The sequence below is a fragment of the Streptomyces sp. Z423-1 genome (assembly GCF_013009255.1).
GTDB classification, from domain to species: domain Bacteria; phylum Actinomycetota; class Actinomycetes; order Streptomycetales; family Streptomycetaceae; genus Streptomyces; species Streptomyces gossypiisoli.
This window is the reverse complement of sequence record NZ_CP053109.1, coordinates 6,410,789-6,468,086: the sequence shown is the minus strand read 5'-3', so window position 1 is coordinate 6,468,086 and position 57,298 is coordinate 6,410,789. Positions and strand designations below refer to the sequence as shown.

Here is a 57,298-nt window from a genome sequence, read left to right as displayed (position 1 = left end):
GTGGTGGCTGGTCGCGCAGTTCCCCGCGCCCCTATACGGCGTCAGCTCACCGGCACCACAAGGATCCGTCGTTCCGCCGCTCCCTCGCCCTCTTCCAGGCATTCCGCCAGGAACAGCACGCCCCGGACGCCTGCTACACACTCCTCGCCCGCGACTCCGTCGACCAAGTCGAGGCCTACGACGGTCCCGTCGCCGGGCGCGTCGTCGTCGACGTCGGTGGAGGCAGTGGGCACTTCACCGAGGAGTTTCGGCGGCGCGGTGCGCACGCCTACCTGTTCGAGCCCGACGTGCGCGAGCTCGGTGAGAAGCCGCTCGACGGCGCGGTGATCGCCGACGGCTATCTGCTGCCGCTGTCCGACGGGGTCGCCGACGTCACCTTCTCGTCCAACGTGCTGGAGCACGTGGCCGACCCGCAGACGTTTCTCAGTGAGCTGGCGCGCGTGACCCGGCCCGGCGGGCTGATCTACGTGTCGTTCACCAACTGGCTGTCGCCGTGGGGCGGGCACGAGTGGGCCCCGTGGCACTACTTCGGCGCCGAACGGGCCCGCGCCCGCTACCGGCGCCGTACCGGAAAGCCCGCCAAGCACACCCTCGGCGAGAACCTCTTCGCCGTGCACATCGGCCCCACCCTGCGGCAGGTCCGCGCCCGTGACGACGTCACGCTCGTCACGGCGCGCTCCCGCTACTGGCCGTTCCTCCCGGAGGCCGTCGTCAAGGCGCCCGGCATCCGCGAGGTGGCCACCTGGAATCTCCTCCTCATCCTCCGGCGGTGTCCCCCATGACGACCACGGTCCAGGCCCCTCCCCCGGCAGCCGTCCCCACCACCGCGACCACCGCGGGCCCCCCGGAGGGCCCGCGGTCGCGGCGCTGGCTGCTGGGGTTCTGGGCCGTGGTCCTCGTGCTGTTCCTGGTGGTGCGGCCGGGCCGGCAGACCTTCGACACCAAGCTGGGCGTCACGGTCGACCCCGGCCAATTCCTCGCAGACCTCGGCCAGTTGTGGCACGACCGGGGCGGCTTCGGCGGCATCCAGGACCAGTACGTCGGCTATCTGTGGCCGATGCTGCCCTTCCACTGGCTGTGCCGGTCGGTCGACCTGCCGGTGTGGCTGGCGGAGCGTCTGTGGATGTCTCTCGTCGTCTCCGTCGCCTTCTGGGGCGCGCTGCGGCTGGCGGAGCGGCTGCGGATCGGCAGTGGCGCCTCCCGGCTGCTCGCGGCGGTGGCGTACGCGCTGTGGCCGGTGTTCACGATCGTCGTCGGCTCGACGTCGGCCGCCGCGCTGCCCGGCGCGTTCCTGCCGTGGGTGCTGCTGCCGCTGACCGACGAGCGGTGCAGCGCCCGTGTGGCCGCGCTGCGGTCGGCGCTGATCATCCCGTTCATGGGCGGGGTGAACGCGGCCTCGACGCTGGCGTCCCTGCTCCCGGTGGGCCTGTATCTGCTGTCCCGCCCGCCCGGTCCCCGGCAGCGGAAGCTGATCGCGTGGTGGGTGCCGGGCGTGATCGTGGCGACCGCCTGGTGGTGGATTCCGCTGCTGTTGCTGGGCGTGTACGGGGAGAACTTCCTGCCGTACATCGAGAGTTCCCACACGACCACGGCCACCATGTCGGCCACCGAGGCGCTGCGCGGCGCCGGGAACTGGGTGGCGTATCTGCACTTCGGTGAGGCGTGGCTGCCGGCCGGGTGGACGGTGGTGTCCTCGGTGGTCGTGATCCTGTGCTCGGCGGTCGCCGCCGGGCTGGGGCTGGCCGGGCTGGCGCGGCGGGACATGCCGGAGCGGCGGTGGCTGGTGCTCACTGTGCTCGTGACCGGGCTGGTCCTGCTCGCCGGGTACGGCGGCGCGTTCGGGGCGCCCTTCCACGAGACCGCGCAGGACTGGCTGAACGGCTGGCTGGCACCGTTCCGGAACATCTACAAGTTCCAGACGGGCCTGGCGCTCGCCCTGGTCCTGGGCCTCGCCCACCTGGTCGCCGTGGCCGCGGAACCGCGCGGCGCCCGGAGGGTACGCGGCCGCCGGTACGCCCCGCTGGTCGCGGCGGTGCTGGTGCTGCCGGGGCTGGTGTGGCCGTACGTCAACGGGTCGATCCTCAACCCGGGTTCCTTCCAGGAACTGCCCAAGTACTGGCAGGCCACCGCCGACTGGCTGGAGAAGTACTCCCCCGACTCGCGCGCCCTCGTCGTCCCGGCCACCGCGCACGGCATCTACACCTGGGGCTCCCCCATCGACCAGCCCCTCGACGTCCTCGCCGAGTCCCGCTGGGCCCAGCGCGACTACGTCCCGTTCGGCACGCCCGGCAACCGGCGCGCGATGGACGCGGTGGAGCAGGCCCTGCTGACCGGCGCCGAAGTCCCGGGCCTGGCCGACTACTTGAGCCGAGCGGGCATCCACTACGTCGTCGTACGCAACGACCTCGACCCCGACCAGATCGGCGCCGTCCCGACCACGACCGTCAAGCGCACGCTGGAGCAGTCCGGCTACCAGCGGGTGACCGGGCTCGGCCCGATCATGACGGGCGGCCGGATCGCGGACGACACCCCGCTCCAGGTCGAGGGCCTCTACCCGCGGCAGCGGGCGGTGGAGATCTACCGGCCGGGCGGTGCGGACGTGCCACGGCCGGGGCAGGCGAGGTTGTACCCGATCGCCGACACGGCCGTCGTCTCCGGTGGCCCCGAGTCCCTGCTGCCGCTCGCCACCGAGCTGCGCGGCCGGGCGACCGTGCTGGCCGGTGACCACCACCCGGGGCTCGGCTCCCCGCAGCTCCAGGTGACCGGCGACGGGCTGCGCCGCGCGGACACGCGGTTCGGGCTCGTCAACGCCAACACCTCGTACACGTACACCCGGGACGAGCGGAACGCGCCCGACGCCCACCAGGACGCCGGTGAGCCACCGCACCAGATCCTGCCGGTGACCGGTCTCGACCATCAGACGGTGGCCGAGTTGCGCGGGGCGCGGTCGGTGACGGCGTCCTCGTACGGCAGCTGGTTCTTCCATCTGCCGCAGTTCGACCCGGTCAACGCCTTCGACGGCAACCCGGACACCGTGTGGACGGAAGGGTCGGACGGGTCGCCGAACGGGCAGTGGCTGCGGATCGAGTTCGCGGGCGAGGGGACCGGTGACGGTGGCGGTGAGTACGACATGCCGTCCTCGTTCGAGGTGACGCCGTTGCCACAGGAGAGTGTGCGGGCGGCGCCGACACGGGTGCGGGTGGAGACGGAGCGGGGGGCGGTGACCAGCTTCCTTCAGCCGAACGGTATGACGCAGAGCGTCAAGGCCCCGGCGGGCGCGACGGGTTGGATGAAGCTGACGATCGTCGACTCGGTGGCCCGCAAGTCCGGGCTGACCGGGGCGGGCTTCGCCGAGATCCAGCTGCCGGACGTGCAGGTGACGCGCATGCTGCGGCTGCCGACGGACGTCTCGTCGGCGGCTTCGGAGATCGTCTCCCTGCACCGCCCGGCCGACCCCACCGGCATCTCCCCCACCGGCACCGAGGCGGGCCTGCACCGCCGCTTCACGACGACCGGGACGGGCACGTACGAGGTGAAGGCGAGCGCGGTGCCGGTGCCGGGCGAGGAACTGGACCGGCTGCTCTACGAGATCGCGCCCGACCAGCGCAGCCGCATCACCGCCACCGCCGACTCCACCGCCCGGCTCGGCGCGGGCCTGTCCGCGCGCAACCTCACCGACGGCGACCTGACCACGGCGTGGATCGCGGGCGACCGGCCCACGATCCATCTGCGCTGGGAGGGCAGGCAGCCGGTGAGCGAGCTGGTGCTGGCGGCGGCGGGCGGCCTGTCCACCCGCCCCACCGAGGTGCACATCAGCTCCCCCGACGGCGCGGCGAGCGCGGGCGTGGACGAGAACGGCTGGGCGCGCTTCCCGGCGATCACGACGGACCGCCTGGACATCACGATCACCGAGACGGCCCCGCTCACCCTGTACAACCCGGCCGTCGACGAGGACCTGCAACTGCCGGTGGGCCTCACCGAGGCCTACCTCCCGGCTCTCGACAGCTACCGCACCCCGCAGCCCCGTCCCGACCGGGCGTTCTCGCTGCCGTGCGGTGAGGGACCAGTGCTCGCGGTGGACGGGGAGCTGTACCGGACGAGTGTGAAGGGCACGGTGCGGGACCTGACGGAACGCCGGCCGGTGGCGGTGTCGCTGTGCCCGTCGGACGGTGTGGAACTGTCCGAGGGGGCGCACCGGGTCGAGGCGGGCGACGCCGGGCCGCTGGTCGTGACGGACGTGACGCTGACGCGCGGCACGGTGACGGAGCCGGTGTCCACCGGTCGTGACCTTCGGATACGGGACTGGCTGGGCGACCGCCGAGAGGTGACGGCCGGTTCGGGCGCGGCCTCGTACCTGACGACGTACGAGAACTTCAACGACGGCTGGAAAGCCACGCTGAACGGCGAGGAACTCACGCCGGTCCGGCTGGACGGCTGGCAGCAGGGCTGGCGGATCCCGGCGGGGGCGGGCGGCACGATCAAGCTGTCGTACGAGCCGTCGACGACGTACGAGGCCGGGCTGATCGGCAGCGGGGTGGGACTGGCCGGGCTGGTGGGCCTGGTGCTGTGGCGGCGGCGCGCACCCAACCCCGACGCGCCGCAGCCGGTGCCTCCGACGCCGGGCCTGTGGCTGGGCACGGTGGCGCTGACGCTGGTCGGCGTGGTGATCGCCGGGTGGTTCGCGCTGCTGGTGCCGGTGCTGGCGGTGCTGGCGTACCGGCGGCACGCGCTGCTGGTGCCGGTCGCGTTCGTGGCGCTGGCGGGAGCGGGCGTGGTGGCGGCGACGGGGGCGGGTGAGCCGGCCGGGGACGGCGGCGGCGCGTTCTCGCACACGGCCCAACTGCTGGCGCTGATCGGCCTGTTCGCGGCGCTGGTGAGCGTACGGGAGCGGCGCGCTGAGGGGACCACGGCGGTACTGCCGCCGGTGGCGCCGGATGCGGCCCCGACGCCGACCCTGCCCCGCCGGAGGAGGGCGGTGCAGGACCCGTTCCCGCGTGCGGAGGCGGGGCCGCCCGTCTCGGCACGCGGTCCGGGCAGCCCGGAACCCAAGGGAGGCGACGACATCCGATGACCACACTGGACGACGCGACGCACCGCCCGGCGGTACGGATCCCGTTCCCGGTCGTGGACGAGGTGGCCCGCCACTGCCTCCAGGACGAGGAACCGGAAACGGTCCACATCGAGGTCCACCTCCCGGGCCCTCTGGACCCACCGCGCCTCCGCAAGGCCTTCACGGAGGCGCTGCGGCGCCACCCCCGCATCCTGATGCGCGAGGCCCCGGGCCCGTGGTACCGCCGCCGCTACGAGTGGGAACTGACGGAGGAACCGGACGTGGAGGTGGTGACGTTCCCGGCGCCGGGGAGGGACGCCCTGAGAGACGCGAGGACGAGGGCCCTGACGGAGGCGCCCCCGCTGGCACTGTCTCCGCCGATCCGGTTGGAAGTGGTCAGGACTGCCAACGGCGCAGTCCTCTTCCTCACCATCAACCACACCGCCCTCGACGGCCCGGCCTGCCTCCGTGTTCTCGCCACCGCCGCGGAGATCTACGGCGGCAAGGACAACTCCCCAGCAGCCCCGCCCCTGCGTACGGCCGAGGCCGAAGCCCCCACCGAGGCCGCCCCCTCCAACTGGACCCCACCGGCCCGAGTAGCCCCCGGCACCCCCGACCCCTCTGCCGGCAACGGCATGCTCGTCGCCGACCTCCCCCTCCCCCACCGCCCCAAAGGCGCCCCCTACACGGTCAACGACCAGCTGATGGTCACCACCGCCCTCACCCTCGCCCACTGGAACCGCGAACACGGCGCCCGTCCCCGCCCCCTCCGCATCACCATGCCCGTCGACGACCGCCCCCGCGACACGACGATGCCGATCGGCAACGGCACCCGCCTGGTGGAAGTCCCCTTCGCGCCGGACGAGTTGACCACGCACGACATGCCGGCCCTGCTGCGCCGTACGGCACGCCGTACCCGCGCCCTGAAGTCCCTGCCCCGCCCCCAACTCGGCCACGGCGCCGCCCTCCTGACCGCCCCGGTCCTCCCTGTCCCCTGGCGCGCCGCCCTCACCCGCGCCCTCCGCCGGGCCGCCGCCCCCTGGACGTCCACCACGCTGCTCAGCAACATCGGCCGCATCCCGTACCCCCTGGACTTCGGCGAGGAGGCGGGCCGCGCGCACGCGGTCTGGTTCTCGGCCCCCGCCCGCATGCCCCGCGGCCTGACGGTCACCACCGCCTCCACCGCGGGCCGCCTCCACCTGGCCCTGCGCTGGTCCCGCACCCTGCTCGGCCCCGGCGACGGCGCCCACCTACGGGACCTGTTCGAGCACTATCTGCACACGACGGAGGTGACGCGATGACCCTCACCGCACCCCCTGGGGGCCTCCGCGACTTCTACGAGAACCCCGCCGTCCCGGTCGCCTCCGGCACCCCCCGCAGCCTCCGCCAGGCCCGCATGCTCGCCACCGCCCTCGGCGCAAGCACCGGCACCCCGAGCATCGTCCTCGACATCGGCTGCGGCGACGGCACCGCCGCCGCCACCGCCGCCCCGCTCCTCCCCGGGCACCGCATCATCGGCGTCGACTGGTCCCAGGACGCCCTCACCCGCGCCCGCCCCCGCCTCGCGCACGCGATCCGCGGCGAACTCACCGGCGGGGGCCTGCCGTTCCGCACCGCCGCCGCCGACGCCGTCCTGTTCAGCGAGGTCATCGAGCACCTGGTCGACCCCGACGCGGCCCTCGACGAGATCCGCCGCGTCCTGCGCCCGGGCGGTCACCTGATGCTCTCCACCCCCAACCTCGCCGCCTGGTACAACCGCGCCCTCCTCCTCGCCGGAGTCCAGCCCGTCTTCTCCGAGGTGAGCCTGCGCGCGATCCACGGCCGCCCCGGCCGGGAGGTCGTGGGGCATCTGCGGCTGTACACGGCCCGCGCGCTGCGGGAGTTCGTCGCGGCGGCCGGTTTCGAGGTCGTACGGCTGGAAGGGGCCCCCTTCCACGGCGTACCGCGCCCGCTGCGGGCCCTGGACCGCCTCGCCTGCGCCCGGCCGGCCCTGGCCTCGATCCTGCTGCTGCACGCGCGAAGGACGTAGGCCGTGTGGTGGGGAGTGGCCGCGGCCCTGCTCGCGAACGTCCTGTACAGCGGCGGGTTCGTGCTGGAGAAGCGGGCGCTGGCCGCACTGCCCGAGGTCACCGTCCGCCGCCCGGGCCGGCTGCTGCGCCTGGTGCTCGGCAGCCCGCTGTGGATCGGCGGTTCACTCGCCCTCGCGGCCGGTTTCGCCGCCCAGCTCATCGTGTACCGCACCCTGCCGATCGCCGCCGCGCAGGGCATCTTCGTCTCCGGGCTGGTCCTGCTCGTCCTGCTGTCCGCGCGGCTGCTGGGCGAGGAGACCACCGGGCGTGAGCGGTACGCCCTCGCCGCGATCCTCGGCGCGCTGCTGATGGTCGTGCTCTCCCTGGACGAGGGCACGGACACCGTCAGCCACGGCGCCCCCTACCCGCTGGTGCTGCTGCTGTGCGTGCCGTCGCTCGCGTGCGGCGTGTGGCTGTACCGCGCCGCCGAGCGCCGCGCCCTGCGCCGGCACCGGATGCCGACGACGGGCGTCGAGTACGGGGTGGCGGTGGGCCTGCTCTACGGGGTGAGTTCGCTCGCCATCAAGGGCGTCTCCGGCTACTGGACGACCAGTGACATCGGGGGCGCGCTGCTCGGCGTGCTGCGCTCCCCGTATCCGTACCTGCTGCTGTTCACCGGCGCGTTCGGCCTGGTGATGTCGCAGGCGGCGCTGCAACGCTGCCGGGCGTCCCTGATCGTGCCCGTGTGCACGACGGTGACCTGCCTGTACACGGCGGTGCTCGGCACGCTGTCGTTCGGCGAGGCGCTGCCGGACGATCCGCTGCGGCTCGCCCTGCGGCTGGCGGGCACGGCGCTGGCGGTCACCGTGCTGCTGACCATGCCGAAGCACGACCCCGCTCCCCAACCCCGCACTCCCGCCAAGGAGTTGACCCCACCATGAGCCCCTCCCCGAGTGCCGACGACCAGCTGCTGAGGATTCTCGCCTGCCCCCTCGACAAGGGCCCGCTGCACCTGGTGCCGCCGGACGAGTCCGTGACGTCGGCCGATGCGCTGTACAACCCGCGCCTGCGCCGCCGCTACCCGATCGTCGACGGCATCCCGCAACTCCTGCCGTCCTCCGGCGAACAGGTCTCCGAGGACGAGCACGAGGAACTCCTCAAACGCATGGCCACATGACCAGTGGCCCCCGGACGGCCGGCCTCGGAACCCCCGGACCCCGTGACGGTCGGTCTCGGACCCTCGGACCCCCTGACGGCCGACCCCGGACCCTCGGACCCTCGGACCCTCGGACCACCGAACCTCCGAATCCCCGGACCCCGAACCCCGAACCCCGGAACCCCGGACCACCGGACCCCCGGAACCCCGGACCCCCGAACCCCCGGACCACCGAACCCCGGACCACCGAACCCCCGAACCCCGGCCCCTCGAACCCCGGACCCCCGGCCCGAAGCCTCGTGCACCGGAAACGGATGGCCCCATGACCACACTCGCCGCCCGCCTCGCCCCCTTCCTCCCGGCCCGCCTCGTCGCGGCGACCGCCCGTGCGGTCTACCCCCGCTTCGAACCGGAGCTGGCGAGGATCGCCGAGCTGTGCCCGCCCGGCTGCGGCACGGCGGTGGACATCGGCGGCTGGTACGGCCCCTGGACCCGCCGCCTGTCCGGCCACGCCCGCCGGGTGGTGACCATCGAACCGGTCCCGCACCTGGCCCGGCTGCTCGCCGCCACCGCGCCGTCCAACGTCCGGGTGATCCAGGCCGCCGCCGCGGACAGCCCCGGCCGGGCCCGCCTCTGGCTGCCGCCCGACGGCACCGGCAACCGGGGCGTGTCGTCCCTCGTCCGGAGGGACATCCACGCCCACGCGGTGGACGTGCGCTGCGTCGCGCTGGACGATCTGAACCTGCGGGACGTCGGCTTCATCAAGATCGACGTGGACGGCAGCGAGCTGGCGGTCCTGCGCGGCGGGACGGCTCTGCTGACCCGCGACCGCCCTGCTCTGTTCGTCGAACTGGAGTCCCGTATCCAACCCATCTCGCCCGTCCTGGCGTATTTGGCGATGCTCGGATATGACGGCTGGGTACTCCCGGGCGACCACTGGATCCCCCTCGCCGACTTCCCCCTGGAGGCCCACCAGGCAGCCACTTCGCACGTCGCGTCACACGGACTGCTACGGCGGGTGCTCCCTCTACACGACCGGACCCGATACGTCAACTCGGTGTTGTTCCTTCCGGACGGACGGCGCCCGGGAAGGGGCCGAATGGGCGACGATGGTTCGCATGCCGTCCTCCGCAGAGAACCCCACTAGCCCCTTCAGCCCCGTCGAGTTCCAGGTGGTCCTGCTGCGCCGCATGGCCGACCACAATCCCGACCTGGTCGAGGACGCCCGCCGCGAACTGGGCGTCTCCGTCACGCGGATGCAGGAGGCGAACCGGCGCTGGCAGATGCTGCTCCGCTCACCGCGCGTCCGCGCCGCCCAGAGCAGGCACCGGGCGATCCTCGGCGCACCCGAGTGGACGACCTCCCGCCGCATCGGCGACCTGGACTGCGAGGCCTGGCAGTGGCCGGTCATCCTCTGGCCCGACCTGCGCTTCGAGGTGCTGCTCGCCCCGGGCGGCGCGGTCTGGAACGAGTGGCTGGTCCGCGCACCCGACGCCAAGCCCGCCGAGCTGCTCACGGTCGAGGACCTCTACCCCTGGTCCTGCACGGTCGACGACGCGGCCCGCGCCTTCGCCCCCGCCCGCCCCCTGGAGGGCACGGCCCCCAGCCGCTGGGGCCTCGCCTTCACCGCCCCCGACGTCGACGGCCAACGCCACGAGGTGGTCGCGGAGTTCACGTGGGGCCTGCTACAACGCACGATGATCGGCGGCCGCCGGATCCTGTGACCTCGGCGGGGCGGGGCGGGCGTACCGGTCGCTCTTCGGCACGCCCGCCCCGCCCCCACCGACCGGCACGCCCACCCCGGGCTCACCCGATCACCCCCGAGCAGCCCCCAGCACCGCCTCCACAACCCCCGCCACAGAAGCGCGGTGCAACGACAGAAACAGATTCGGCTCGACCAGCTCCAGTTCCATCACCCGCGGCTCCCCGTCCTCCCCGTCGACCAGATCGACGCGCGCGTACAGCAGCTCGGGAGCACCGGGCACGGCGGCCAACGCCCGTTCGGCGACGGCCAGTTCCGCGGACGTCGGCTGCCAGACCTCCAACCCGGGATGGGCGACCTTGCGCTCGTCGTACGCCGTCCCCCGCGCCAGCACGGCCCCCTTCCGGCTGGCGTGCAGCAACCGGCCGCCGAAGAACTGCAACGCCCGCTCCCCGGCCACGTCGATGCCCGTGACGTACGGCTGCACGATCGCGGTGAAACCCTCGGCGTGCATCCGCGAAAGGTGCCGTACGGCGATGTCGTGCTGGTCGGGCGTGTACCGGGCGGCGAACCGCGCGCCCGCGCCCGAGGTCGGCTTGACGACGTACTCCCGGTCTCCGGGCAGCTCGACCGCCTCGCCCGGCGCCACATACCGGGTCGGCACCACCGGCACCCCGGCCGCCGCCAGCTCCCCCAGATACCGCTTGTCGACGTTCCACCGCACCACGTCCGCCGGATTGGCCAGCCGCGTGGCCTTCCCGCAGGCCTCGGCCCACCCGACGAACTCGGCCGCCCGCCAGCTGTAGTCCCAGGTCGACCGGATCACGGCAAGATCGAACCCACCCCAGTCGACCCCGGCCCGATCCCACTCCACGGCCACCGCGTCGGCCCCGGCCCCCCTCAACGCCTCCACCAGCACCGGCAGATCCCGGTCGACACTGACCTCGGGCCCGGGACGACAGGTGACGAGGGCTATACGGGTCACGGCGCTCTCCATCCTCGTAGGACGTCCCCACACGACGTCTTCGCACTCACATTGACCTTCACCTTCGGTCAAGCCCCAGTATCGGTGCACGGAACCGGAGGAGTGTTGCGTTGGATCACCTGCTGACGATCGGCGCCTTCGCCAAGGCGTCCCGGCTCACCCCGAAGGCCCTGCGCCTGTACGACGAGCTGGACCTGCTGCGCCCGGCCCGGGTCGACCCCGACACCGGCTACCGCTACTACGCGGCAGGCCAGTTGGAACGCGCCCGCCTGGTGGCCTGGCTGCGCCGCCTGGGCATGCCCCTCGCCCGTATCCGCGAGGTGTGCGCCCTGCCGCCGCCGGACGCCGCCCGCGAGATCCGCGCGTACTGGGCGCGGGTGGAGGCGGAGACGGCCGAGCGCCGGGACCTCGCCGGTTTCCTCATCGCCCATCTGACGGCACCACCGCGAAGGGACCCCACCATGACCACACTGCGACTGCGCTACGCCGCCCACTCCGACCGGGGCCTGGTCCGGCCCGCCAACCAGGACACGGCGTACGCGGGCGACCGCCTGCTCGCCGTGGCCGACGGCTACGGTCCGGCGGGCGGCCCGGCGAGCACGGCCGTCGTGGAGACCCTGAAGACCCTGGAGCGGAGGGCGGACATCCCGGCGGGCGACGTCCTGAACCTGCTGGAGGCCGCGGTGCAGGACGCCGCTCTGGCGGTACGCGACGTCTCGGCGGACGAGGAGGCGGCCGGCAGCACCCTCACGGCCATGCTGTGGACGGGGTCGAGCCTCGCGCTGGTCCACATCGGCGACTCCCGGGCGTATCTGCTGCGGGACGGCGGCCTGTTCCGCATCACCCACGACCACACCGTCGTCCAGTCCCTGATCGACGAGGGCCGCCTGACTCCCGAGGAGGCCACCAGCCATCCCCAGCGGGCCCTCCTCGTCAACTCCGTCACCGGCACCGCCCCCGCGACCCCGGACCTGCGCCTGCACGACGCCCGCCCCGGCGACCGCTACCTCCTCTGCTCCGACGGCCTCTCCGCCGTGGTCCCCGACGCCCGGATACGCGCCCTGCTGAGCGCGGAGCCGTCCCCCGAGGAGGCCGTCCGCGCCCTGGTCGCCGCCGCGATCGACGCCGGCGGTCCGGACAACGTCAGTGGTGTGGTGGCGGACGTGGTGGAGGTGCCGGGCGTCGGCTGAAATCGTGGTGGCAACAGGTGACGACGACCAAGGAGTACGACGCGTGTCCTCTCTCTTCCCGGCCCTGACCGGCGGCGTCGGCGACGTCGGCGACCGGCCCGCGCTGCGCTTCGGCGACCGGGCCATGACCTACACGGAACTCGCCGCCGCTGCGGCGTCCGTGGCCGACCGGATCCGTACGGCCACCAGGATCGCCGTCTGGGCGACCCCGACCCTGGAGACCGCCGTCGCCACCGTCGGCGCCCTGGCCGCCGGAGTGGCCGCCGTCCCGCTCAACCCGAAGTCCGGCGAGAAGGAACTCGGGCACATCCTCACCGACAGCGCCCCGGACGCCGTACTCACCGCCCCCGGCACCGAACTCCCCGCCCCGCTCGCCGGTTTGCCGCGCATCGACGTCGACGTCCACGCGACCTGCCCGGTCCCGGCAGACGAAGCGGACCACTCCGACGACGCCACCCCCGCCCTGATCGTCTACACCTCCGGCACCACCGGCCCGCCCAAGGGCGCCGTCATCCCGCGCCGCGCGATCGCCGCGACCCTCGACGCGCTCGCCGACGCCTGGCAGTGGACCGGCGACGACGTGCTGGTGCACGGGCTGCCGCTGTTCCATGTGCACGGGCTGGTCCTGGGCATCCTGGGCCCGCTGAGGCGCGGCGGATCCGTCCGTCACCTCGGCCGGTTCAGCCCCGAGGGTGTCGCCCGGGAGCTGAGCGCGGGCGCGACCGTGCTCTTCGGCGTCCCGACGATGTACCACCGCATCGCCGAGGCCCTCCCCACCGACCCCGAGCTGGTCAAGGCGCTGGCCGGGGCGCGGCTGCTGGTCTCCGGCTCGGCCGCGCTCCCCGTGCACGACCACGAACGGATCGCGTCCGCCACCGGCCGCCGGGTCATCGAGCGGTACGGCATGACCGAGACGCTGATGAACACCAGCGTCCGCGCCGACGGCGAGGCCCGCCCCGGCACCGTCGGCGTTCCGCTGCCCGGCGTGGAGCTGCGGCTGGTGGAGGACGACGGGACGCCCATCGAGGCGTACGACGGCGAGAGCGTCGGCGAGATCCAGGTGCGCGGGCCCCATCTGTTCACCGAGTACCTCAACCGGCCCGACGCCACCGCCGCCGCCTTCACCGCCGACGGCTGGTTCCGCACCGGCGACATGGCGGTGCGCGACCCCGACGGCTCTGTCCGGATCGTCGGCCGCAAGGCCACCGACCTGATCAAGAGCGGCGGCTACAAGATCGGCGCCGGTGAGATCGAGAACGCGCTCCTGGAACACCCCGGGGTGCGCGAGGCCGCCGTCACCGGTGAGCCGGACCTCGACCTCGGGGAGCGGATCGTCGCCTGGATCGTGCCGACGGATCCGCACTCCCCGCCGGGCGTCGACGAGTTGGCCGAGCACGTGGCCCGCCGTCTGGCCCCGCACAAGCGGCCGCGGGTCGTCCACCACCTCGACGCCCTGCCCCGCAACGACATGGGGAAGATCATGAAGCGGGCGCTGCATGCCTGAGCGACCCTCCGCCCGCGCGGCCATCGCCCTCGTCACCGACGACTTCACCGAACTCCCCCCACCACCCCGGCAGTCCGAGCCCGACGGCCCCCTCGCCTGGGACGGTTACGACGCCTTGCGCGCCCGCGCCGCCGACCGCACCGGCGAGGACGAGTCCGTCGTCTGCGGCACCGCCCGCATCGAGGGCACCCCGGCCGTGCTCATCGCCTTCGAGTTCGGCTTCCTCGGCGGCTCGCTCGGCGAACGCACCGGCGACCGTCTGGAGGCGGCGCACACCCACGCCCGCGACCACCGGCTGCCGGTCGTCGCGCTGATCGCCACCGGCGGCAGCCGGATGCAGGAGGGCATGGTCGCGCTGACCCAGCTCCAGCGGGTGGCCCGCCAGTCGGCGCTCACCCGCGAGGCCGGGCTGCCCCAGCTCGCCGTGCTGCGGGACCCCACCACGGGCGGCGGCTGGGCCACCCTCGGCGCGGGCGCCGACGTGATCCTCGCGCTGCCCGGCGCCCAGGTCGGCTTCGCGGGCTCCCGGGTCCGCCCGGCGGACGCGGACCCGGCGGCGTACACGGCGGAGGCCCAGGTCGCGGCGGGCGCCGCCGACGCGGTCGTACGCCCGGAGGAACTGCGGCCGACGCTGGGGCGATGGCTCCGGCTGCTCAGCGCCCCGTCCACCGAACCGGCACCGCCCCCGCACCCGCTCGGGGCGACCGGCCTGCCCGCCTCCGGCTGGGCCGCCGTCCAGCGCGCCCGCTCGCCGCGACGCCCGCGCGCGCGGAGCTACCTGGACGCCTACTTCGCCCACCGGGTGGCGATCAGCGGCGACCGGTGCGGCGGCACCGACGACGGGATGCTGTGCGGCTTCGGCGACCATGAGGGCCGTACGGTCGCGTACGCCGCCCAGACCGGGACGGCGACCCGTCCGGCCGGTTACCGCACCGCCGCCCGGCTGATCCGCCTCGCGGACCGGCTCGGCATCCCGGTGCTGACCCTGGTGGACACCCCGGGCGCCGCGAACGACGCGGAGGCGGAGCGGCAGGGGGTGGGCGCGGCGATCGCCGACCTGTTCGACGCGGTGGCCGCGGCCCGCACCCCGATCACGACGCTGGTGATCGGCGAGGGCGGCTCCGGCGGCGCGCTCGCCCTGGCCGCCCCGGGCACCACGTGGGCCACCCCGGACAGCTACTTCTCCGTGATAGCCCCGGAGCTCGCCGCCGCGATCCTCAAACGACCGCCGGAGGAGGTGGAGTCGACGGCCGACCAACTACGCGTCCGTCCGCAGGACTTGACGGACCTGGGGATAGCCCGGCCCTGACGGTCGGCGAAACACGACGGCGCCGCCTCCCCGTCCCAGGGAGGCGGCGCCGTCCGCGTGCCACACACTGTGCGTCAGCAGGTTCCAGGTCGACGGCCGGCGGGGATCGCCCGGAGTCGGCTCTGAGCAGTCACGTCAAGCCTGCCGGGCCCGGCGCACCGCAGGACCACCCATACGGCCGAGCCCCGCCCGGCCCCCTCCAGAAGGCGCCCCCCACCCGGGCCCCCGCACGATGCCAATGAGGCCCGCCGCCCGGCGGCACCTCGGTCCATGTGCTCGGGAGGATCCGCCATGACCGCCAGTCTGGAGCAGCTGCGGCGCTGCCATTTCGCCGTCGACCTGGGGGCGGCGCGGACACGGGTGTACGTCAAGGGCACGGGGCTCGTCGTGGACCAGCCGTCGGTGGCCGCCATGAACACCCGTACCGGGGCGCTGATCGCGGTCGGTGAGCTCGCCGAGAAGATGACGGGACGCACACCGCACTACATCCGGGTCGTCCGGCCGGTGTCCGGCGGCACGGTGGTCGACATCGAGATGGCCCAGCGGATGCTGCGCCATCTGCTCGGCGACAAGATCCGCCGTACGCTGCGCCGCAAGCCCCGGCTGCGCGCCGCCGCCTGTACGCCGCACGACGCCGATCCCCTCGCCCAGCGCGCGACCATCGAGACCCTCGTCGGGCTCGGGGCGCGGCGGGTCGAGCTGGTCGACACGCTCATCGCCGCCGCCGTCGGCTGCGGGCTGCCGGTGGAGCAGCCGGAGGCGACCATGGTCCTGGTGTGCGGGGCGGCCGCCACGCAGGTCGCGGTGCTCTCCCTCGGCTCGATCGTGACCGCCGAGCGGATTCCGGTCGGCGGTGAGGCCGTGGACCACGCGATCGTGCAGCATCTGCGGCACGAGCACGAGCTGATGCTGCCGAGTCAGTCGGTACGACCGCTGCAGCTCGCCCTGTCCGGCAACGGGCTCACCCCGCACGGACCGTCCTCCACGGAGATCCACGGGCGCGATGTCGCCACCGGCCTCCCCCGCAGCGTGCGGGTCGCCACCGCCGCCGTGCGCGATGCCATCCAGACGCCGCTGACCGCCGTGCTGGACGGTATCGGCAAGGTGCTGCGGGACTGCCCGCCGGACCTGGTGGCCGACCTCGCCGACCGGGGGATCATGATGGTCGGCGGCAGCGCTCTGCTCCCCGGGTTCGACCAGATGCTGCGGGAGGCCACCGGCATGCCGGTGCACATCGCCGAACGGCCCGACGTGTGCGCCGTGCAGGGCCTCGGCACCATGCTGGAGGGCCGGGTCGCACCACTGGATCTGGACCCGCTGACGCCCTGAGCACACCGACCGGCCCCGGGACCTGCTCAGCGGGCGAACCAGCAGCGGATCGTCGTCCCCTCCTCGCCGGTGTGCACGCGTACGAGGTCGGCGACCAGGTTCACCAGCAGCAGCCCCCGGCCCCCGCGCTGGTCCCGGGCGGCGGGGCGGCGGCCCGCCAGCGGGTCCGCCAGACGGCCCGTGTCACGGACCTCGCACACCACGTACCCGCCCTCGGCCCACACCCGCAGCACGCCCGAACCGCCGCCGTGCACCACGCTGTTGGTGCTCAGCTCGGCGGCGACCAGCGCCAGGTCCTCCAGTCGCGTACCGGCCAGCCCGAAGCGCGCCGCCTCCCGGGTGGCGGTGTGCCGGGCCGTCGGCAGCGAGTCGGCGGCGAAGGTGACGGACAGCGCGTCCGGTACGGCGGGCAGCGGCTCGTTGTAGCGGCTGACGACGCCTTCCCAGTCGTACGCCGAACTGCCCTGCTCCCGGCCGGAGGAGATGACCGTGGGATGGGTGGCGCGGGCGTCGGTGAGGACCTCCTCGTCCAGGGCCCGGACGTCGTACGGGCACAGGATGGTCACCCGGCGGTCCGCGAACGCCGCGTTGATCAGGGCCTCGTGCTGGGCGCAGGCCGGGTACTCGGTGGGGGTGCGGCCGGCCCAGACCGGCTCGCCGATGATCCGCACCCGGCGGCCGGCCGGCTGGGCGTCGGCGAACGCGCGTAGCACACCGGGAATGATCCGGCCGGGGTTGCGTCCGGCCTCGCGCATGTCCAGCAGCCGCACCGCGTCGGCGATGTCGCCGAGCCCGTCCCGGATCAGCGCCAGATTCTTGCCGGGCACGGCCACCGCCACCGGCTCCCCGGCGGCGAGGCCCTCGCGGATGAAGGGAACGGTGCCGTCGAGGTACTCGTGCTCGTCGGCGTAGAACAGCGCGGGGTGCACGAAGGACGCACTCATGACATCGCCACCTCGATCGCCGACAGATCGGGCCAGAACAACTCAAGTGTCCGGCACAGGGCGGGCGGCGGCCGGTGCACCACGATCCGCCGGCCGGCGGGCAGCCGCCGCGCGGCGTCCACCAGTACCCCGGCGCCCGCGACGTCCACGAACGTCACGGCGGCCAGCTCCAGATGGCACACGGCCCTGCCGTCCCGCACGACCTCCTCCAGTGCGCGTTCCCAGATCCCGCGGGTGGCCAGCCCCACCTCTCCGGCCGCGCGTACGCCGAACCGCTCGGCCAGCGGTGCGACGGTCAGCTCCGCCGTGCCGCCGGCCCCGGACGGAACCCGGTACTGGATGGCCACAGCTGTCTCCATACTCCTGGACACGTCGCGCCTACCCCGGCACGAACCGGTCATTCCCCGAAGCCGGGCGGCCTGGAGGGTGTAGGGCGCCGCGTCCCGGGAAGGCGCACGTTCAGCATCGGGGCGGCGGGGGGCTCCACTCCAGGACTGACTGTCCAGGATGTTCGTCGGACCACGAAGGCGGTGACATGACCTCAGTGGCACCACCCTCTCTCGCGGAGCGGTTGCACCCACTCACCATCGACTGCCGCACCGACGGCACCGGCCGGGCCGTACTGTGCGCGCGGGGCGAGGTCGTCCACGGGTGCGACGGCATCCTGGCCGAGGCGCTGGCCGAACTGCCCGCCGGTACCGGCCGGGTGGAGCTGGACATGGTCGGCGTGATCTTCATGGACACGGCTGGACTGCAGTTCCTCGACACCCTGCGCGACTACGGGCGCCGGCACCTGATCCCGGTCTCCGCCACCAACTGGCACGGCCAGCCGCGCCGCATCCTGGAGCTGATCGGCTTGGACACCACCGACCCCCTGCGCCCCGCGGACCCGAACCCCCCGGCCCTCCCGTCCCCCGCGCCCCTGCCCTCCGCCGTGTCCCTGGAACGCGCGGAACAGCTCCACGATCTGCGCGAGGAGATCGAGCACCTGCGCCGGGCCATCGCCTCCCGCCCCGTGATCGACCAGGCCCGCGGCATCCTCATGGCCACCCACGGCTGCACCTCCAACGAGGCCTGGCACATCCTGCGGGAGGCCTCCCAGCTCTCCAACACCAAGCTCCACACGGTCGCCGCGGCCATCACCTCCGGCACGGAGAACGACGGCCCGCCCCCGCCGGACGAGGTGCGCGAGGCGCTGCGCCGGGCGCTTGAGCGGCGGGGACGGTGAGAGGGCTCACATCCCGTATCCCGGCGTGCTGCCGAAGGTCCGCTCGAAGGAGTGGAAGGCGACCTCCTGCCGCCACTGGACCGTGGCCTTGGGACTGGCGGCCAGCAGACGGCGGCAGCCCGGACCGGGGTCGGAGACACCGGGCCGTTCGCCCCGGCAGGCGCCCACGAGGCGGTACCCGTCCCGCGTCGGATTGCCGCGCCACAGGCTGCCGCCCGGCAGGAAGGCGTACTCCAGGGAGGCGCGGGCCAGGTCCTTCAGGTCCGGGTACGACAGGCTGTAGGTCTCGGCGGCGTGCTGGTACTCGCGGCTGATGTCGGTGCGGCTGACGCCGGGGTCGTCGGTGGACAGCACGACCGGGACGCCGTAGCGGCGGTAGGTGGTGAAGGGGTGGTCGTCGCCGCGTACGCCGAGGATCTGGGCGTTGCTGGTGAAGGGCACCTCGACGGCGATCTCGCGGTCGGCCATGGTGCGGGCGGTGCGCTGCCAGTCGTCCTCGTGGACCAGGTCGACGCCGTGGCCGATGCGCTCGGCACCGGCGACGTCCACGGCCTGCTGGATGTGGAACGTCAGGTCCTCGGGCTTGACCAGACCGGGCCACAGCTCGCCCGCGTGCAGGGTGATGTGCGCGCGGGGGTGGACGCCACGCAGGTGGTTCAGCATGCGCATGTGCAGGCGGTAGTCGCGCAGGGCGATCTCGCCGTCCTCGGGCTGGACGAGGTTGACCGCGACGAAGCGGGAGTCCTGCTCGGCCAGGCGCATGCCGAGGGCGATCTGGGTGAAGACCCGTTCCGGCGAACTGCCGCGCGCGACCTGGGAGATGAAGCGGACGGGCAGATCGCAGGCGGGCCGCGGACGACCGGTGTCACAGCGGGCGGCGGTGCGGAACTCGGCGTCGGCGTCGTCCGCTTCCCTCCGGGCCTCGGCCACCAGCCTGTCCAGCCTGCCCCCGGCCGTCAGCTTGCCGTGCAGCTTGGCCAGGTCGCTGTCCCAGCCGACCTCGGCGGCGAGCTTCTTCGCACCGGCGGAGGCCGGGGTGACCATGGTCTCCAGATAGAACTGGTTCTGCGCGGCCACGTCGTCGGCGACCTCGGCGAGCAGCTTGCCGCGGTGCCGTTCGGTCACCGCCCCGAACTTGCCGAAGGTGGCGAAGAAGTGGTCATGGCCGTTCTGGTCCGGCGGGAAGTCGTGCATGGACCAGGCGCGGAGGATCGCCTCGTGGAAGGCGCGGTCGGTGCGGGCGTCGGCGGCGGGCCGGGTCCCCGTACCGCAGGGCGGAGCGACGGCGGTCATCGTCGCGGTCTCGACGCACAGTCCGTCTTCGGCGGCCAGCTCGATCAGATATTCGGTGGTGGCGGCGCCGGAGAGGTGGTTGTGCAGATCCGCCCCCTTGGGCAGCTGCCGGAAGAAGCCACTCAGCAGGCGGGGTCGGTGTCGGATGGCGTCCAGGTAGGCGGCCGTACCCCTCTCCAGCACGGTCAACGGCCGTGGCGGGGACGCCGCTCGGGCAGGTCCGGGCGTGAGCAGGGCGGACGACGTCAGCAGGGCCAGAGCGCCCAGTCCGGCCACCACGAGGCGCCCGGACCGGGGCGACTGGGGCAGGGAGCGCAGGATCGGAGCAGTCACGCCCGCATCATCGTCAGGGGGACGACCACTCTCGTGGGTGACTCGCGGGTGGAGCGCGGACCATGTCGACGAGTTCACCTCGTCGAGGCAGGGGCGCCCGCCCCTCATCGGCCCCTCGTACGGCGTTCCCGGCCCCCTTGAGAGATCCTGACGGGACCGCGTCAGCGGTTCAGCCGAGTTCGGTGAAGGACTCCACCGCCAGGGTCTTGCCGGTGACGATGATGACGTCGCCCTTGGCGATGACCGTCTCGGCGGTCGCGTAGGTGAAGCCCTCTCCGGGGCGCTTGATGCCGACGACGGTGACGCCGTACTTGCTGCGGACCTGGCTCCGGCCGAGCGGCATGCCGGTGGCGACTTCCGGGGCGACCGTCTTGACCAGCGCGTAGTCGTCGTCGAACTCGATGAAGTCGAGCATGCGGCCGGTCACCAGGTGGGCCACCCGCGCCCCCATCTCGTGCTCGGGCAGCACCACGTGGTGCACGCCGAGCCGTTCCAGGATCTGACCGTGCTGGCGGCTGACGGCCTTGGCCCAGATGTTGGAGACCTCCGCCTCCAGCAGGTTGGTGGCGACCAGGATCGACGCTTCGATGTCGGTGCCGATGCCCACGACGGCACTGGAGAACTCGTGCACGCCGAGCTGGCGCAGGGCCTCGGGGTCCGTGCAGTCGGCGACCGCGGCGTGGGTGAGGTCGTCGCTGAGGCGCTGCACGACGTGGGGGTCGGTGTCGACGCCCAGGACGTCCCAGCCGCGGCGCATCAGCTCGTTGGCGAGCGAGCTACCGAACCGGCCCAGGCCGATGACGGCCACCCGCTGGTCCCCGTGCAGGTCGGAGGCGTAGTGGGCGGTCAGCTGCTTGGCCCGGCGGCGGCGCAGGGCGTGCAGGAAGTTAACCAATGACGGGTCGCTCCTCGGGTAGCTGGTAGCGGCGGGTGCGCTCGCGCAGCGCAAGCGCGGAGACGAGGGTGACCGGGCCGAGTCGGCCGACGAACATGAGCAGGATGACGATCAGGCGGCCGAGTGTGGGCAGGTCCGCGGTGATGCCGGTGGACAGGCCCACCGTGCCGAAGGCGGACACCGATTCGAAGAGCACCGCCTCGAAGGGCTTGTCCACCACCACCAGCAGTGCGAGCGTCGCGGTCATCACGAATCCCACGCCGGCCAGGGCGACCGTCAGCGCCTGGCGCAGTACGTGCGGGGCCAGCCTGCGGCCCATGACACCAGAGTGCGGCTCGCCGCGCACCTCGGCCAGCATGGCCGCGCCCAGTACAGCGAAGGTGCTGACCTTGATGCCGCCCGCGGTGCCCGCGCTGCCGCCGCCGACGAACATCAGCATGCAGGTCATCAGCAGCGTGGCGTCCGTCATGGCGCCGATGTCGACGCTGTTGAACCCTGCGGTGCGGGACATGGCGGAGTGGAAGAACCCGGCGAGGATCTTGTTGTACCAGTCGAAACGGCCGAGGGTGTCGTCGTTGGCCCACTCCAGGGCGCAGGTCAGCACGGTGCCGAGGGCGAGCAGGACGGCGGTGGTGATCACCGTGAGCCGGAAGTGCAGGGACCAGCCGCGGCGGCCGGTGAGCCGTTGCCGCCTGTGGTGGCGCAGCAGTTCCAGCAGGACGGGGAAGCCGATGCCGCCGAGGATCACCGCGACCGCGACCGGCAAAGTCACCCACGGGTCCTGCGCGTAGGTGGTCAGGCTGTCGGCGTGCAGCCCGAACCCGGCGTTGTTGAACGCCGAGACGGCGTGGAAGAAGCCGAGGTACAAGGCGTCCCAGATGGACTCGTCGTAGCCGAAGCGCAGCCGCAGCGCGAGTACGGCGCCCACGGCCAGCTCCACCATCAGCGTGCAGCCCGCCACGCCGAGCAGCACCTTGCGGACGTCGCCGATGCCCAGGCTCTTGGTCTCCGCCTGCGCGGTCATCTGCATCCGCAGCCGCAGCTTGCCCGAGATCAGCAGGCCGAGCAGCGAGGCCATCGTCATGATCCCGAAGCCGCCGACCTGGAACAGGGCCAGGATCACGCCCTCGCCGAAGCCGCTCCAGTAGGTGCCGGTGTCCACGACCACCAGGCCCGTCACGCAGACCGCGGAGGTGGAGGTGAACAGCGCCGTCACGAAGTCCGTGGACGAGCCGTCCTCGCCGGCGACGGGCAGCATCAGCAGGCCGGTCCCGAGCAGGATCACCGCGCCGAAGGCCACCACCACGGTGCGCGCCGGGTGCGCCGCGAACAGCGACCGCCACCCTCGCGTCGGCCGGGCCGGGCGCGTCGCCTGCGCCGCACGTCCTGCCACTTTCCTGCCCTTTCGGCTGTCGTCACCCCGCCAAGTCATCGTCAAGGATCCGTCAGGTCCGCGCCAAGATCCCGGCGCCACACCTTAACCGAGCACCCGCACCTCGCCGGGCGTCGCCCGGGCCGGGCACGTGCGTTGAAATGGTGGAAGCAGCACCCACTGCCTCGTACGCGCCCGAGGAGGACCGGTCATGGTGGAGTGGCACCTCTTGCGCACCGCCGTCCGGCCCGTGCCCGAGCCGGTGGCGACCCCCTTCGTCTGGGCGGCGACCTTCGCCGGCTCCCTCCTCCTCGTGGCCGTACTGGGAGCCGCTGGAGGACTGTCGAGTTCCACCCTCGCTCTCGGCTCGCTCTGTGCGCTCGCCGCTCTGCTCGGCCTCCCCGCCCGCTTCCGCGCCGCCCCGGGCATCGCCCTGGTGTGCTGGCTGTTCCTCAACGCCTACGCCGTCGCACCCCACGGCGAACTCGCCTGGCAGGGCCATCCCGACGTCGCCCGGGTCCTGCTCCTGCTGACTGCCGCGCTCCTCGGCACTCTTGTCGCCCGCATCGTCAACGCACTCGGAGCACACCGACGCATCACACCGGGCGAGTGACCCCACCAGCGCCGTCGCCGGTCGGCGCCTTCAGCCGTTCCGCACATGGAGTGCGCAAAGAGGACATTCTACCGCCTGAGCCGACAGAACGTTTCTGCATGGGGGACCACTGGTGGGGCGGGTGGGACTCGAACCCACGGCCGACGGATTATGAGTCCGCTGCTCTAACCGGCTGAGCTACCGCCCCATAGCGGCGTGTCGCGCACATTTGTGCGCGCCGTCTGCCGCAGCATAGCCGCTCATACGATCTCCTGCTCCGGATGGTGGCTTCCACGGCGTCCGTGACCTTGAGGACTCCCGCGCAGCCCCGGCGGTTCCACCGGACCGGAAACCGGGACATGAAAAAGGACCCCGGCGGGGTCCTCGTTCAGGCTGCTCCCCCGACTGGACTCGAACCAGTAACCTGCCGGTTAACAGCCGGCTGCTCTGCCAATTGAGCTACGGAGGACCGAGCTCCCCCGACTGGACTCGAACCAGTAACCTGCCGGTTAACAGCCGGCTGCTCTGCCAATTGAGCTACGGAGGAATGCCTCGTTGCATCGAACGCACCTACCTGGGTATTCGCCAGAGGGCGCGCGCTCGCTGCGACACATACATTAGCGCAAGCAGGGGGGTGCTCCGCCAATCGGTTCCCCCCGGCTCCAGGCCGCGCCAGAGGACCTACGCAAGGGAAGGGTGGCCGCCATGCGTTACCGGCTCACGTTCGTCGTCGGATTCGCTCTGGGTTACGTGCTGGGCACACGAGCCGGACGCGAGCGCTACGAGCAGCTGAAGAAGACCGCGCGTCAGGTCGCGCAGAACCCCGCCGTCCGCAACACCGCCGAGACGGCCGCCATGCAGGGCCGCCGGTACGCCGGCAAGGCGTACCACACGGTCAGCGACAAGGTCGGCGACCGCGTGCCCGAGTCGGTCGCCCACCGCGTCCGCTCCCTACGCGAACGCAACATCAACGGCACCCCCGAGGACGACTGGGGCACGAGCAATACATAGACCTCACGCCCCCTACGGTCTCCACGGCGCGAGCCGGCGCTGCGCTACGGCAGAATTTGACGCATGGGGATAGTCGCCGGGCTGGACAGTTCGCCCGATTTCACTCGTATCGTCGTCTGCGACGCGGACACGGGAGCCGTACTCAGGCAGGGCTATGCCCCGCACCCGGTGGAGACCCCCGAGGGCGGCGGTCGCCCCAGCGATGTCGATCCGCAGGCCTGGCTGCTGTCCCTGGGCGAGGCGGCCGGCGGTGGGCTGCTGGAAGGTGTGCAGGCCATCGGGGTGTCCGCGCAGCAGAACGCGGTCGTGCCGCTGGACGCGCAGGGCGGCACCGTACGGCCCGCGCTGGTCGGCGGGGACAAGCGGGCGCAGGTCGCGGCGGCCGATCTGATCGACGCGCTGGGCGGGCGGGAGGCGTGGGCGCAGGCCGTGGGCTGTGTGCCGCAGGCCGCCCAGCCGGTGACCAAGCTGCGCTGGCTCGCCAGGAACGAGGCCGACAACGCGGCCCGGGTCGCCGTGCTGATGCAGGCGCACGACTGGCTGGTGTGGCAGCTGCTGGGCCGGCCCGTCAGGCGGACCACGGATCGGGGCGGCGCCTCCGGGACCGGGTACTGGTCCGCCGCCACCGGCGGCTACCGGCCCGACCTGGTCGAGCTGGCGCTCGGTCACCAGGTCATGCTGCCCGAGGTGATCGGGCCGTCCGACGCGGCCGGTACGACGCCGGAGGGGCTGTTGATCTCCGCCGGGACCGGCGAGACCATGGCCGCCGCCTTCGGTCTGGGCCTGGGCTTCGGGGACGCGGTCGTCTCCCTGGGCGCCTCCGGTTCCGTGATGGCCGTGCACCCCGAGGCGCTGCAGGACGGCACCGGGATGATCACCGCCCTGGCCGACGCCACCGGCATGCACCTGCCGGTCGTCACCACCCTCAACGCCGTGCGCACCCTGCGCGGCACCGCCGAGCTGCTCGGGCAGCCCGACCTGGAGAGCCTGTCCGACCTGGCGATGAAGTCGACGCCGGGCTCCCACGGCCTCGTACTGCTGCCGTATCTGGAGGGTGAGCGCACGCCCGCGCTGCCGCACACCGCGGGGACGCTGACGGGGCTGCGGCGGGAGTCGATGAAGGCGGAGCATCTGGCGCGGGCGGCCTTCGAGGGCATGCTCTGCGGGCTCGCGGACGCGCTGGACGTGCTGCGTGGGCGTGGGGTCGAGGTGCGGCGGGTCTTTCTGCTGGGCGCGGCCGCCGAACTGCCGGCCGTGCAGGCCTCGGCGCCCTCGCTGTTCGGGGCGCAGGTCGTCGTACCGCAGCCCGCGGACTACGCGGCGATCGGTGCCGCCCGGCAGGCGGCCTGGGCGCTCGGGGTGTCGCAGGGCACCCTCGATCCGCGGACCCCGCCGTCCTGGCAGGGGGCGTTCGCGCAGGTGCTCGAACCCGGCGAGGACCTCGCGGTGGGGCAGGCGGTGCGGCAGCAGTACGTGTCGGTGCGGGAGCAGACCCATCCAGGGGCGTTTCGGTCATAGCAGCGTGCGAACTGCTGAGTGAGCGGCACCCACGTCGGGTTAATCGGTTGAGGTAACGCGGGTGGAGTGTTCGACGATAGGGGCCAGGGGCAACCAACCCGCCCCTACCGCCGACTCCGAGAGACCAGCGTGCTCATACGACTCCTGCGGACCTACCTCCGGCCCTACCAAAGACCCATCGCTTTACTCGTGCTGCTGCAGTTCCTGCAGACCTGCGCGACCCTCTACCTGCCCACGTTGAACGCCGACATCATCGACAACGGTGTCATCAACGGTGACACCGGTTACATCCTGTCCTTCGGCGCCCTGATGATCGGCATCTCGCTGGCACAGGTGGTGTGCAACATCGGTGCCGTGTACTACGGCGCCCGCACCGCCGCCGCGCTCGGCCGGGACGTTCGGGCCGCCGTCTTCGACCGGGTGCAGTCGTTCTCCGCGCGTGAGGTCGGCCACTTCGGCGCGCCCACGCTGATCACGCGGACCACGAACGACGTCCAGCAGATCCAGATGCTGGCCCTGATGACGTTCACGCTGATGGTGTCGGCGCCGATCATGTGCGTGGGCGGCATCGTGCTGGCGCTCGGCCTGGACGTTCCGCTGTCCGGGGTACTGGTCGCCGTGGTGCCCGTGCTGGGCCTCAGTGTGACCTTGATCGTACGGCGGCTGCGGCCGCTGTTCCGGTCCATGCAGGAGCGCCTGGACACGGTGAACCGGGTGCTGCGCGAGCAGATCACCGGCAACCGGGTGATCCGCGCCTTCGTCCGGGACGAGTACGAGCAGCACCGCTTCCGGAAGGCGAACGCCGAGCTGACGGACGTGTCCCTGGGCGCCGGAAACCTGCTCGCGCTGATGTTCCCCATCGTGATGACGGTGGTGAACCTGTCGTCGATCGCGGTGGTGTGGTTCGGCGCGCACCGGATCGCCGGCGGCGGGATGCAGATCGGCGATCTCACGGCGTATCTCGCCTATCTGATGCAGATCGTGATGGCCGTGATGATGGCCACCTTCATGTTCATGATGGTGCCGCGCGCTGAGGTGTGTGCCGAGCGGATCCAGGACGTGCTGCGGACCTCGTCGAGCGTGGTCCCGCCGGTCGCTCCCGTCCGGGAGCTGCGCCGGCACGGGCATCTGGAGATCCGCGGGGCCGGGTTCCGCTTCCCGGGTGCCGAGGAGCCGGTGCTGAAGGGCATCGATCTTCTCGCGCGCCCCGGTGAGACGACCGCCGTGATCGGCTCGACCGGCAGCGGCAAGTCCACGCTGCTGGGACTGGTGCCACGGCTGTTCGACGCCACGGACGGGGAAGTGCTGGTCGACGGGGTGGACGTCCGGACGATCGACACCCAGGTGCTGGCCAGGACCGTCGGACTGGTGCCGCAGAAGCCGTACCTGTTCGCGGGCACGGTCGCCACCAACCTTCGGTACGGCAACCCGGACGCCACCGACGAGGAACTGTGGCACGCGCTTGAGGTGGCGCAGGCCAAGCCCTTCGTGGAAGGGCTGGAGGGCGGGCTGGACGCGCCGATCGCGCAAGGCGGCACCAACGTCTCCGGCGGCCAGCGGCAGCGGCTCGCCATCGCGCGGACGCTGGTGCAGCGGCCCGAGATCTACCTCTTCGACGACTCCTTCTCGGCGCTCGACTACGCGACCGACGCGGCGCTGCGGGCGGCGCTGGCCCAGGAGACCGCCGAGGCGACCGTCGTGATCGTCGCCCAGCGGGTGGCGACCATCCGGGACGCCGACCGGATCGTCGTCCTCGACGCGGGCCGGGTGGTCGGCACCGGCCGGCACCACGAGCTGATGGCGGACAACGAGACGTACCGGGAGATCGTGCTCTCCCAGCTGACGGAAGCGGAGGCTGCCTGATGGCCGGTCCCATGGGGCGGATGATGGCCGGGACCGGCCCCGACCACCGCTCGCTGGACTTCAAGGTGTCGGGCGGGCGGCTCGTCGCGCGGTTCCGGCCCGAGCGGCTGACCCTCTACGCGCTGCTGTTGTGCGTGGTGGTGAGCGTGGGGCTGTCCGTGGTCGGCCCGAAGATCCTGGGGCACGCCACCGACCTGGTGTTCGCGGGGATCGTCGGGCGGGAGCTGCCGGCCGGGCAGACCAAGGAGCAGGTCCTCGACGCCATGCGGGAGCGCGGCGACGGCGACATCGCCGACATGCTCCGCAGCACGGACTTCACGCCGGGCCAGGGCATCGACTTCGGCGCGGTGGGGAACGTACTGCTGCTCGCGCTCGTCGTGTTCGGGGTCGCCGGGCTGCTGATGGCGGTGGCGACGCGGCTGGTGAACCGGGCCGTCAACCGGACGATGTACCGGATGCGCGAGGACGTGCAGACGAAGCTGTCGCGGCTTCCGCTGTCGTACTTCGACAAGCGGCAGCGCGGTGAGGTGCTGTCCCGGGCGACGAACGACATCGACAACATCGGCCAGACGCTCCAGCAGTCGATGGGCCAGCTGATCAACTCGCTGCTCACCATCATCGGCGTGCTGGCGATGATGTTCTGGGTGTCCTGGCTGCTGGCGCTGGTCGCGCTGGTGACCGTGCCGCTGTCGCTGTATGTGGCGACGTACGTCGGCAAGCGGTCGCAGCCGCACTTCGTGCAGCAGTGGCGCACGACCGGCAAGCTGAACGCGCACATCGAGGAGATGTACACCGGGCACACGCTGGTGAAGGTGTTCGGGCGGCAGGAGGAGTCGGCGCGGCACTTCGCCGAGCAGAACGAGGCGCTGTACGAGGCGGGGTTCAAGGCGCAGTTCAACAGCGGGATCATGCAGCCGCTGATGATGTTCGTGTCGAACCTGAACTATGTGCTCGTCGCGGTGGTCGGCGGGCTGAGGGTCGCCTCCGGTTCCCTGACCATCGGGGACGTGCAGGCCTTCATCCAGTACTCGCGGCAGTTCTCGATGCCGCTGACGCAGATCGCGTCGATGGCGAACCTGGTGCAGTCCGGGGTGGCCTCCGCCGAGCGGATCTTCGAACTCCTCGACGCGGAGGAGCAGTCGGCGGATCCGGTGCCGGGGGTGCGGCCGGAGGAACTGCGCGGGCGGGTGGCGCTGGAGGGTGTGTCCTTCCGGTACGACCCGGAGAAGCCGCTCATCGAGGATCTGTCGCTGACGGTGGAGCCGGGGCAGACGGTGGCGATCGTCGGGCCGACGGGCGCCGGGAAGACCACGCTGGTCAATCTGCTGATGCGGTTCTACGAGGTGTCCGGCGGGCGGATCACGCTCGACGGGGTCGACATCGCGACGATGTCCCGCGACGAACTGCGGTCCGGGATCGGGATGGTGCTGCAGGACACCTGGCTGTTCGGGGGGACCATCGCCGAGAACATCGCGTACGGGGCCGCGCGGGAGGTCACCCGCGGGGAGATCGAGGAAGCGGCGCGGGCGGCGCACGCGGACCGGTTCGTCCGTACGCTGCCCGACGGCTACGACACCGTGATCGACGACGAGGGCACCGGGGTCAGCGCCGGTGAGAAGCAGCTCATCACCATCGCGCGGGCGTTCCTGTCCGACCCGGTGATCCTGGTGCTGGACGAGGCGACGTCTTCCGTGGACACCCGCACCGAGGTGCTGATCCAGAAGGCGATGGCCAAACTCCAGCACGGGCGGACGTCGTTCGTCATCGCCCACCGGCTGTCGACCATCCGGGACGCCGACACGATCCTCGTGATGGAGAACGGGTCGATCGTCGAACAGGGCGCGCACCCGGAGCTGCTGGCCGCGGACGGTGCCTATGCGCGGCTGTACAAGGCCCAGTTCGCGCAGGCGGTGGCTGAGGTCGACTAGGCCGGGCGGGGGCCGCCGCCGCGGCGGCGGCCCCTGGTCAGTCCAGGTAGCCCCTGAGCTGGTCCGCGAAGGCGTGGTCGCGGAGCTTGTTGAGGGTCTTGGACTCGATCTGCCGTATCCGCTCCCGCGTCACCCCGAAGATGCGGCCGATCTCCTCCAGCGTGCGGGGGCGGCCGTCCGCCAGGCCGTACCGCAGCTGTACGACTTTCCGCTCCCGCTCCCCCAGCGTCGACAGCACGGCCTCCAGGTGCTCCTTGAGCAGCAGGAACGCCGCCGACTCGACGGGCGAGGTGGCGTCGCCGTCCTCTATCAGGTCGCCGAGGGCCACGTCGTCCTCCTCGCCGACCGGGGCGTGCAGCGAGACCGGCTCCTGGGCGAGGCGCAGCACCTCGCCGACACGCTCGGGCGGGAGGTCGAGGTGGGCGCCGACCTCCTCGGGGGTCGGCTCGTAGCCGCGCTCCTGGAGCATGCGGCGCTGGACGCGGACGACGCGGTTGATGAGCTCGACGACGTGGACCGGGACGCGGATGGTGCGGGCCTGGTCGGCGAGGGCGCGGGACATGGCCTGGCGGATCCACCAGGTGGCGTACGTGGAGAACTTGTAGCCGCGGGCGTAGTCGAACTTCTCGACCGCGCGGATGAGGCCGAGGTTGCCCTCCTGGACCAGGTCGAGCATGGTCAGGCCGCGGCCGACGTACCGCTTGGCGACCGACACGACGAGCCGCAGGTTCGCCTCTATCAGCCGGCGCTTGGCCACCCGCCCCATGACGACCAGCCGGTCCAGGTCCAGGGCGAGTTGGCTGTCCAGGTCGGGGGTGTTGCTCAGCTTCTCCTCGGCGAACAGGCCGGCCTCGACGCGGCGGGCCAGTTCGACCTCCTCGGCGGCGGTGAGCAGCGGGATGCGGCCGATCTCGCGCAGGTACTGGCGGAACAGGTCCGACGAGGGGCCGCCGGTGTCGACGCGGCCGGGGACGGGCGGTTCGACGGGCTCGACCGGCTCGGGCGCTTCGACGGCGTCCGCCGGCGACTCGGTGGACGGCTCCGCCGGGGGTTCGGCCGGGGTCTCCGTCTCCGGGTGGAGCGCGACCCGGCTCTGCGGCGGCACGGCCACCAGCACGTCGGCCTCCGCGTCCGGCTCCGCGCCGTCCGTACGGCTGTCGGTCTGGATGAGGGTCTGGGTCTGCACGGGGGCGACCTCCAGGGTGATCGCTGCTGAGAGGTACGGCAGCGCTGCTCGGGGGGCGGAGTCGGCGGCCTCGCCGCTGTCCGTCCCGTACGCGATGAGCGGAACCGCGGGGGTGAAGGACCCGTGGGGGACGGATCGGCCGCGCTCCGAGGACTCAGGCACCGGAACCCAGTGTGGGGTAAGACACATCGCCGCCACGAGGGGCGTGCGGTGACTTTTTGCGGTCGGTCCGTGACGGGGCGGTTACTCAGGTCGTTTGACCCGATCGGTCCCCCGAGGAGTAGCCCTCACAACGCCGTAGCCCTCACAACGCCGCCGCGCCCCGCTCCCGCAGCGCCTGGCCGTACTGCTGCAAGACCCACAACTCGTTCTGCACCGCCGCCAGTTGCGCCGGGTCGCCGTTGGTGCCGAGGCGGGTCAGGGTGCTCTGGACGTCCTGGATGCGGCGGTCCACGGCACGGCGGCGGACCCAGACCAGTTGCTCGCCCGCGTACGCCTCGTCGACCGTGCGGCGCATGATCGCCTCGACCGCCAGTTCCGTCACCATCGCGCGGACCGTGTCGTCCGGGGCCGCCTCCCGGACCCTGATCAGGTACTCCTGCGGATCCTGTACGCCGTACTCGGCACCGCCCGCGTCCAGGATGGCCTGGCGTACGGCGGCGTAGGGCGGGGCCGTGAACTCGTCGACCCCGTAGGCGTCGAACGCCGGGGAGACCAGCTCCGGGCGCTGGAGGGCCAGCTTGAGCAGCTCGCGTTCGGTGGCGTAGACGGGGTTGCGGAGGTTCAGCGCCGGGCCGGAGTGGACGGGCGCTGCCGGGGCGTCGTACGACTGCTGCGGTCGCGTCGGCGCCGGGCCCTTGCCGCCCCGGTCGCGCGCCCAACGGGCCAGCTGTGCCACCCGCTTGACCACGAACTGCGTGTCCAGGATGCCGAGCATGCCGGCGAGCTGGACGGCGACCTCGTGCTGGGCGCCGCTGTTCTTGATGCGGGCCACGATCGGGGCCGCTTCGTCCAGCGCGGCGGCGCGGCCGGCGGGGGTGTCCAGGTCGTAGCGGCCGACGATCTGACGGAGGGCGAACTCGAAGAGCGGGGTGCGGGGTTCGACCAGGTCGGCGACCGCCTCGTCGCCCTTCACCAGGCGCAGGTCGCAGGGGTCCATACCGTCCGGCGCGACCGCGATGTACGTCTCGGCGGCGAACTTCTGGTCATCCTCGAAGGCCCGCAGCGCCGCCTTCTGACCGGCCGCGTCGCCGTCGAAGGTGAAGATGACTCGTGCGCTGCCGTTGTCCATCAGCAGGCGGCGGAGGATCTTGATGTGGTCGCCGCCGAAGGCCGTGCCGCAGGTGGCGATCGCGGTGGTCACTCCGGCCAGGTGGCAGGCCATGACGTCCGTGTAGCCCTCGACGACGACGGCCCGGCTGGTCTTGGCGATGTGCTGCTTCGCCAGGTCGATGCCGTAGAGGACCTGGGACTTCTTGTAGATCGCCGTGTCGGGGGTGTTGAGGTACTTCGGGCCGTTGTCCGCCTCGTACAGCTTGCGGGCGCCGAAGCCGACGACGTCCCCGGCGATGTCCCGGATGGGCCACATGAGCCGCCCCCGGAATCGGTCGATGGGACCCCGGCGGCCCTCCTGGGCGAGGCCGGAGAGGATCAGTTCCTTGTCGGTGAAGCCCTTGCCGCGGAGGTAGCGCGTGAGGTGGTCCCACCCTTGCGGGCTGTAGCCGACGCCGAAGTGGACGGCCGCCGACTGGTCGAAGCCGCGTTCGGCCAGGAAGACCCGGCCGGTCTCCGCCTCGGGGCCGGCGGCGAGCTGCTCGGCGTACCACTCGGCGGCGATCTTGTGGGCCTCGACCAGGCGGATCCGTTCGCCGCGCTGGTGGGCGGGGTTGTAGCCGCCCTCCTCGTAGCGCAGGGTGATGCCGGCCTGGGCGGCGAGGCGCTCGACCGCCTCCGAGAAGGAGAGGTGGTCGACCTTCATCACGAACGTGATGGTGTCGCCGCCCTCCTGGCAGCCGAAGCAGTGGAAGAGTCCCTTGCTGGGGCTGACCTGGAAGGACGGCGACTTCTCGTCGTGGAAGGGGCAGAGGCCCTTGAGGTTGCCCCCGCCCGCGTTGCGTAGCTGGAGGTACTCGGACACCACGGCGTCGATCGGGACCGCGTCCCGTACCGCCTTCACGTCCTCGTCGTTGATCCGTCCTGCCACGAGGTGATTCTACGGGGGCCCGCCGACAGTCCCGGCGGCTACGGGATGAGGTGGGCGAGTGGTACGTGCGGGTCTGCCAGGGCCTCCGAGTCCACCTGTGCCTGGGAGCGGATCAGGTTCTGGATCGGCTCTGTGACATCCCACACGTTCACGTTCATCCCGGCCAGCACCCGGCTCTCCCGCAGCCAGAACGCGATGAACTCCCGCTTTCCGGCGTCCCCGCGGATCACCACCTGGTCGTACGAGCCGGGCGGCGCCCACCCCGAGTACTCCATCCCCAGGTCGTACTGGTCGGAGAAGAAGTAGGGCACGCGGTCGTACGTCACCTGCTGCCCGAGCATGGCCTTCGCCGCCGCCGGGCCGCCGTTCAGCGCGTTCGCCCAGTGTTCGACGCGGAGGCGGGTGTCGAAGAGGGCGTGCGGGAAGGCGGCCACGTCACCGGCGGCGTAGATGTCGGGGTCCGAGGTGCGCAGATGTGCGTCGACCGCGACGCCGCCGCCGTGCGCCCGGTCCGCGATCTCCAGGCCCGCCGCCTCCGCGAGCGCCACCCGGGGCGCGGCGCCGATCGCGGCGAGGACGTCGTGGGCGGGGTGCTCCTCACCGTCGTCCGTGCGGGCGGCCAGCACCACGCCGTCCTGGCCGACGATCTCCGTCAGCCGGACCCCGAAGCGGAAGCGGACCCCGTGCTCGCGGTGCAGCTCGGCGAAGAGGGCGCCCAGCTCGGGGCCGAGCACGCCGTGCAGCGGCGTCGGCTCCGGCTCGACGACGGTGACCTCCGCGCCGTACTCCCGCGCCGCCGCCGCGACCTCCAGGCCGATCCAGCCCGCCCCGGCGATCACGATGTGCCCGTTGTCCCGGCCGAGCGAGGCCAGGACGCCCTTGAGGCGCTCGGCGTGTGCGAGGCGGCGCAGGTGGTGCACGCCGGCCAGGTCGGTGCCGGGGATGTCCAGGCGGCGGGGCTCGGCACCGGTGGCCAGCAGCAGCTTGTCGTAGCGGACGACGGTGCCGTCCTCGCCGAAGCGGACCGTCTTCGCCGTGCGGTCGATCGCGTCGACGGTCTGGCCGAGGTGCAGCTCGATGTCGTTCTGCGCGTACCAGGCGGGTTCGTGCACGAAGACGCTGTCGCGCTCCTCCTTGCCGAGCAGATAGCCCTTCGACAGGGGCGGGCGCTCGTACGGGTGGTCGCGTTCGTCGCAGATCAGTATCACCCGGCCGCTGAAGCCCTCCGCCCGCAGCGTCTCGGCCGCCTTCGCGCCGGCGAGCCCTCCTCCGACGATGACGAACGTCTGATCCGCGTCGACCACTTGATGCCTCCTCGTAAACGTGCCGCCCGGTGGGAGTTCAACGTCCCGCCATATGCGAGCGTCCCGCACGGAGCGTGATGCGGGAAGAGGGAGTGCCCCGATCAGGCCACGCAGGGTCACCTTCGGACCGTTATGCGGTCACTCGCGTCGCGCCAGTCTCACAGGTGTCCTGTCAGCCGCACGTGAAGCGACCGTGCCGAGGCGTCCGTGAGGGACGCGATCTGGTCGACGATCACCCGTTTGCGGGCCCGGTCGTCGGGGGCCCGGTCGAACAGCGCGCGGAACTGCGGATCCAGTCCGTCCGGGGCACGGGCAGTGAGCGCCTCGGCCAGTTCGGCGACGACCACCCGCTGGTCGGCGCGGAGCCGGGCCTGTTCGGCGCGCTGCATGACGTACCGGTCGGCGACCGCCTTCAGCACCGCGCACTCCATGCGGGTCTCGCGCGGTACGACCAGTTCGGCGCCGTATCTGGTGAGCCGGCCGCCGCCGTACGCCTCCCTCGTCGCGCCCTCGGCGGCCAGGCAGAAGCGGCCGATGAGCTGGCTGGTGGCGTCCTTGAGGCGGGCCTGGGCGACGGCCGTGCCGTCGTAGCCGTGCGGCCACCACTCCTCGTCCAGGAGCCGGTCGAGGGCGGCGGCGAGTTCGGCCGGGTCGGTGTCGGCGGGGACGTACCGGCCGATGGCGACCTCGAACACCGCCTGCCGTTCCGGCTCCGCGTGCAGGCAGTTGGGGTCGATGTGACCGGCGTGCAGGCCGTCCTCGACGTCGTGCACCGAGTACGCCACGTCGTCCGACCAGTCCATGACCTGGGCCTCGAAGCAGATCCGGGTGCCGGGGGCCTCCTTGCGGGCCCAGTCGAACACCGGGCGGTCGTCCTCGTACACGCCGAACTTCGCGGAGGCCGGGTCGGTGGGGTGGGCGCCGCGTGGCCAGGGGTACTTGGTGGCGGCGTCGAGGGCGGCGCGGGTGAGGTTGAGGCCGACGGAGCCCTCGGGGGTGAAGCGTTTGGGCTCGATGCGGGTGAGGAGGCGCAGGGACTGGGCGTTGCCCTCGAAGCCGCCGCAGTCCTCGGCGAATTCGTTGAGGGCCTGTTCGCCGTTGTGGCCGAAGGGCGGGTGGCCGAGGTCGTGCGAGAGGCAGGCGGCTTCGACGAGGTCGGGGTCGCAGCCGAGGGCCGCGCCGAGTTCGCGGCCGACCTGGGCGCATTCGAGGGAGTGGGTGAGGCGGGTGCGGGGGCTGGGGTCCCAGGCCGCGCCGGTCCCTCCGGGGGTGACCACCTGGGTTTTGCCGGCGAGCCTTCTCAGGGCGGCGGAGTGCAGGATGCGGGCTCGGTCGCGTTGGAAGGCTGTGCGGCCGGGGCGTTTGTCGGGCTCGGCGGCCCAGCGTTCGACTGACGTCGGGTCGTAGCCGGGGGGTGGGATGTGGTTCTCGTGGGGGTGGGGTGCGGTGCCTTCCATGACTCGACAGTAAGGGGAGGGGTGGGGATCGCGTATGCGTCTGCCTGGTCATGTTGTGTGGCGGGTGCGGGTTCGGTGTGGCTGGTCGCGCCCACGCGGCGGAGCCGCATATCGATACAGCCCCGCGCCCCTGGGTGGGTCAGGCCGACGCCAGTTCCAGGTGTTCCGTCGGGCTTGTCGACCTCGCCTCCTCGTAGCGCGTCAGGATCAGGCGGGCCATCAGGGGGTGGGCGCCCAGGGGGGCCGCTGCTGTGCCCGGTGCTGCCTCTGCGCACTCCGTGGCGAATCGTCCCGGGGCCGTGAAGTACGAGGCCACGGCTGTGGTGTCGCGGCCCTCGGCCCGCAGGGCGCGTACCGCCTCCGGGACCGTCGGTGTGGCGGCCGAGGCGTAGGCCGGGAGGACCGGGACGCCCAGGCGGTCGGCGAGGAGGGTGGCCGTGTGGCCGGTGTCGACGGCCGCGTCGGGGTCGCGGGAGCCGGCCGCAGCCAGGATCACGCCGGTCGAGCGGCGGTCGGACTCGGTGGTGGGCCTGCGCCAGCCGGACTCGACCAGCCGGGTGTACAGGGTCTCCACCAGGAGAGGGTGCGGGCCGAGCGGGGCGGCCACGCGGGTGCGGGCCCGGGACGCGGCGGCCATCTCGGGGATGTCCTGCTTGATGTGGTAGCCGCGGCTGAGCAGGAGCGGTACGAGGATCGCCTCGTCGTCGCCGAGGGCGGCGAGGGTGTCGGGCAGCAGGGGCTCGTTCAGCTCGATGTGGCCGAGGTGCACGCGCAGGCCGGGGCGCAGCTCGCGGATCCGGTCGAGGAGGGTGTGGACCGTGGCGAGGGTGCGCGGGTCGCGGCTGCCATGGGCCACCAGGACCAGCGCCGGGGAGCCGGGGCGGTGGTCGGACTGTCCGTGAAGCGGGAGCAACGCCGTCATGAACCGATCGTTGCGCTACGACGTTGCCGACCCGTTGCGCGGGCGTCACGGGTGTTTTCATCGTGTTCACCGTGCGGTGCCGGGGGTGTGTGAGGTGGAGTGACCTGGGGTTTCGGTGGCCGACGTGATGGCGGTCACGCAACCCGGGGGCCTTGCGGGGCGTCTCTTTGTGTCGAACCGATGTGTCACCGACGTGTCGGAGCCGATCGGGAGGGCGTCTTGAAGATCCGCCGACCGCGTCTGCCGCGCACCCGGACCGGGCAGCGGCGGCTGGTGCAGGCGCTGCTCGCGGGGTGCGTGCTCGCGCTGCTGCCGTCGACGTGGATGCACGTCAGCACGGACGACCGGTTGCACACGACCGCCGACGCGCCCCGTACCGACGTCGCGGTGGTCTTCGGTGCGGGTCTGTGGAACGGCGAGCCGTCGCCGTACCTCGCCCACCGCCTCGACGCGGCGGCCGAGCTGTATCGCGCGGGGCGGGTGAAGGTGGTGCTGGTCACCGGTGACAACAGTCGCGAGGACTACGACGAGCCGGACGCCATGCGGTCCTATCTCACCCGGCACGGCGTCCCGGACGCCCGGATCGTCAGTGACTACGCGGGCTTCGACACCTGGGACTCCTGTGTGCGGGCCCGGAAGATCTTCGGTGTCGACGAGGCCGTGCTGATCAGCCAGGGCTTCCACATCCGGCGCGCGGTCGCGCTGTGCGAGGCGGCGGGGGTCACGTCGTACGGCGTCGGGGTGGCCGAGCGGCACGACGCGACCTGGTACTACGGGGGTGTGCGGGAGATCCTCGCGGCGGGGAAGGGTGCGCTGGACGTCGTCCTCAAGCCGGATCCGCGGTTCCTCGGGCCTCGGGAGCCGGGTGTGGAGCGGGCGCTGGCGGCGGGCGGGGAGAGGTGACGGAACCGATGATCCGGGACGGGTGCCTCACGGTGGCCCGGGCCGGGCGGGGAGATCACCGTCGCGTCCGTGTAACAAAGAGCCGTCCCGGTACGTAACACGGCCGACGCACGCTGAAGTGCATGGAAACCTCCGCGACGCCCACGCACTGCCCGTACTGCGCCCTGCAGTGCGGGATGAATCTCACGCCCGCCCCGGACGGGACGGTCGAGGTGACCGAGCGCGCGGACTTCCCCGTGAACCGGGGCGCGCTGTGCGGCAAGGGCCGTACGGCGCCGGCGGTCCTGGCATCGGGCGTCCGCCTGACCTCGCCGCTGGTGCGCGAGGGGGGCGCCCTGGTGCCCGCGACCTGGGACGAGGCCCTGGACCGGATCGCCGAGGGGCTGTCCTCGATCCGGTCGGCGCACGGGCCCGACGCGCTGGGCGTGTTCGGCGGGGGCGGGCTGACGAACGAGAAGGCGTACACGCTCGGCAAGTTCGCGCGGGTCGTGCTGGGCACCTCGCAGATCGACTACAACGGGCGGTTCTGCATGTCGTCCGCCGCGGCGGCCGGGATCAAGGCCTTCGGGCTGGACCGGGGGCTGCCCTTCCCGCTGGAGGACATCCCGAAGACGGGGTGCGTGATCCTGGTCGGGTCGAACCTCGCGGAGACCATGCCGCCCGCGCTGCGGTATCTGACCGAGCTGAAGGACAACGGTGGCACGCTGATCGTCATCGACCCGCGCCGCACCAGGACCGCCGAGCAGGCCGACCTGCACCTCGCGCCCCGGCCGGGGACCGACCTCGCGCTCGCGCTGGGGCTGCTGCATCTGGTCGTCGCCGAGGGGCGCGCCGACGAGGAGTACATCCGGGAGCGGACGACCGGCTGGGAGGACGCGCGCGCCGCGGCGATGGCGCACTGGCCGGAGTACGTGGAGCGGATCACCGGCGTGTCCGTGCCCCAGCTTCGGGAAGCGGTACGGCTGTTCTGTGAGCCGGAGACCGCGATGGTGCTCACCGCGCGCGGGCCGGAGCAGCAGTCCAAGGGTACGGACACGGTGGGCGCGTGGATCAACCTGTGCCTGGCGACGGGACGGGCGGGGCGCCCCTTGTCGGGGTACGGCTGTCTGACCGGGCAGGGCAACGGGCAGGGCGGGCGCGAACACGGTCAGAAGGCCGACCAGTTGCCCGGCTACCGCAAGCTGACCGACCCGGCGGCGCGGCGGCATGTGGCCGAGGTGTGGGGCGTCGACCCGGACAGCCTGCCGGGGCCCGGGCGCAGCGCGTACGAGCTGCTGGACGCGCTGGGTACGGACATCAAGTCGCTGCTGCTGATGGGCTCCAACCCGGTGGTGTCGGCGCCGCGTGCCGCGCACGTGGAGGAGCGCATCAAGTCCCTCGACTTCCTGGCCGTGTGCGATGTGGTGCTGTCGGAGACGGCGGCGCTCGCGGACGTCGTGCTGCCGGTGACGCAGTGGGCGGAGGAGACCGGCACGACGACCAACCTGGAGGGCCGGGTGCTGCTGCGGCGGCAGGCGATCACCCCGCCGGAGGGCGTCCGCAGTGACCTGGAGGTCATGCACGAACTGGCCGCCCGGCTCGGCGTGGAGAAGGGCTTCCCGACCGACCCCGAGGAGGTCTTCGAGGAACTGCGCCGGGCGAGCGCGGGCGGGCCCGCCGACTATTCCGGGATCACCTATCGTCGACTGGCGGAGGAGAACGGGGTGTTCTGGCCGTGCCCGGCGCCGGTGGAGGAGCCGGGGGGCGCGGCAGACGCGGACCTCGAAGCCGCCGACGGCCACGCGGAGGCGGTCTCGGGAGCCGCCAACGGCTCCCCGAGCGCGGGCACTGACGACGCCGAGGGCGCCGCACTCGACGTGCCCCGCCCGCACAACCCGGCCCAGGACGACGGCGCCCCCGGCGTTCACCCCGGCACTCCCCGCCTCTTCCTCGACCGTTTCGCCACCGATGACGGTCGTGCCCGCTTCGTACCCGTCTCGCATCGGGCCGTCGCCGAGGAGCCCGACACCGAGTACCCGGTGCTGCTGACCACCGGCCGGGTCGTGGCCCAGTACCAGTCCGGCGCGCAGACCCGCCGCGTCGACGAGCTGAACGCCGCCGCGCCCGGTCCCTTCGTGGAGCTGCACCCGCGGCTGGCGGAGCGGCTCGGCGCGGCCGAGGGCGATCCGGTGGCCGTCGTGTCCCGGCGGGGCCGTGCCGTGGCACCGGCGCGGATCACCACGTCCATCCGCCCGGACACCGTCTTCATGCCGTTCCACTGGCCGGGCGAGGGCCGCGCCAACACCCTCACCAACCCGGCGCTCGACCCGACCTCCCGGATGCCGGAGTTCAAGGCGTGTGCGGTGCGGGTGGAAGCCGTGGAGGCGTAAGCACCGCCGGACTCATCCCCGCGCCCGCCAGTCCCCGCCCTCGATGCGCTTGCCCCGCGCCCGCAGCCGGGCGGCGACGGCGGGCGCGGCCACGTACACCCACGCCCGCAGCGTCGTTCCGTCGGCGTCCCGGACGACCTCGCGGCTGACGCGCTCGTAGAGGTTGCGGGCGTTTCCGGGGGCGTACTCCTCCAACCGGTCGAGGGCGGTGAGGAGTTCGTCGTAGGCCTCCGGCAACGGCGTGATCAGGTCGCCGGTCACCACTCCGCCGGGTTCCTCCACCGCGTACGGATAGCCGGGGCCGTCGTAGAGCACGGCCCCGGTGAGCCGCCCGCGTTCCTCGGCCCGTGTACGGCCGCGCAGGAACGCGTCGTGGTTGGGCTCGCCGGGGCGGAGCGTGCCGTAGACGAAGAACGGGAGGGGGAGGGTCACAGAAACGATTCTCACCCCTCACACACCCTCACCAACCCTCTATGGACATGACATGTCATGATCGCGTAAACCTCGGTGAACATCCGCGCCATCCCCCACTCAGGCGCCTTCCCGAGGAGACCGATGAGTCGAATACGGCACGCGCGAGCTTCCCGTCTCGCCGTCACCGCCGCAACCGCCGCCCTGCTGGCCGCCGCCCTCTCCCCCACCACCGCCGGCGCGGCCGACCGGCCCACCCGGGCCCAGGCGATCGAGAACGCGGCCATGGCACTCGCGCAACAGGCCGACGCCCTGGGCCTCACCGCCGCCCAGGACACCGAGGTCCGGGACGTGATCGTCGACCAGGACGGCACCCAGCACGTCCGCTACGACCGCACTTACCGCCAACTCCCCGTGCTCGGCGGCGACTTCGTCGTCCACCTGGCGCCGGACGGCACCTACCGGGGCGCCGACCGGGCGACCCGCGGCACTCTCTCCCTGCCGACCGTCACGCCTCTGCTGTCCGCCCCGAAGGCCGCCGACCGCGCAGCGGGCGCCCTGCGCGCCACACACCTCGGCGAGGCGCTGAAGCGGCTGACGGCCAAGCCGGAGCTGGTCGTCGACGCCCTGCACGGCACCCCGAAGCTGGCCTGGCGGACCAACGCCATGGCGCTGGACGCGCAGGGCAACCCGGTCGCCCGCACGGTACTGACCGACGCCCGCACCGGCGCCCAGATCGACGCCTGGGACACGCTGCACTCGGCGTCGGGTGACGGGCGGTCGCTGTACGGCGGGACGGTGCCGTTGGAGACGACGGCGACGGGATCGTCGTACCAGCTGAAGGACCCGACGCGCGGCGGCACGTACACCGGGGACGCCGCGAACCGGTCCGACCTGTGTTTCCTCGGCACCGTCTGTGTCGTGCGCGCGCCCTCGACCGTCTTCACGGACGCGGACAACCACTGGGGCGACGGCACGACGACGGACCGGGCGTCGGCGGCGGTGGACGCGCAGTACGGGTCCGACGTCACCTGGGACTACTTCCGCGACGCCCACGGGCGCAACGGCATCGCGGGCGACGGCAAGGGCTCGTACAGCCGCGTGCACTACGGCACCCGGTACAACAACGCCTTCTGGGACGACACCTGCTTCTGCATGACGTACGGCGACGGTGACGGCACGAACCTCGGGCCGCTGGTGTCCCTCGACGTCACCGGCCACGAGATGGCCCACGGCGTGACCTCCAAGACGGCCGCGCTGACGTACTCCGGCGAGTCCGGCGGGCTGAACGAGGCCACGTCCGACATCTTCGGCACGCTGGTGGAGTTCCACGCGGGCAACGCCTCCGACAAGGGCGACTGGCTGATCGGCGAGAAGATCGTCCGGGCGGGCTTCGGACAGGACGCGCTGCGGTACATGGACCGCCCGTCGCGCGACGGGCTCTCGGCCGACTGCTGGAGCGCCACCGCGGGCACCCTGGACGTCCACTACTCCTCCGGCATCGGCAACCACTTCGCGTACCTGCTGGCCGAGGGCAGCGGCAGGAAGACCATCAACGGCGTGACCCACGACTCCCCCACCTGCGACGGCTCGACGGTGACGGGGATCGGCCGGGACAAGCTCGGCGCGATCTGGTACCGGGCGCTGACCGTGTACATGACGTCCTCGACGGATTACGCGGGCGCGCGGACCGCGACGCTGAACGCGGCGCGGGATCTGTACGGCGAGGGCAGCGCGGAGTACGCGGCCGTGGGGGCGGCCTGGAGTGCGGTGAACGTGGGCTGAGCCGGGTTCCGTCCGCGGGTGCGGCCGGTCGTCCGCCAGGCGCCTCGACGGCGTCTGCGAGGCGGCCGGCCTCGCTTGTGCGGTCACCCGTTCACACCTTCGCCGTGCGCCCTTCGGATTCTTTTGCCCGCGGCGCCCCTCGTGCGGCCGTGACCTGCGGAAACACGGGTCGAGGGCGAGGGGGCGCAGCGCCTCGGGGTGCCCGTTCACCCCGAATCTGACGACCCTTCAGGGAGCGGGCTCGTCGTCGTGCGCTTTACCTCGAAGTGCAGGGACGCGACCGACGGCGGCACATGGGGGTGTCGCGGGCCGTGGCCTGCCGGAGAGCTCGTGAGGAGCATCGATGCGACGTACCGCCCGTCTGCTGATCGGTCCCGGTCTCGCCGTCGCCACCGCCGGGTCGCTCGCCGTGCCGGTGTACGGCGCGGACGGCGGACGCCTGGAGGTGTTCCCGTCCACCGCGCTGCCGGGCGGCGACGTGACCGTGAACACCGCCGCCTGCGGGGACAGCGGTACGGCGGAGGGTGACGCCACCGCGGTGGGGGCCGGGCGCTTCACGCTCGCACCCAGCGCGCACGAGGGGGACGTGATCGGGCGGTTCCGGGTCCCGCCGAGCGCGCAGCCGGGGACGTACGAGATCGTCGCGAAGTGCTCCGGCGGCGGCCCGCAGGTGCACGGCGACCTGGTGGTGGTCCTGGAGTCGGCACGGGGCTATGTGCACCCCAGAGGAAGTGTGAATACGGGGGTCGGCGGCGCTCTGGGCTCCGACCCCGTGAAGACCGCGGCCGGCGTGGCGGCTCTCGCCGTCGCCGCCGCGGGCGGTACCTGGCTCCTGCATCGCCGGGCGAGAGGCGACGGGATCTGACGGACACCCTCCGCTGTCCGTCCGCCGGTACCGCACGTCCCCGCCCCCTCCGGGTCCGACGCCCCTCGCGGCCCGGAGGGGGTATGGGTCGAGCGGTCGTGGCTGGGAGGCTGACATGGGCAGGTTCGGCACCACGGGTGATGCCGCGATAGCCGGCGTCACCGTCATCGCTCTGTGCACCGGCGTGTGGCTGCTGACCAGCGGCCCTGACGCGCCCGCCCCGCCGCAGCCGTCGGCCGCCGAAGCACAGGTCGGACTGGGCCTGCGGCAGTCGGTGGCGCCCGGGCTGCCGCCGTCCCCGCCGGACCGCATCCGCATCCCCGCGATCGGTGTGAACGCACCCCTGGTGGGCCTCGGCCTGACCCGCACCGGCAGCCTCGACGTGCCGCCCGCCGAGCAGAAGAACCTCGCCGGCTGGTACGAGGCCGGCACCACCCCCGGAGAGACCGGCACCGCCATCGTCGCCGGACACGTCGACAACGCCGACGGCCCCGCCGTCTTCTACCACCTCGGCGCCCTGAAAAGGGGCAGCACCATCGAGGTGGACCGGCGGGACGGCAGCGTGGCCCGGTTCCAGGTGGACGCGATCGAGTTGTACGACGCCAAGAACTTCCCCGACAAGAAGGTCTACGGCGCGGCGGCCCGGCCCGAGCTGCGGGTGATCACCTGCGGCGGCGGTTACTCGCGCAGCACCGGCTACCAGGGGAACGTCGTCGTGTTCGCCCACCTGACGGGGAGCGCATGACCCACCTGACGGGGAGCGCATGACTCACCTGACGGGGAGCGCATGACCCGCTGCCGCTCCTCCTCACAGCACCCCCCACCCCCACCCCCGCAACCCTCACACTCACCCCCCACCCCCGCTGAGGGCAGCGTTCCCCGCGGGAAACAGATGCGATGCGGTCGGGTAACACCCAGCCCGCACGCTGCGATGCATGACCTCGAATTCGCGTGTGGTGGTGATCGGCGCCGGCCTCGCGGGCGTACGGCTCGCCCGGCGGCTCGGTGAGCTCGGCACGCCCGCGCTGATCGTCGGCGAGGAGGAGCACCGCCCGTACAACCGGGTCCTGCTCGCCGAGGTGCTGGCCGGCCGCTACAACCCGGACGTGATCTCCCTGCCGGGCCTCACGGCCCCGGCGGAGCTGGTCCGCGCCCGGGTGACCGGGATCGACCGGACCGGGCGGACCGTGGCTTGCGCGGACGGCTCGGAGATCGCATACGACACGCTGGTCCTGGCCACCGGCTCCAACCCGGTGCTGCCGCCCCTGCGCGGCCTGTTCACTCCCGACCATGTGCTGCCCGAGGGCGTCCACGCCTTCCGCACCATGGACGACTGCCTGGGCCTGTCCAAGGCGGTACGCCCCGGTGTGCGCGCCGTCGTCATCGGCGGCGGGCTCCTCGGGGTCTCCGCCGCCCGCGCGCTCGCCGTGCGCGGGGCGCAGGTCGTGCTCGCCCAGCAGTCCGAGCGGCTCATGGAACGCCAGCTCGACCCGGCCGCGTCCAAGCTGGTCAAGCGGCACCTGATCGACCTCGGCGTCGAGGTGCACACCGAGTGCCGGGTGCGGGACGTACGGGTCGTCGGCGGCGCGGTCCGCTCGGTGGAGATGGCCGACGGATACGCCCTCGACGCCGACCTCGTCGTCCTGGCCTGCGGCGTCCGCCCCCGCGCAAAGCTCGCCGAGGCGGCCGGGCTCGCGGTGCACAAGGGCATCCTCGTCGACGACCAGCTGCGCACCTCCGACCCGCACATATACGCGATCGGCGACTGCGCCCAGCACGACGGCAACCTGTACGGCCTCGCCACTCCCGCGCTCGACCAGGCCGACACCCTCGCCGAGCTGCTGGCCGGCAGCACCACCGCCCGCTACACCGGCACCCGCGCCCTCACCCGCCTCACCCTCGCCGGTCAGGCCCCCTTCGACCTCGCCGCGTTCGGCGAGACGGAACCCCGCCCCGGCGACGACGTCGTGCAGCTCGCCGACGCCACCCGGGGCACGTACCGCAAGGTCGTCGTCCGCGACGACCGCCTGGTCGGCGGGGTCCTCGTCGGCGAACTAGGCACCGTCGGCGCGCTCGCCCGCGCCTGGGAGGGAGCAGAGCCGCTCCCCGACGACGGCCCCCTGCTCCACCTGCTCACCAATGATGGAGGCTCCTGATGACCGCCAACCCGGGGGGCACCCCCACGATCGTGCTCGTCGGCCACGGCATGGTCGGCCAGCGCTTCCTCGAAGCGCTCGCCGAGCGCGGCCTGACCGCCACGCACCGCGTGGTCGTGCTGTGCGAGGAGCCGCGTCCGGCGTACGACCGCGTGGCGCTCACCTCGTACTTCTCGGGCAAGACGCCCGAGGACCTGTCGATGACCGACATGGAGTTCATCAAGGACCACGGCATCGAGCTGTACGTCGGTGACCCGGCGGTCGCCGTCGACCGCGAGGCCCGGCAGGTCACCGCCGAGTCCGGCCAGGTCTTCGCGTACGACATCCTCGTCCTCGCCACCGGCTCGTACCCGTTCGTGCCGCCGGTCCCGAACAAGGACGCCACCGGCTGCTTCGTCTACCGCACGATCGAGGACCTGCTCGCGATCGAGGAGTACGCCAAGTCGAAGGCCACGACCGGTGCCGTGGTCGGCGGTGGCCTGCTGGGCCTGGAGGCCGCCGGTGCGCTGAAGGGCCTGGGCGTCGAGACGCACATCGTGGAGTTCGCGCCGCGTCTGATGCCGGTGCAGGTCGACGAGGGTGGCGGCGCGGCGCTGCTGCGCACCATCGAGGACATGGGTCTGAGCGTCCACACGGGCGTGGGCACGCAGGAGATCGTGACGGACTCCGACGGTGCCGTGACCGGTATGAAGCTGTCCGACGGCTCCGAACTCGCCACCGACATGGTGGTCTTCTCCGCCGGTGTCCGGCCCCGCGACCAGCTGGCCCGGGACTGCGGTCTGACAGTCGGCGAGCGCGGCGGCATCACCGTCGACGAGCAGTGCCGTACGGTCACCGACCCGCACGTGTTCGCGATCGGCGAGTGCGCGCAGGCGGCGGACGGCCGGGTGTACGGCCTGGTCGCCCCCGGCTACGAGCAGGCCGAGACGGCGGCGGCGACGATCGCGGCCGACGAGGCGTCCTTCCTCGGCGCCGACCTGTCCACCAAGCTCAAGCTGCTCGGCGTCGACGTGGCGTCCTTCGGCGACGCGCACGGCACCGCCGAGGACTGCCTGGACGTCGTCTACTCCGACTCCCGCAGCGGCCTGTACAAGAAGCTGGTCATCGGCCGCGACGGCACGCTGCTCGGCGGCATCCTGGTCGGCGACGCGGAGGCGTACGGCACGCTGAAGGCCTTCACCGGTTCCGTCCCGCCGGTCTCGCCCGAGTCGCTGGTGCTGCCCGCCGGCGCCGGGGAGTCCGCCCAGCTCGGCCCGACCGCGCTGCCGGACGACGCGATCATCTGCTCCTGCAACAACGTCCGCAAGGGCACGATCCGCGAGGCGGTCACCGACCACAAGTGCACCACGGTGCCCGAGGTGAAGAAGTGCACCAAGGCCGGTACGACGTGCGGCAGTTGCGTCAAGGTGCTCGGCCAGCTGGTCACCGCCGAGCTGGAGGCGAGCGGCGTCGAGGTCGACAAGGGCCTGTGCGGCTGCTTCGGGCAGACCCGCGAGGAGCTGTACGAGATCGTCCTGGCCCTGCGCATCACCTCGTTCCAGGACCTTCTGGACCGCTACGGCCGTGAGGGCGCCCGGGGCGGCGAGGGCTGCGAAGTCTGCAAGCCGGCGGTCGCCTCGATCATCGCCTCCCTCGCCCCGACGATCGGCGCGAACGGCTACGTCCTGGACGGCGAGCAGGCGTCCCTGCAGGACACCAACGACCACTTCCTGGCCAACCTCCAGAAGAACGGCTCGTACTCCGTCGTCCCCCGTATCCCCGGCGGTGAGATCGCCCCGGAGAAACTGATCGTGATCGGCGAGATCGCCCGCGACTTCGGCCTCTACACGAAGATCACCGGCGGTCAGCGGATCGACATGTTCGGCGCCCGCGTCGAACAACTGCCGCTGATCTGGGCGCGCCTGGTCGACGCGGGCTTCGAGTCCGGTCACGCGTACGGCAAGTCCCTGCGCACCGTGAAGTCCTGCGTGGGCCAGACCTGGTGCCGGTACGGCGTGCAGGACTCGGTCCGTATGGCGATCGACCTGGAGCTGCGCTACCGGGGCCTGCGCTCCCCGCACAAGCTCAAGTCGGCGGTCTCCGGCTGCGCCCGCGAGTGCGCGGAGGCCCAGTCGAAGGACTTCGGCGTGATCGCCACGTCGAACGGCTGGAACCTGTACGTCGCCGGCAACGGCGGCGCCACCCCCCGCCACGCGGACCTGCTGGCGCAGGACCTGTCGGACGCCGAACTGATCCGCCTGATCGACCGCTTCCTGATGTTCTACATCCGCACCGCGGACCGCCTGGAGCGCACGTCGACCTGGCTGGAGCGCATCCCCGGCGGCCTGGACCACGTACGGGACGTGGTCGTGCACGACTCGCTCGGCATCTGCGAGGAGCTGGAGCGGCTGATGGCCGCCCACGTCGCGCACTACCGCGACGAGTGGTCGGAAACGATCAACGACCCCGAGAAACTGGCCCGCTTCGTCTCCTTCGTGAACGCGCCCGACACTCCCGACCCGGTCGTCGGCTTCGTCCCCGAACGCGACCAGATCAAGCCCGACCTGCCGCTGCTGTCGATCGGCATGCGACCCGCCGATGACACGGCAGACGTCCTGGAAGGATCCGCCCAGCGATGACCCTGGCACCCGAGACGACCGACCTGAAGGTCCAACTGCGGCTGGCCGACGACTGGTTCACGGTCTGCGAGCTGCACCTGCTGCTCCCCGGCCGCGGCGTGGCGGCCCTGCTGCCGGACGGCAACCAGGTGGCCGTCTTCCGCGACCGCAAGGGCCGGCTGTACGCCATCGACAACCGCGACCCCTTCACCGGCGCCGCGGTCCTCTCCCGGGGCCTCATCGGCACCCACCAGGACCGCCCGTTCGTCGCCTCCCCCCTGCTCAAGCAGCGCTTCGACCTGCTGTCCGGCCAGTGCCTGGACGACGAGTCGGTGCGGGTGACGACGTACGAGGTACGGGCGACCTGAGCGGCCTCGGCCAGGTACGACGTGCGAAGTCCGGTGCCGCGGGGGCACCGGACTTCGCACGTTCGCGTCAACGGGGCGTCGGGCTGGGTGAGTCGTCGGCGAGCGGTGGACGCGTGTCCAGGTAGAACCATTCGGCGGTCGGGCCGGGGGCGGGGTGGGGGTCGTTCGGGTCCGGCACCTTCACATCCGGTGTCTCCGGCACCTTCACATCCGGTGTCTTCGCCCCCGCCCCCGTCAGATCCGGCATCAGCAGCTCCACCCGCAGCCCGGCGCCCCGCTGCTGCGCCACGAACTCGTCGATCTGCGTGCGGCAGGCGTGGTCGAGGTGGGTGACGCCGAGCAGGTCCAGCCTGATGCGCGGCTTGCCCGCCGCGACGGCCTGCTCCAGCGCCTCGATCAGGCGCGGCAGCCGCAGGAAGGTGGCGTTGCCCGCCATGACGACCCGGGCGGTGTCGTCGTCGATGTGCTGCCGTACGACCGCCTGGGACATCCGCAGCGCGGCCAGCACCACCCCGGCCGCGAGACCGATGAGGACACCCTCCAGCAGCGCGGTGGCCGTGATGACGAGGGTGGTGAGCGCCATGACGGCGAACTCTCCCCGGTCCTGCCGCCACATCTTGGGGAACTCCTCCGGCGCGAACAGCTTCCAGCCGCTGTGCACCAGCACCCCGGCGAGCACCGAGATCGGGATCAGCGCGAGAACCTGGGGCAGCAGCAGCGCGAAGGCGAGCAGCCACAGGCCGTGCAGGGTGCGGGAGATGCGGGTCCTGGCCCCCGCCTGGACGTTCGCCGAGCTGCGGGCGACGACCGCCGTGACGGGGAGCGCGCCGAGGACACCGGCCACCGTGTTACCCGCGCCCTGGGCGATGAGCTCGGTGTTGTAGCGGGTGCGCGGGCCGGTGTGCATACGGTCCACGGCCGCCGCGGTGAACAGGCTCTCCGCCGAGGCGATCACCGTGAAGGTGAGGATCGCGGTGATGATCCCGGCGTCGGCGAGGCCCGCCAACTGCTCCGGCCCCGGCATGTCCACGGCGTCCGCGAGGTTGCCGACCTGGAGCGTCTTCACGTCCACGCCGGGCAGCGCGGCGACCGCGATGCCGATGCCCACGGCGACGAGTGCGGCCGGGATCCTCTTCACCGGGCCCGGCGCCTTCTTCCAGACGAAGCTGAGCACGATGGTGACGACGCCGAGGCCCGCCGCGATCATCGCCTGGGGGTCGGCCGCGACATCGGCGAGCAGCCCGGGCACACCGGCGATGTTCTCGAACGGCGTGCCGGGTGCCTTGGCGTCGGACATCGGATACAGCTGGCTGAACATCAGCGGCAGCCCGATGCCCGCGAGCATGCCCTGGACGACGGCGAGGGAGATCGCCTGGAACATCCGGCCCAGCTTGACCAGTCCCAGCACGATCTGCAGGACGCCGGAGAAGAGGACGATCACACCGAGCATGGCGACGCCGTGTTCGAGCACGGTCTCCGCGACCAGGGCGGCGAGCCCGGCGGCGGGCCCGCTGACCTGGAGGGTGCTGCCCCGGACCGCCCCGACCACCAGCCCGCCCACGACCCCGGAGATGATCCCCAGCTCGGCGGGCACGCCCGAGGCGACCGCGACGCCGATGCACAAGGGCAGGGCGACCAGGAAGACGACGAGGGAGGCGGTGATCTCGGTACCGAGGTCGACTTTGCCGGTCGTACTCGATCGGGCCTTACGAGGTCCCGCAGCGCGCCGTGCGTGCGCCCCGCTCATGACCCGTGCACCCGGAACCGGCCGTCCTCGTCGAGTTCGTGGACCGTGCCGGTGGCGATCTCGTAGTACCAGCCGTGCAGCCGCAGTCGCCCGGCCTCGATCAGCCGCCGGGCGACCGGATACCCGCGCAGGGCGGCGAGCTGGTTGCGCACGTTGAGCTGCACGACCTCGCGCAGCGCGGGGTCCCCGCCCGCTCCGGCTTCCCCGAGCACCGGCTGCAGCCCCGGCCGCGCGTGGTCGAGCCAGGCGTCCACCCGGGGCAGCCCGGACAGGTCGGCGCCGTGTGTGATCGCGCTCATGGCCCCGCAGTGGGAATGGCCACACACCACCACGTCCTGAACGCCGAGCACTTCGAGCGCGTACTCGATGGTGGCGGCCTCGCCGGAGGCTGCCCCGTGCTCGTCGTGCGGTGGCACGATGTTGCCCGCATTTCGCAGCTCGAATATCTCGCCGGGCCGTGCGCCGGTGATCAGTGCGGGAATCACCCGGGAGTCCGAGCAGGCAATGAACAGGGCCTCGGGAAATTGCCCGACGACCAGTTTCCGGTATTCGTCGCTCTCGAAGTCGACCCGTCGCTTGAACGACCGGGCGCGGTCCAGCAACGCCTTCATCCTGCCTCCTTGGCATGGGTTCCGACCTGGAGCTGCGACCGTAGGGGCACGATGTACAGAGAAAGGTTAGGCGAACACCAAGTCCCCGAATACAAGCGGTTTCTGAGGGCCATTTCACAACGGCCGGAATCACCAATCCCGGCTGCGCATTCTCTTGTAGCGTGTCGACCGATTTCATCCAGCCTTTTCATCGAGAGACAGGACGCCATGGGCGTACGAGTGCTGCTCATCGAGGACGACGAGACGATCGCCGAACCGCTCGCCGACGGACTGCGGCACTTCGGTCTGACGGTCCACCGTGTCGCCACCGGCGCCGAGGGGCTGGCGGGGCCGTACGGTGACGTCGTCCTGCTGGACCTGGGCCTGCCCGACATGGACGGCATCGACGTCTGCCGCGGCATCCGCCGATCCTCCGACGTGCCCGTCATCATCCTCAGCGCACGGGGCGAGGAGGCCGACCGGGTGCTGGGCCTGGAGCTGGGCGCCGACGACTATGTGGCGAAGCCGTTCAGCGTACGGGAGTTGGTGGCCCGCATCCGGGCGGTGCACCGGCGTCACACCCAGCGGCCGGACGACCAGGAACCGTCGCACGACGTCGGCCCGCTGGTCGTGGACCGGCGTACCCGGCAGGTGTGGGTCGGCGAGGAGCCGGTCACGCTGACGCCGAAGGAGTTCGAACTGCTGGCGCTGCTCTCCGAGGACGCCGGGGCGGTGTACTCACGGCAGCAGATCCTCAACCGGGTCTGGGACGAGCACTACGACGGCCCGACCAAGACCCTGGACGTGCATGTGGCCACCCTGCGCCGCAAACTCGGCCACCCGGCGTGGATCCAGACCCTGCGGGGCGTCGGCTTCCGGCTCGCCGTGAGCCCTGCCGACGGTTCCTCATGACCCGCCGCCTGCTGCTGAGTTACCTGAGCCTCGCCGCCCTCGTCCTGTTGGGCCTGGAGATCCCGCTCGGGTTCGTCTACTCGCGCGCCGAGCGGGAGCGGATCGTCAACTCCGCGAACAACGAGGCCGACGCGGTGGCGGCGTTCGCCGAGCTGTCGGTGGCCGCCGGGCGCGGGGACGAACTCGTGGCGCGGGCCGAGCACTGCGCCGAGCGCATCGGCGGGCAGGTGGTGGTGCTGGACGCGGACGGCACCGTACTCGCGGCCTCGCCCGCACTGTCCGCCGAGCAGCAACGCACCCTGGCCGCCCGCCCCGAGGTCGCGGCGGCCCTGCACGGCCGCCCCACGACATCCGTACGCGCGTCCACGACCGGCGGCGTGCGCTACCTGTCGGTCGCGGCTCCCGTCGGACACCGCACTCGGGCACAGGGCGCCGTACGGATCACCCTGCCGACGGACGCGGTGCACGACCGCGTCAACCGGGTGTGGCTGCTGCTGGCCCTCGCAGGGCTCGCGGTCCTCACCGGGGTCGTGGCGGTGGCGTTCGCGTTCGCACGCTGGGCCGGACGCCCCATCCGCCGCCTCGAAGAGGCCGCGCACCGCCTGGCCGACGGCAACCCGCCCACCTGCGTACCGATCACCTCGGGCCCACCGGAGGTACGCAGCCTGGCGGCCGCCTTCAACCGCACCGCGGCCCGCCTCGAACACCTCCTGGCCTCCCAGCGCGCCTTCGCAGGCGAGGCCTCCCATCAGCTGAAGACCCCACTGGCCGCCCTCCGCCTGCGTCTGGAGAACCTCGAACCAGCCGTGGCCCGCCGCGCCCGCCCCGGCCTCGCCGCCGCCGTCACCGAGACCGACCGGCTGGCCCGCATGGTCGAGGGCCTGCTGGCGATGGCCCGCCTGGAGGAGGACGCGACCCTGCCCGGCCCCGTCGACGTGGGCGAGGTGTGCGCGGAACGCCACCGCGCCTGGCAGCCGCTGTTCGCCCGTGAGGACGTCTCGCTGATCCTCTTCGCCGGCAGCGTCGGCCCGGTCCTCGCCCTCCCCGGAGCCGTCGAACAGATCCTGGACAACCTCCTCTCCAACGCCCTGCGGGCCTCCCCCGCCGACAGCACGGTCACGATGGAGCTACGGCTGGTGGTCCCGTCCCGCCGCCCCCTGCGCGACAGCCGCCCCTGCTGGGTCGACCTCCACGTCACCGACGAGGGCCCCGGCATGACGGCGGAGCAGCGCGCCCGCGCCTTCGACCGCTTCTGGCGCGCGCCCGGCGCACCCAAGGGGGGCACGGGCCTCGGTCTGTCCCTGGTACAGCGCCTGGCCCACGCGGGCGGCGGCGAGGTGACCCTGCGCCCGGCGGCGACCGGCGGCTTGGACGCGGTGGTCCGCTTTCCGTCTGCCGAGCCCCTGCGATCCGTACCTGGCCCCGTCGGCGGGGATCCTCGGGCGGGCCGACCAGCTCCACAACCGCCGATCTCGACCAGCTCCACCGCGTAGGGTGAACCCCCGTCGGCGATCTCGCCCGGGTCGAGCGCCCATGTCCATGTTCCGGGAGCCTTGGATGGTCTTCGGTATCCCCATCTTGTGCGTCTTCGCCTGGATGGCCTGGTCAGTCCTTCGGATGAGCCACTTGCCCCCCTGGCGTCAGTGGCTGCCCGCAGCACTGCTTACGGCTGCCGCGTCTTCATGGTTTCTCCTCGCGGCTTCTGGTGCCCCCGAGTTGTGGGTGTACCTGCCCCTCTGCCTCGCACTGGCATCGTGGGCCGTGAGCTTGCGAGAACGCCGCGCGGCAGGCAGGCAAGGACGCGTCGGGGAACCCAGTTGAGGCCGGTCCTTGAGGCTGGTCTTTGAGGCTGGTCTTTGAGGCTGGTCTTTGAGGACGGTCAGTCGCAGCAGTCGCACCCCGGGCGGCAGCCGCAGGCGTGTGTCTCCTGCCGGTGAGCGGGGGCCGCTGCCGCTGGGGCCGCGCAGCAGCCCTTGCCCTGCCAGGCGTCGCGGCCTTCCTTGACCGCGATGGCGGCGATGAACAGGGCGGCGATCGGGTCGGCCCAGGACCAGCCGAGGGTGGCGTTGAGGACAAGGCCGACCAGGAGCACGGCGGACAGGTAGGTGCACAGCAGGGTCTGCTTGGAGTCGGCGACTGCGGAGGCTGAGCCGAGTTCGCGGCCCGCGCGGCGCTGGGCCGCGGACAGGAACGGCATGACCGCGAGGGAGAGGGCGGCGATGACGATGCCGGGGACGGAGCGTTCCGCCGTACCGGTGCCGGTCAGTGCGCGGACGGCGTCGAAGGTGACGTAGGTCGCGAGCGCGAAGAACGAGACAGCGATGATCCGCAAGGTGCGTTGCTCGCGGGCTTCGCGCGCGGCGTGGTCGCGGGCGGAGAACTGCCAGGCCACGGCTGCGGCGGAGCAGACCTCGATGACGGAGTCGAGTCCGAAGCCGATCAGGGCGGTGGAGGAGGCGAGGGTGCCGGCGGTGAGGGCGACGATCGCCTCGATGGCGTTGTAGGCGATGGTCGCGGCGACGAGCAGGCGTATCCGCCGGGTGAGCGCGTCCCGGCGGGCCGGGGAGGGGCCGAGGGAGATCGGCATCCCGGCGGTCATGAGCAGCAGCCCTCTTCGTCGGCGTCGGCACAGGTGCGGTCGGCCTCGACGGCCACCACGGCGTTGCGCAGGTCGTCGAGTGCGTGGCCGAGGCGTTCGTCGGCCAGCTCATAGCGGGTGCGGCGGCCGTCGGGCACGGTGACGACCAGACCACAGTCGCGCAGGCACGCCAGGTGATTGGACAGCCGGGTACGGGAGACGCCGAGGGTGTCGGCGAGGTCCGCCGGATAGGCGGGGGCTTCGCGCAGGGCGAGCAGGATGCGGCAGCGGATCGGGTCGGCGAGCGCACGGCCGAACCGGGCCAGCACCTCGATGTCGGAGGCAACAGTCAGCACAGGATGACAGTACACGGCATCCTGAATTCAGAGAACCCTGGATTGTCATGGGCGGTGAGGTCCAGCGCGTCCAAGCAGCGTTCCATCGCCTCAGCCAGCGCCTGGAGCTCCGCGAGCTCCAGACGGACGACGCCGACGCCGTGTTCGCCATCTACGGCAGTGAGGCAGCGGCGAAGGCGACGCCGCGGTCCGAGTACGCGCTCGCCGCCGTCGACCGACCGCCAGGCGGCCAAGCCGGCCTGGATCGCCGCCACCGATCCCCGCCTGCACCGTGCCTATCTACTCAAGGAAGCCCTGCAGAGTGTGTTTCACCACGCTGACCACCGGCATGTCCAACGGGCTGGTCGAATCGACAGACACCAAGACCCGCCTGATCATCCGAGCCTGAATTCGCACGCCTGCCTGATGGGGGATCACCTAGGGTATGCGGCATGACGCTGCAACTTGTTCAGGTGAACTTCAAGGCCCGGGACGACTCGGCGCTCGGCCAGTTCTGGGCGGAGGCACTCGGCTGGGGAGTTTCCAGCGAAGGGCCCGGCGTCACCAACCTGGAACCCGTGGGCTTCGACTGGCCGGACCCGTCCGCCGTCTGCATCGATCTCGTCCGCGTCCCGGACCCGGAGACGGTGAAGTACCGCGTGCACATCGAGCTCGCCACCACCTCCGACGCCCATCAGGCGGAGTTGGTCGCACGTCTGAAGGAGCGCGGGGCGACGCCCGCCGATGTGGGCCGGGGCGACGTGCCGTGGACGGTGATGGCCGACCCGGAGGGCAACGTGTTCAACGTCCTGGAGCCCCGGGAGCTCTACCGGGACACCGGGCCGATAGCCGCCGTGGTCGTCGATTGCGCCGACCCACGGGCCATGGTCCGGTTCTGGGGCGAGGCGATCGACTGGACCGTCCACGAGCTGACCGACGACCGCGCTCTGCTGCGCTCCGTCAAGGGCGTCGGGCCGTACCTGGAGTTCCGCCGCGCGCCCGACGACGAGATCGTATGGAACCGCCTCCATCTCGACGTGATGTCCGATCCCGTCGAGGATCAGGCGAGGGAGGTCGCCCGGCTCGAAGGCCTCGGCGCGGTACGGACCGACGTTGGTCAGGGTGACGTCTCCTGGGTCGTCCTGGCCGACCCGGAGGGCAACGAGTTCTGCGTCCTGGGCCGGGGCTGACGCGGAACTCCGTCCGCTCCCTCATGGCGGTGCGGCAGTGCCCGGCGCCGAGCCCCGCCCTCCCCGGCCGCCCACGTAGGCTGAATCCCGCCCGGGATGGACAGGAGGCTGAGGTGGCCGAGACGACGCTGGCCGAGGTGATGGCCGAGCTGGCCGGTCTGGAGGACCCGAAGGCGCGCGCGGTGAACGAGAAACACGGTGACGATCACGGTGTGAACCTCGGCAAGCTGCGCGCGCTCGCGAAGCGGCTGAAGACGCAGCAGGACCTCGCACGCCGGCTCTGGGAGACAAAGGACACCGCGGCGAGACTGCTGGCGATCCTGATCTGCCGCCCGAAGGCGTTCGAGTGTGACGAGTTGGACGGCATGGTGCGCGAGGCGCGCACACCCAAGGTGCACGACTGGCTCGTGAACTACGTGGTGAAGAAGAGCCCGCACGCCGAAGAACTGCGCGTGGCCTGGTCCGCCGACCCGGATCCGGTGGTCGCGAGTGCCGGCTGGGCGCTGACCACCGAACGCGTGGCGAAGAAGCCCGACGGCCTCGATCTCGCAGGGCTGCTGGACGTCATCGAGGCGGAGATGAAAGACGCCCCGGATCGCCTGCAGTGGGCGATGAACCACTGCCTGGCTCAGATCGGGATCGAGCACGCCGAGCACCGCGCCCGAGCCATCGGCATCGGTGAGCGCCTGGAGGTGCTCAAGGACTACCCGACCTCCCCGGGCTGTACGTCTCCGTTCGCGCCCATCTGGATCACCGAGATGGTGCGCCGACAGCACGACTGGACGGCGGCTTGACGAGTTGTGGAAGCTGTTACCCGCGAGGGACGGTGCTATTCCGACGCCTGTTCCGGTCGTACCGGCCAGATCAGCGCCTGGGCGACGATGACGTTCTCGCCGTTGAAGGTGACAGAAGGGCCTGCGTGCAGTTCGTAGCCAAGGCCGATCGCCTCGCTCACGCGCCGGCAGAACGAGGCGTCGTCCGGGCCGGTCAGGACTCGGTAGATGGGCAATCCGTCCGGTGGTGTGCTCATGGAAGAAAGGATCTCAGACCGCCGAACGCCGGGCAGTTCGGCGCGTTCCTGCGGGGAGAGGCCGTAACTGTCGGCGAGCACCCGCAGCCGCCCGGGCGCGTCAAGGTAGCGAGCATCAGCTCACCCAGGCGGCGAACGGCACGTTCATGACGCGGCCCGGTTGCCGACTTCCCCACGCTCCAACACGCTCGCGCCCCCACCCCGTCACGGCATGTCCACGACGTGTCCACCCCGCTCCCCTAGGGTCCCTGACCGCACGACCCCGCCGTCGACCGGCGGCGGGGCGGTGACGGCACCTCTTGGAGTGAGAGTGGAACGTCGTAACCTCCTGCGTGCGGCCGTCCTGGGCGGCTCAGCGGCCGCCCTGGGCGGAAGCCTGTGGCGCGGCGCCGCGTACGCGGCCCCCGCCCAGCCGGGCACCGGCCCCTACGGGGCTCTCCGTTCCCCCGACGCCAACGGCATCAGACTCCCCAACGGCTTCACCAGCCGGGTGATCGCCCGTTCCGGGCAGCGGGTCTCCGGCACCTCGTACACCTGGCACAACGCCCCCGACGGCGGCGCCTGCTACGTCGACGGCAGCGGCTGGATCTATGTCTCCAACTCGGAGATCAACCCCTCCGGCGGCGCAAGCGCGATCAAGTTCTCGTCGACCGGCACGATCACGTCGGCGTACCGCATTCTCTCCGGCACCCGCACCAACTGCGCGGGCGGCAAGACCCCGTGGAACACCTGGCTGTCCTGCGAGGAGGTGTCCCTCGGCTACGTCTACGAGACCGACCCGTGGGGTGTGAAGGCGGCGGTACGCCGTGACGCCATGGGCCGCTTCAAGCACGAGGCGGCGGCCGCCGACCCCGTCCGCAAGGTGATCTACCTGACCGAGGACGAGTCGAACGGCCGCTTCTACCGCTTCGTCCCCACCACCTGGGGCGACCTGTCCTCCGGCACCCTCCAGGTCATGGTCGCGGGCTCCGCCACGTCCGGCTCCTTCACCTGGAAGAACGTCCCCGACCCCGACGGTTCCCCCACCACCACCCGCACCCAGGTCTCCGGGTCGAAGTCCTTCAACGGCGGCGAGGGCTGCTACTACGCCGACGACACGGTCTGGTTCACCACCAAGGGCGACAACCGCGTCTGGCAGCTCAACCTCACCAGCAGCACCTACGAGCCGGCCTACGACGA

49 protein-coding genes, 3 tRNA genes and 2 pseudogenes (2 of these 54 cut by a window edge) are annotated in these 57,298 nt (G+C 72.1%); 32 read left to right on the top strand and 22 right to left on the bottom strand.

Going from position 1 to position 57,298, the window contains the following annotated elements:
- The 8 genes from HJD23_RS29015 to HJD23_RS28980 form a co-directional block, all read left to right on the top strand.
- Positions 1-782, top strand: partial view of a class I SAM-dependent methyltransferase gene (locus HJD23_RS29015; protein ID WP_171112229.1) — the 3' portion only. 40 nt of this gene lie to the left of the window's left edge; only the last 782 of its 822 coding nucleotides appear in the window; its start codon lies off the left edge, out of view; the stop codon is at positions 780-782.
- Positions 779-5,071 carry a DUF3367 domain-containing protein gene (locus tag HJD23_RS29010; RefSeq protein ID WP_171112230.1) on the top strand — a complete coding sequence of 1,431 codons (4,293 nt, stop codon included), beginning with the start codon at positions 779-781 and terminating at the stop codon, positions 5,069-5,071. Before HJD23_RS29015 ends, HJD23_RS29010 begins: the two co-directional genes overlap by 4 nt.
- Positions 5,068-6,351 (top strand): condensation protein, encoded by a 1,284-nt coding sequence (locus tag HJD23_RS29005; protein WP_171112231.1) that lies wholly within the window; start codon positions 5,068-5,070, stop codon positions 6,349-6,351. Before HJD23_RS29010 ends, HJD23_RS29005 begins: the two co-directional genes overlap by 4 nt.
- Positions 6,348-7,079 carry a class I SAM-dependent methyltransferase gene (locus HJD23_RS29000; RefSeq protein ID WP_171112232.1) on the top strand — a complete coding sequence of 244 codons (732 nt, stop codon included), beginning with the start codon at positions 6,348-6,350 and terminating at the stop codon, positions 7,077-7,079. The genes HJD23_RS29005 and HJD23_RS29000 overlap by 4 nt, the downstream gene beginning before the upstream one ends.
- A gap of 15 nt (positions 7,080-7,094) precedes the next feature.
- The gene (locus HJD23_RS28995) at positions 7,095-8,000 is read left to right on the top strand and encodes a hypothetical protein (protein ID WP_171118550.1); all 906 of its coding nucleotides are present in this window, start codon (positions 7,095-7,097) and stop codon (positions 7,998-8,000) included.
- Positions 7,997-8,236: a Trm112 family protein gene (locus tag HJD23_RS28990; RefSeq protein ID WP_171112233.1), complete on the top strand. Its 240-nt coding sequence runs from the start codon at positions 7,997-7,999 to the stop codon at positions 8,234-8,236. The genes HJD23_RS28995 and HJD23_RS28990 overlap by 4 nt, the downstream gene beginning before the upstream one ends.
- A 301-nt stretch (positions 8,237-8,537) precedes the next feature.
- Complete coding sequence (locus HJD23_RS28985) at positions 8,538-9,362, top strand: FkbM family methyltransferase (protein WP_171112234.1); 825 nt, start codon at positions 8,538-8,540, stop codon at positions 9,360-9,362.
- Complete coding sequence (locus HJD23_RS28980; RefSeq protein WP_171112235.1) at positions 9,325-9,939, top strand: hypothetical protein; 615 nt, start codon at positions 9,325-9,327, stop codon at positions 9,937-9,939. The genes HJD23_RS28985 and HJD23_RS28980 overlap by 38 nt, the downstream gene beginning before the upstream one ends.
- Before the next feature lie 90 nt (positions 9,940-10,029).
- On the opposite strand, the gene HJD23_RS28975 is transcribed toward HJD23_RS28980, so the two are convergent.
- The gene (locus tag HJD23_RS28975; RefSeq protein ID WP_171112236.1) at positions 10,030-10,902 is read right to left on the bottom strand and encodes a hypothetical protein; all 873 of its coding nucleotides are present in this window, start codon (positions 10,900-10,902) and stop codon (positions 10,030-10,032) included.
- Positions 10,903-11,012: 110 nt separating this feature from the next.
- Here HJD23_RS28975 and HJD23_RS28970 point away from each other — a divergent pair, with 110 nt between their 5' ends.
- From HJD23_RS28970 to HJD23_RS28955, 4 genes are all read left to right on the top strand, one after another.
- Positions 11,013-12,092, top strand: coding sequence for a MerR family transcriptional regulator (locus tag HJD23_RS28970; protein ID WP_171112237.1), 1,080 nt, complete (start codon positions 11,013-11,015; stop codon positions 12,090-12,092).
- 43 nt (positions 12,093-12,135) lie between these two features.
- Positions 12,136-13,596 (top strand): acyl-CoA synthetase, encoded by a 1,461-nt coding sequence (locus HJD23_RS28965; RefSeq protein WP_171112238.1) that lies wholly within the window; start codon positions 12,136-12,138, stop codon positions 13,594-13,596.
- On the top strand, positions 13,589-14,905 hold the full coding sequence (locus tag HJD23_RS28960; RefSeq protein WP_171112239.1) for a carboxyl transferase domain-containing protein: 1,317 nt from the start codon (positions 13,589-13,591) through the stop codon (positions 14,903-14,905). The genes HJD23_RS28965 and HJD23_RS28960 overlap by 8 nt, the downstream gene beginning before the upstream one ends.
- 291 nt (positions 14,906-15,196) lie before the next feature.
- Positions 15,197-16,234 (top strand): rod shape-determining protein, encoded by a 1,038-nt coding sequence (locus tag HJD23_RS28955; RefSeq protein WP_171112240.1) that lies wholly within the window; start codon positions 15,197-15,199, stop codon positions 16,232-16,234.
- Positions 16,235-16,260: 26 nt separating this feature from the next.
- On the opposite strand, the gene HJD23_RS28950 is transcribed toward HJD23_RS28955, so the two are convergent.
- Both HJD23_RS28950 and HJD23_RS28945 read right to left on the bottom strand, forming a co-directional pair.
- Positions 16,261-17,178: a sensor histidine kinase gene (locus tag HJD23_RS28950; RefSeq protein ID WP_171112241.1), complete on the bottom strand. Its 918-nt coding sequence runs from the start codon at positions 17,176-17,178 to the stop codon at positions 16,261-16,263.
- Entirely contained in the window at positions 17,175-17,525 is a 351-nt protein-coding gene (locus HJD23_RS28945) for an STAS domain-containing protein (RefSeq protein WP_240980841.1), read from the bottom strand. The genes HJD23_RS28950 and HJD23_RS28945 overlap by 4 nt, the downstream gene beginning before the upstream one ends.
- A 188-nt stretch (positions 17,526-17,713) precedes the next feature.
- Between HJD23_RS28945 and HJD23_RS28940 the strand changes: the two genes are divergently transcribed.
- The gene (locus tag HJD23_RS28940; protein WP_171112243.1) at positions 17,714-18,406 is read left to right on the top strand and encodes an ANTAR domain-containing protein; all 693 of its coding nucleotides are present in this window, start codon (positions 17,714-17,716) and stop codon (positions 18,404-18,406) included.
- Between the two features lie 6 nt (positions 18,407-18,412).
- On the opposite strand, the gene HJD23_RS28935 is transcribed toward HJD23_RS28940, so the two are convergent.
- The 3 genes from HJD23_RS28935 to HJD23_RS28925 form a co-directional block, all read right to left on the bottom strand.
- Positions 18,413-20,032: an adenosine deaminase gene (locus HJD23_RS28935; RefSeq protein WP_240980840.1), complete on the bottom strand. Its 1,620-nt coding sequence runs from the start codon at positions 20,030-20,032 to the stop codon at positions 18,413-18,415.
- Between the two features lie 169 nt (positions 20,033-20,201).
- Entirely contained in the window at positions 20,202-20,927 is a 726-nt protein-coding gene (locus HJD23_RS28930) for a TrkA family potassium uptake protein (protein ID WP_197973503.1), read from the bottom strand.
- Positions 20,920-22,320 carry a potassium transporter TrkG gene (locus HJD23_RS28925; protein ID WP_240980839.1) on the bottom strand — a complete coding sequence of 467 codons (1,401 nt, stop codon included), beginning with the start codon at positions 22,318-22,320 and terminating at the stop codon, positions 20,920-20,922. The genes HJD23_RS28930 and HJD23_RS28925 overlap by 8 nt, the downstream gene beginning before the upstream one ends.
- Positions 22,321-22,510: 190 nt before the next feature.
- On the opposite strand from HJD23_RS28925, the gene HJD23_RS28920 reads away from it, so the two are divergent.
- On the top strand, positions 22,511-22,912 hold the full coding sequence (locus HJD23_RS28920; protein WP_171112246.1) for a hypothetical protein: 402 nt from the start codon (positions 22,511-22,513) through the stop codon (positions 22,910-22,912).
- A gap of 110 nt (positions 22,913-23,022) precedes the next feature.
- On the opposite strand, the gene HJD23_RS28915 is transcribed toward HJD23_RS28920, so the two are convergent.
- From HJD23_RS28915 to HJD23_RS28905, 3 genes are all read right to left on the bottom strand, one after another.
- Positions 23,023-23,099, bottom strand: a tRNA-Ile gene (locus tag HJD23_RS28915).
- A 188-nt stretch (positions 23,100-23,287) separates the two neighbouring features.
- Positions 23,288-23,360 (bottom strand) — tRNA-Asn (locus HJD23_RS28910).
- 5 nt (positions 23,361-23,365) lie between these two features.
- Positions 23,366-23,438, bottom strand: a tRNA-Asn gene (locus HJD23_RS28905).
- A gap of 158 nt (positions 23,439-23,596) precedes the next feature.
- Here HJD23_RS28905 and HJD23_RS28900 point away from each other — a divergent pair.
- The 4 genes from HJD23_RS28900 to HJD23_RS28885 all read left to right on the top strand — a co-directional run bounded on the left by HJD23_RS28900 (position 23,597) and on the right by HJD23_RS28885 (position 29,211).
- A complete protein-coding gene (locus HJD23_RS28900) occupies positions 23,597-23,902 on the top strand; it encodes a YtxH domain-containing protein (protein WP_171112247.1) in 306 nt (101 codons plus the stop codon).
- 63 nt (positions 23,903-23,965) lie between these two features.
- Positions 23,966-25,420, top strand: a complete 1,455-nt coding sequence (locus HJD23_RS28895; RefSeq protein ID WP_171112248.1) for an FGGY family carbohydrate kinase — start codon at positions 23,966-23,968, stop codon at positions 25,418-25,420.
- Positions 25,421-25,549: 129 nt separating this feature from the next.
- Positions 25,550-27,283, top strand: a complete 1,734-nt coding sequence (locus HJD23_RS28890; RefSeq protein ID WP_171112249.1) for an ABC transporter ATP-binding protein — start codon at positions 25,550-25,552, stop codon at positions 27,281-27,283.
- The gene (locus HJD23_RS28885) at positions 27,283-29,211 is read left to right on the top strand and encodes an ABC transporter ATP-binding protein (RefSeq protein WP_171112250.1); all 1,929 of its coding nucleotides are present in this window, start codon (positions 27,283-27,285) and stop codon (positions 29,209-29,211) included. The genes HJD23_RS28890 and HJD23_RS28885 overlap by 1 nt, the downstream gene beginning before the upstream one ends.
- 37 nt (positions 29,212-29,248) lie before the next feature.
- On the opposite strand, the gene HJD23_RS28880 is transcribed toward HJD23_RS28885, so the two are convergent.
- The 5 genes from HJD23_RS28880 to HJD23_RS28860 form a co-directional block, all read right to left on the bottom strand.
- The gene (locus tag HJD23_RS28880; protein WP_171112251.1) at positions 29,249-30,559 is read right to left on the bottom strand and encodes an RNA polymerase sigma factor; all 1,311 of its coding nucleotides are present in this window, start codon (positions 30,557-30,559) and stop codon (positions 29,249-29,251) included.
- Between the two features lie 142 nt (positions 30,560-30,701).
- A complete protein-coding gene (gene dnaG, locus HJD23_RS28875; RefSeq protein ID WP_171112252.1) occupies positions 30,702-32,600 on the bottom strand; it encodes a DNA primase in 1,899 nt (632 codons plus the stop codon).
- 38 nt (positions 32,601-32,638) lie between these two features.
- The gene (locus HJD23_RS28870; protein WP_171112253.1) at positions 32,639-33,904 is read right to left on the bottom strand and encodes an FAD-dependent oxidoreductase; all 1,266 of its coding nucleotides are present in this window, start codon (positions 33,902-33,904) and stop codon (positions 32,639-32,641) included.
- A gap of 158 nt (positions 33,905-34,062) precedes the next feature.
- Positions 34,063-35,361, bottom strand: coding sequence for a deoxyguanosinetriphosphate triphosphohydrolase (locus HJD23_RS28865; protein WP_171112254.1), 1,299 nt, complete (start codon positions 35,359-35,361; stop codon positions 34,063-34,065).
- Between the two features lie 139 nt (positions 35,362-35,500).
- Positions 35,501-36,283: a sirohydrochlorin chelatase gene (locus HJD23_RS28860; RefSeq protein ID WP_171112255.1), complete on the bottom strand. Its 783-nt coding sequence runs from the start codon at positions 36,281-36,283 to the stop codon at positions 35,501-35,503.
- A 219-nt stretch (positions 36,284-36,502) separates the two neighbouring features.
- Here HJD23_RS28860 and HJD23_RS28855 point away from each other — a divergent pair, with 219 nt between their 5' ends.
- Complete coding sequence (locus tag HJD23_RS28855) at positions 36,503-37,186, top strand: ElyC/SanA/YdcF family protein (protein WP_232108175.1); 684 nt, start codon at positions 36,503-36,505, stop codon at positions 37,184-37,186.
- Between the two features lie 122 nt (positions 37,187-37,308).
- The gene (locus HJD23_RS28850) at positions 37,309-39,555 is read left to right on the top strand and encodes a molybdopterin oxidoreductase family protein (protein WP_171112257.1); all 2,247 of its coding nucleotides are present in this window, start codon (positions 37,309-37,311) and stop codon (positions 39,553-39,555) included.
- Positions 39,556-39,567: 12 nt separating this feature from the next.
- Here HJD23_RS28850 and HJD23_RS28845 read toward each other — a convergent pair whose 3' ends face one another.
- Positions 39,568-39,996, bottom strand: coding sequence for a gamma-glutamylcyclotransferase family protein (locus HJD23_RS28845; RefSeq protein ID WP_171118554.1), 429 nt, complete (start codon positions 39,994-39,996; stop codon positions 39,568-39,570).
- 114 nt (positions 39,997-40,110) lie between these two features.
- Between HJD23_RS28845 and HJD23_RS28840 the strand changes: the two genes are divergently transcribed.
- The 6 genes from HJD23_RS28840 to nirD all read left to right on the top strand — a co-directional run bounded on the left by HJD23_RS28840 (position 40,111) and on the right by nirD (position 47,737).
- Entirely contained in the window at positions 40,111-41,751 is a 1,641-nt protein-coding gene (locus tag HJD23_RS28840; protein WP_171112258.1) for a M4 family metallopeptidase, read from the top strand.
- 343 nt (positions 41,752-42,094) lie between these two features.
- Positions 42,095-42,616, top strand: coding sequence for a hypothetical protein (locus tag HJD23_RS28835; protein WP_171112259.1), 522 nt, complete (start codon positions 42,095-42,097; stop codon positions 42,614-42,616).
- Positions 42,617-42,731: 115 nt separating this feature from the next.
- Positions 42,732-43,361: a class F sortase gene (locus HJD23_RS28830; protein ID WP_171112260.1), complete on the top strand. Its 630-nt coding sequence runs from the start codon at positions 42,732-42,734 to the stop codon at positions 43,359-43,361.
- Between the two features lie 190 nt (positions 43,362-43,551).
- The gene (locus HJD23_RS28825) at positions 43,552-44,772 is read left to right on the top strand and encodes an FAD-dependent oxidoreductase (protein WP_171112261.1); all 1,221 of its coding nucleotides are present in this window, start codon (positions 43,552-43,554) and stop codon (positions 44,770-44,772) included.
- Positions 44,772-47,390: a nitrite reductase large subunit NirB gene (gene nirB, locus HJD23_RS28820; RefSeq protein WP_171112262.1), complete on the top strand. Its 2,619-nt coding sequence runs from the start codon at positions 44,772-44,774 to the stop codon at positions 47,388-47,390. Before HJD23_RS28825 ends, nirB begins: the two co-directional genes overlap by 1 nt.
- The gene (gene nirD, locus HJD23_RS28815) at positions 47,387-47,737 is read left to right on the top strand and encodes a nitrite reductase small subunit NirD (protein ID WP_171112263.1); all 351 of its coding nucleotides are present in this window, start codon (positions 47,387-47,389) and stop codon (positions 47,735-47,737) included. Before nirB ends, nirD begins: the two co-directional genes overlap by 4 nt.
- A 67-nt stretch (positions 47,738-47,804) precedes the next feature.
- Here nirD and HJD23_RS28810 read toward each other — a convergent pair whose 3' ends face one another.
- Together HJD23_RS28810 and HJD23_RS28805 are read right to left on the bottom strand one after the other, a co-directional pair.
- On the bottom strand, positions 47,805-49,484 hold the full coding sequence (locus HJD23_RS28810; RefSeq protein ID WP_171112264.1) for a SulP family inorganic anion transporter: 1,680 nt from the start codon (positions 49,482-49,484) through the stop codon (positions 47,805-47,807).
- On the bottom strand, positions 49,481-50,095 hold the full coding sequence (locus tag HJD23_RS28805) for a carbonic anhydrase (protein WP_171112265.1): 615 nt from the start codon (positions 50,093-50,095) through the stop codon (positions 49,481-49,483). Before HJD23_RS28805 ends, HJD23_RS28810 begins: the two co-directional genes overlap by 4 nt.
- Before the next feature lie 207 nt (positions 50,096-50,302).
- Here HJD23_RS28805 and HJD23_RS28800 point away from each other — a divergent pair, with 207 nt between their 5' ends.
- Both HJD23_RS28800 and HJD23_RS28795 read left to right on the top strand, forming a co-directional pair.
- Positions 50,303-50,986 (top strand): response regulator transcription factor, encoded by a 684-nt coding sequence (locus tag HJD23_RS28800; protein ID WP_171112266.1) that lies wholly within the window; start codon positions 50,303-50,305, stop codon positions 50,984-50,986.
- Positions 50,983-52,479 (top strand): ATP-binding protein, encoded by a 1,497-nt coding sequence (locus HJD23_RS28795; protein WP_171112267.1) that lies wholly within the window; start codon positions 50,983-50,985, stop codon positions 52,477-52,479. The genes HJD23_RS28800 and HJD23_RS28795 overlap by 4 nt, the downstream gene beginning before the upstream one ends.
- Before the next feature lie 386 nt (positions 52,480-52,865).
- On the opposite strand, the gene HJD23_RS28790 is transcribed toward HJD23_RS28795, so the two are convergent.
- Genes HJD23_RS28790 through HJD23_RS28780 form a run of 3 tightly spaced genes read right to left on the bottom strand, consistent with a single transcriptional unit; the run spans position 52,866 to position 54,174 of the window.
- Positions 52,866-53,585, bottom strand: a complete 720-nt coding sequence (locus HJD23_RS28790) for a cation transporter (protein ID WP_171112268.1) — start codon at positions 53,583-53,585, stop codon at positions 52,866-52,868.
- A complete protein-coding gene (locus tag HJD23_RS28785) occupies positions 53,582-53,920 on the bottom strand; it encodes a metalloregulator ArsR/SmtB family transcription factor (RefSeq protein ID WP_171112269.1) in 339 nt (112 codons plus the stop codon). Before HJD23_RS28785 ends, HJD23_RS28790 begins: the two co-directional genes overlap by 4 nt.
- Positions 53,914-54,174: a hypothetical protein gene (locus HJD23_RS28780; RefSeq protein WP_171111890.1), complete on the bottom strand. Its 261-nt coding sequence runs from the start codon at positions 54,172-54,174 to the stop codon at positions 53,914-53,916. The genes HJD23_RS28785 and HJD23_RS28780 overlap by 7 nt, the downstream gene beginning before the upstream one ends.
- Here HJD23_RS28780 and HJD23_RS28775 point away from each other — a divergent pair.
- From HJD23_RS28775 to HJD23_RS28765, 3 genes and pseudogenes are all read left to right on the top strand, one after another.
- A pseudogene (locus tag HJD23_RS28775) lies at positions 54,119-54,302 on the top strand (ISL3 family transposase); the annotation flags it as partial. The gene HJD23_RS28780 and the pseudogene HJD23_RS28775 overlap by 56 nt on opposite strands.
- Before the next feature lie 49 nt (positions 54,303-54,351).
- Complete coding sequence (locus HJD23_RS28770; RefSeq protein ID WP_171112271.1) at positions 54,352-55,089, top strand: VOC family protein; 738 nt, start codon at positions 54,352-54,354, stop codon at positions 55,087-55,089.
- Between the two features lie 140 nt (positions 55,090-55,229).
- On the top strand, positions 55,230-55,883 hold the full coding sequence (locus tag HJD23_RS28765) for a DNA alkylation repair protein (protein WP_171118556.1): 654 nt from the start codon (positions 55,230-55,232) through the stop codon (positions 55,881-55,883).
- Positions 55,884-55,918: 35 nt separating this feature from the next.
- Here HJD23_RS28765 and HJD23_RS28760 read toward each other — a convergent pair whose 3' ends face one another.
- Together HJD23_RS28760 and HJD23_RS44175 are read right to left on the bottom strand one after the other, a co-directional pair.
- Positions 55,919-56,119: a DUF1737 domain-containing protein gene (locus HJD23_RS28760; RefSeq protein ID WP_171112272.1), complete on the bottom strand. Its 201-nt coding sequence runs from the start codon at positions 56,117-56,119 to the stop codon at positions 55,919-55,921.
- A gap of 24 nt (positions 56,120-56,143) precedes the next feature.
- Positions 56,144-56,224, bottom strand: a pseudogene (locus HJD23_RS44175) (aminoglycoside phosphotransferase family protein); the annotation flags it as partial.
- A 205-nt stretch (positions 56,225-56,429) separates the two neighbouring features.
- Between HJD23_RS44175 and HJD23_RS28755 the strand changes: the two are divergent.
- On the top strand, positions 56,430-57,298 hold the 5' portion of the coding sequence (locus tag HJD23_RS28755) for an alkaline phosphatase PhoX (protein WP_171112273.1). 292 nt of this gene lie beyond the right edge of the window; the window shows 869 of its 1,161 coding nt (coding positions 1-869); it begins with the start codon at positions 56,430-56,432; the stop codon falls past the right edge of the window.

Coding starts and splice junctions, on each gene's coding strand:
- HJD23_RS28865 (WP_171112254.1), bottom strand. CDS start 35,361: ATGGAAGGCACCGCACCCCACCCCCACGAGAACCACATCCCACCCCCC.
- HJD23_RS28795 (WP_171112267.1), top strand. CDS start 50,983: ATGACCCGCCGCCTGCTGCTGAGTTACCTGAGCCTCGCCGCCCTCGTC.
- HJD23_RS28770 (WP_171112271.1), top strand. CDS start 54,352: ATGACGCTGCAACTTGTTCAGGTGAACTTCAAGGCCCGGGACGACTCG.
- HJD23_RS28860 (WP_171112255.1), bottom strand. CDS start 36,283: ATGACGGCGTTGCTCCCGCTTCACGGACAGTCCGACCACCGCCCCGGC.
- HJD23_RS28920 (WP_171112246.1), top strand. CDS start 22,511: ATGGTGGAGTGGCACCTCTTGCGCACCGCCGTCCGGCCCGTGCCCGAG.
- HJD23_RS28790 (WP_171112268.1), bottom strand. CDS start 53,585: ATGACCGCCGGGATGCCGATCTCCCTCGGCCCCTCCCCGGCCCGCCGG.
- HJD23_RS28950 (WP_171112241.1), bottom strand. CDS start 17,178: ATGAGTGCGTCCTTCGTGCACCCCGCGCTGTTCTACGCCGACGAGCAC.
- HJD23_RS28955 (WP_171112240.1), top strand. CDS start 15,197: ATGACCGCCAGTCTGGAGCAGCTGCGGCGCTGCCATTTCGCCGTCGAC.
- HJD23_RS28765 (WP_171118556.1), top strand. CDS start 55,230: ATGGCCGAGCTGGCCGGTCTGGAGGACCCGAAGGCGCGCGCGGTGAAC.
- HJD23_RS28830 (WP_171112260.1), top strand. CDS start 42,732: ATGGGCAGGTTCGGCACCACGGGTGATGCCGCGATAGCCGGCGTCACC.
- HJD23_RS28805 (WP_171112265.1), bottom strand. CDS start 50,095: ATGAAGGCGTTGCTGGACCGCGCCCGGTCGTTCAAGCGACGGGTCGAC.
- HJD23_RS28990 (WP_171112233.1), top strand. CDS start 7,997: ATGAGCCCCTCCCCGAGTGCCGACGACCAGCTGCTGAGGATTCTCGCC.
- HJD23_RS28760 (WP_171112272.1), bottom strand. CDS start 56,119: ATGAGCACACCACCGGACGGATTGCCCATCTACCGAGTCCTGACCGGC.
- HJD23_RS28960 (WP_171112239.1), top strand. CDS start 13,589: ATGCCTGAGCGACCCTCCGCCCGCGCGGCCATCGCCCTCGTCACCGAC.
- HJD23_RS28895 (WP_171112248.1), top strand. CDS start 23,966: ATGGGGATAGTCGCCGGGCTGGACAGTTCGCCCGATTTCACTCGTATC.
- nirB (WP_171112262.1), top strand. CDS start 44,772: ATGACCGCCAACCCGGGGGGCACCCCCACGATCGTGCTCGTCGGCCAC.
- HJD23_RS28850 (WP_171112257.1), top strand. CDS start 37,309: ATGGAAACCTCCGCGACGCCCACGCACTGCCCGTACTGCGCCCTGCAG.
- HJD23_RS28810 (WP_171112264.1), bottom strand. CDS start 49,484: ATGAGCGGGGCGCACGCACGGCGCGCTGCGGGACCTCGTAAGGCCCGA.
- HJD23_RS28835 (WP_171112259.1), top strand. CDS start 42,095: ATGCGACGTACCGCCCGTCTGCTGATCGGTCCCGGTCTCGCCGTCGCC.
- HJD23_RS28980 (WP_171112235.1), top strand. CDS start 9,325: ATGGTTCGCATGCCGTCCTCCGCAGAGAACCCCACTAGCCCCTTCAGC.
- HJD23_RS29005 (WP_171112231.1), top strand. CDS start 5,068: ATGACCACACTGGACGACGCGACGCACCGCCCGGCGGTACGGATCCCG.
- HJD23_RS28885 (WP_171112250.1), top strand. CDS start 27,283: ATGGCCGGTCCCATGGGGCGGATGATGGCCGGGACCGGCCCCGACCAC.
- HJD23_RS28800 (WP_171112266.1), top strand. CDS start 50,303: ATGGGCGTACGAGTGCTGCTCATCGAGGACGACGAGACGATCGCCGAA.
- HJD23_RS28940 (WP_171112243.1), top strand. CDS start 17,714: ATGACCTCAGTGGCACCACCCTCTCTCGCGGAGCGGTTGCACCCACTC.
- HJD23_RS29010 (WP_171112230.1), top strand. CDS start 779: ATGACGACCACGGTCCAGGCCCCTCCCCCGGCAGCCGTCCCCACCACC.
- HJD23_RS29000 (WP_171112232.1), top strand. CDS start 6,348: ATGACCCTCACCGCACCCCCTGGGGGCCTCCGCGACTTCTACGAGAAC.
- HJD23_RS28840 (WP_171112258.1), top strand. CDS start 40,111: ATGAGTCGAATACGGCACGCGCGAGCTTCCCGTCTCGCCGTCACCGCC.
- HJD23_RS28825 (WP_171112261.1), top strand. CDS start 43,552: ATGACCTCGAATTCGCGTGTGGTGGTGATCGGCGCCGGCCTCGCGGGC.
- HJD23_RS28900 (WP_171112247.1), top strand. CDS start 23,597: ATGCGTTACCGGCTCACGTTCGTCGTCGGATTCGCTCTGGGTTACGTG.
- nirD (WP_171112263.1), top strand. CDS start 47,387: ATGACCCTGGCACCCGAGACGACCGACCTGAAGGTCCAACTGCGGCTG.
- HJD23_RS28985 (WP_171112234.1), top strand. CDS start 8,538: ATGACCACACTCGCCGCCCGCCTCGCCCCCTTCCTCCCGGCCCGCCTC.